The sequence below is a fragment of the Pseudomonas sp. ES4 genome, assembly GCF_050586665.1.
In the GTDB taxonomy this organism is placed as follows: domain Bacteria; phylum Pseudomonadota; class Gammaproteobacteria; order Pseudomonadales; family Pseudomonadaceae; genus Aquipseudomonas; species Aquipseudomonas frederiksbergensis.
Genome location: NZ_JBOBDO010000034.1, coordinates 1 through 51,777, shown reverse-complemented (window position 1 = coordinate 51,777; position 51,777 = coordinate 1). Strand labels below are relative to the sequence as shown.

Here is a 51,777-nt window from a genome sequence, read left to right as displayed (position 1 = left end):
TCTGCACTGGCATGTTGCCAGCGGTCCAGCCAAGTCTTGACTACACTGCTGTTCACCCATGGAGGTAGCCCTCGGCTGTGCACCGGCAAAGGAGTGCGCGATGTCTCCGCGTTTGCAGTTTCGCAGGCCGTCCCGGCAACGGGGGGCGATCGGTTTGATGGCGGCGCTGACATTGGGCTTGGCCCTGGTGTTCTTGCTGGTCGTGGTCGACAGCGGTCGTTTGTACCTGGAAAAGCGTGACTTGCAGCGTGTGGCGGACATGGCCGCACTTGAAGCCTCCACCCGAAATGGTGATTGCGCCGCTGGCAACACCGCCACCGTCTATGCCACCGCCAGCGCAAACCGTAACGACTTTACCCTTCCTGACCCCAGTCGCAATCTATTGGTCGCTTGCGGTGCCTTGACCCTGGATGCCGATAACCTTCGAGTATTTGGTGCCGACCCGAGCAAGAGCGAAGCCATTCGGGTGATCGCCAGCCATTCGGTCCCGCAGAGTGTCGCCGGTGGTGTCGGCGCGCTGTTCGGCGGCGCTCCACGCGCAGCGACCATCAACCTGACGGCCAGCGCTGTCGCCGCCTTACCGCCACCGCAGGCTTCGCTGACCCTGCGCAGCACGATGTTGAGCGTCGACACCAGCAAATCGGCCACGCTCAACGCGCTGTTCGGTGGTTTGCTCGGGGGCAATTTGAACATCGACGCGGCGGGCTGGAACGGACTGGTGAACACCAACATCAGCCTGCTCGGCTACCTCAATCGATTGAAGGTCGACCTTAACCTCAGCGCTGCGGGGTATGACCAGGTATTGGGCAATACGATTGCCGTCAGCCAACTGATCCAGACCGCCGTCAATGTACTGGACCCCGGCGGCACATTCGGCGCGACCGCAACCATTGCAAGTCTTCAAGCGCTGAAGGCCGCGGCAGGTGCAACCACCGTCGTACTCGGCAATGTGTTGCACGTCGAGGCGGGCAGCACTGTGACGGCGCTGGGGACCAACCTGAAAGTGTTTGACCTGATCGAAGCCGTCGTGCAACTGGCCAACAAGAAAAACGGTTTGGTGGCGACCGTGCCGATCAACCTCGCGGGGCTGGCGCAAATCACCGCTCGGGTGCAGATACTGGAGCCGCCACAACTCTCGGCCATCGGCAATCCGAAAAACGCCGCGCTTGCGCCGTTGGGGCCCAACCGGATCTACGTGAAAACCGCTCAGGTGCGTACCTTGCTGTCGGTCGACTTGCCTATTCTGAGTGCGATTCAACCCTTGCTCGAGGCGGCGGCTGATCTTGCCGGACCGTTGACCAATATCTTGAACGCCTTGCTGAATCTCAATCTGGTCGAAGTCATTGACTCACTGACCTGCGCGCTCGGCGCGGCCTGCGAAACACCCTCGATCGTGCCGCTTTCCGATACCTTAAGGCTCGATGTCGCCCTGGACGTTGCGAGTGCCAACAGTTACGTCACCGCCTACAGTTGCATCAGTGCCACCAACAAATCCCTGACCACCAATACCAGCACTTCACTGGTGACCCTGAAAATCGGCAAGATCGATCCGAACACGGCGTTCGGCAGCAACACCTCGCCGCCCGCCGTGGTGGTGCAACCGTTGAAGGTGATTGATATCGGGGTGAAAACCTGTCGCCGGATCCTGTTCCTTCCTGTCAGTTGCGACCCGCGGATTCCAGGCGTCGGCGGCGGTATCGACATCATGGCCGACACCACCGTGGCACAGAGCGCCAACATGCTGCACGTCTATTCCGCTCCGCCGGCCACCAGCCTGCCGGAGATGAGCCAGCCACCGTTCTACTATTCCTATTCCACCAGCAATATCGTCAGCAGCCTTACCGACACGCTGACCAATATTAAGGTCAACATGTACGGCCCGACGGGCAGTCTGGTCCCTGGTCTGGGGGCCGTCTTAAACACTGTCACCACATTGCTGGTGAACGTGATCAACAGCGTGCTCAGCCCGTTACTCGACACCTTGATCAACACATTGCTGCTCAGCCTGGGGATCGATCTGAACAAGGTCGAAGTCGGCGCCAACCTCAGCTGTCACTCAGGACGAGCGACGCTGGTGATCTGATCGTCGGCAATAATCGGTAGTTCGATACAAAACCGGGCGCCCTCGACCGAGTTTCTGACGCTCAGTTTTCCGCCCATGTTCTCGACGATGCCGTAACTCACCGACAACCCGAGCCCGGTGCCGACACCCACGGGTTTGGTGGTGAAGAATGGCTCGAAAATCCGTTCCAGCAACCGCGGATCGATACCGCCGCCGTTGTCCTCGACCCACAGCCGCACCGAATACGCATCACGTTCGGCGTACACCGAAATCCAAGGTTTTAACTCGCGGTCGGCCTCGCGTTTGCCGAGCAACGCATCCCGAGCGTTGACCATCAGATTGATCAACACCTGTTCGAGCTGATCGACGTAACCGCGCACTTGCACTTCAAACCCGATCTCGTTGACCCGCAGATCGACCCCTTTGCCGCGCATCCCTTCGGCCAGCAGCGACAACGTGCCTTCAATGGCTTGCGCCGGATTGAACGGCTGCTGCTCGATCTCCGAACGGCGGCCAAACACCCGCATGTGATCCACCACCCGCGCGGCGCGCTGGACCTGGGCATCGATGCGGTTGAGCTTGTCGGTCAGGTAGTCGATCTGCGCATCGCCATTGCTCAGACGCTTGAGCACGTTGACGATGGCCATGCGCATCACATTCAACGGCTGATTGATTTCATGGGCCAAGCCTGTGGCCATTTCACCGAGGGTGGCCATTTTTGCGCTTTGGGTGAGTTGCTGCTGGGCGCGGCGGACCTCGGTGTTGTCGCGCCCCACGGCCTGAATCTCCAGCAAATGGCCGTGCTCATCGAACACCCCGCGATCCGACCACACCCACCAGGCATGTTCCCGTCCCGGCAGTTGCAGGTTGATTTCCGCGGTGCTGACCGGGAATTCCGGGCTGAGTCGGCTGAGCCGCAGGAGAAACGCTTCGCGCTGTTCCTGCGACATCCAGCTGCCCAGGTTCACTCCGGGCAGTTGCTCGGGCTGGCACTCCAGGTAAGTCGCCAGCGGGCGGTTGCCGAAGCTCAGGGTCAGGTCCGGGCGGTAGCGGCAGATCATCGCCGGAGAGTCTTCCACCAGGATCCGGTAGCGTTCTTCACTCTGTTTCACCTGTTCGGCGGCCAGGGTTGCTTCGGTGACGTCCAGCCACAGGCCGACGGCTTCCACCGGCAAGCCAAGGTCGTCGCGCAAGAGCTTGGCTTCATCGAGTAGCCAATGGTATTCGCCGCGACTGTCGCGCAGCCGATAGCGGGCGCGCACCGAACCTTCACGCAGCAAATGTCGGGTACGTTCGAAATACCGATCGCGGTCCTCCGGGTGGACCCTTTCAACCAAGGTCCCCGTGGCGCAATCAGCCAGTGACCAGCCGAGCAACTGCAGCAGGCTGTCACTGAAAAACGTTGGTTGCAGCGCACCTTCGTCATAGCGTTGCACGTAGATCACCGCCGGTGAACTGGCGATCAGATTGTCCAGTCGGGCATGGGCCGCCGCGGCGCTTTGCTCCTGGTTCTTGATGTCGCTGATGTCGAGCATGAAACCCACTAACCGTCGGTTTTTACCGATGCCCAGGACTTGTCCTTGCAGGCGATACCAGTTCGGCGTTTGGGCCAAACGCACGCACAGCAGCAGCGGGGTGCCGTCGTCTTGCAAGGCTTGCAGACGACTGCTCAACTCTTCGCGGTCGGCGGGATGTACCCGATCCAGCCAGTCATGCAGCGGCAAGCGGTCGATCGTAAGGTTCAGGTTGCTGGCCAGCGACGGCGCCAATTGCACCTCGCGACTGTCGCTGAACATTTCCCACCATCCGGTGCCGAGCAAGGCTTGCAGCGACTCCAGCCGTTCCAGTTGCAGTTGGTGCCGGTGCTCGCGCAAGCGCTCAAGCAACTGGCCTGCCAGCGCGGCGGTCAGTTGTAACCAGTCGCGGTCATTCAAGTCAGGTGCCTGTTGCTGCACTGGATAAAGGCCACACAGCAACCAGGCGACCACCCCCTGGGCATCGTGATAGGGCACCGCGAACCCTTCGGCATTGCCGAAGATGCTTTGCAAACGGGGATATTCGGCGGGCGTCAGGCGTTGCGGCACAGAGCCGTTCAGGCTGTCGAGCCCGGTGCCCAGGCGCTGAGCGTTTTGCCACAGCTGGGGCGCGTCGAAGGCCGTGTAATGCTGGTGTATCTGCCAGCCTTCTTCCTGTTCATCGAGTAATGCCACTGCAATGCAGGGCATGTGGAAACGCTGGGCCAGGCCTTGCAGCTGTTCCACCAACACCTCGGGCAGGCGCGTCAGGTTGCAGCGGCGCAACTGTTCGCCGATCTGCGCTGCGAGTAATTGGCATTGCTCGCGGCTGCGTGATTGCTGGCGATCGAGCAACAAGTCGCCGATGTCCAGCAACTGCAACAGCCAGGTATCGGCCAATGGCTGGACCCAGCCACGCAAGTGCAGGGGTTGGCCGTTAAGGCTGTAGAAGTCCAGGTCCAGACTCTGTCCCAGCCAGTCGGCGGGCGAGCCTTCAACGGTGAGGCCGCTGTGAGGCATGAGGAAATCGAGCAGGTGCGGTGCTTGCGCCGTGGGTGTCTGTTGGGCCAGCACATGCCGCAGCGGGCCGGTCAGGTGAATCACTCGACCTTCGGCATCGAGGTGCATCTGCAAACCGACACTTTGCATGCTCTGGGTGTCTGGCACGGCCACTGGCGCAGGCGGATGGCGGTTGAGCAGGCGCCCGAAGAGTTTGTCTGCGGAACTCAAAATTGCAGGCTCGAACGGGCAGAAAGGTTTGCCGGCAGATTAGGCACCTGGCCAATTCCCGGCACGTTCAGAAACGGGATGACCTGCTGCAATTTGCTGGTGGGGTAGTTGATGCTGACTGTCAACACCCCGCCCACGTAGGTGGCGCTGGCGTCGGTGGCGACATTGAAATTCAGTGCGGCAGGAATCCAGGCCAATTGTCGGCTCAGTTCAGTGGTAGCAACGGTTTTTACCGCGGTGTCGTAGCCGGGGGTGCTGGGATCCAGCGCCACGCTTCGGCGCACCGCTTCGGCGGTCGACTGGGTGAACGATTGCATCAGCAACAGCGGCAAGCTGTAAGTGACGATTCCATAGAACACGGCGAAAAAGATGAGAAATACCAACGCGAATTCAATCGCTACAGCGCCTTTTTGCTTACGGGGGAGGCCTGTTTTCATGACTGCGTCTACCCTGATATTCATCACGTGATATCAGCATAGAATCATTCAGCCAAAACGGACGTTTTTTACCGGATGCAGAGCTTTGTATTACTGATCTGGCTGACGCTTTGCGCAGCACAGGATGCTCGAGAACGGCACATCGCCAATGGCCTGACCCTTGGCGCAGCGGTGTTGGCGCTGGCGTATCTGCTATGGACGGGCACTACCTGGCTGGGGGCCGAGGCGGTGCAGGGCGGCTGGGCTTTTTTGCTGGCGCTGGCCTTTACCTTGCCCGGTTATGCGCTGAGACGCCTGGGCGCAGGCGATGTGAAACTGATGACCGGCCTGGGGCTGGCGACTGACGGCATGCACCTGCTCGGCGTGTTCATCGGCGCCGGATTGGCCAGTGTCTTGTGGCTGCTGCTGGCGCCAAGAGTCTGGCTTCATATGGGCCAAGGGCTTAGAAATCATCTTCGATATCTGGAGCCTGGAATGTCAAAGAAACAACCCTTCGCACCCTTCGTGCTGGTGGGCCTGTTGCTCACACTCGCCTGGTTTCACTAGGGCCCGCTGTATGTACAGAGTCGGAATGTACGTCTACTTTCAATTCAGCAGTTGTACTGTCTGTGGCTGTTTGTAGAGGAACGGTCAACCTTGACCTTGCAGGGAGTCGCATGTGATCAAACTTCCTTCGGCAGTAAAAATCCTTGTGGTCGATGACCAGCCGTTGATTGCCGCAGAGCTCTGTGAGCTTCTTGAAGGCAGCGGTTACCGTTGCGTTTGCAGCGAGACGGGCAGTCAGGCCGTCGAGCGTTTCAATGAAGACGAAGCCATTGGCCTGGTGCTTTGCGATTTGCACATGCCCGGTCTGGACGGGATTCAACTGGTTCAGGAGCTGCAACGGTTATCCGGCAAGCACCGGGTGTTTGAAGCGATCATGCTCACTGGGCGTGCGGACAAGCAGGATGTGATCAAGGCTTTGCGGGCCGGGTTTGCCGATTACTACCAGAAGCCGGTCAATCCGGCTGAGTTGCTTGAAGGGATTGCCCGTCAGGCAGTGGTGTTGCAGGAACGGCAGAAGAGCCTGCAGCTCAAGCATCTGGATCAGAAGCTTCAATACCTTGCCGAGTCGATCGATGATCTGTATCAGGATCTGGATAAGGTCCGTCGTGGGCCGCGGTTATCGGTTTCCACCGATGAGGCTGGCATTGCTGTGGATCGGGTAGAGATTCCGGCGGTTTTCAGTCACCTGTCGCCAAGGCAGTTGGAGGTGGCGCGGTTGGTGGGGAAGGGGCAGACCAATTATCAGATTGCCTGCGAGCTGGGCATTACCGAGAACACGGTGAAGCTGTATGTGTCGCAGGTTTTGCGGTTGACGCATATGCATAACCGGACGCAGTTGGCGCTGGCTTTGTCGCCCGGTCATGGATTGCGTCAGGGGATGACAGCGCATTAGGTTGTTGTCTTTTTTACGAGTGCCCACACCGTTACTCGCGCAACCGCCTGACAACAGCCGACACAAGCCGGCCAGTCATTGCTTTCATTACGATCCCTCTAAGAACCAAAGGCACGGGACAGGGCGGTGAAGCCCGGGCCGGCCAGTACGATCAATAACGCCGGGAAGAGAAACAGCATCATCACGATGGACATTTTGGCGGACAGCTTGGAGATGTACTCCTGCAGGCGCGTCAGGCGCCGGTCGTCGAGCAATTGCTTGAGGGTCAGCAGGGATTTCATCGCACCGCCCCCCTGATGGATCAGCTGCTCAAGGATGACGCAGGTGTCGGTGAACTCGTCGACGGCCAGCAGTTGGGTGACTTTGTGCAGTTCTTCGCCCAGTTCCAGGCCGGAATCGACCCGGGCCAATACCAAGCGCAATTCATGGGTCAGGGCCGGTAATAATTGTTTGCCTTCATTGCTCAACACTCGCAGCGACTGCTCCACCGCCATGCCCGATTCGAACAGGATGCGCAGCAGCGGAATGAAGGTGGAAATCTCCAGCGCCAGTTGTTTTTGCCGACGCTGCGCGGCAGCGGCCAGCAACCGTTTGGGCAATAGATAGCCGATGCAGGTGGCGAGTACCGGGGCCATCCATTGATTGTCTGCGTGAGGGAAGAACACGCCCTGGATCAGCAAGGCCAGGGCCAGCGCCAGCACCGGAGCGCCTACCTGGAATGCCGCGAACAGTGAACGTCGCCGGGCGCTGCGCCAGCCCAGACGGTTAAGCAAGGCCTGGGTTTCGTTATCCAGGTTGACCGAACGCTGACCGATCCGGCTGCTGCCCAGCAGCTCAAGCCACTGATTTACCCGGTTGTCGCTCGCCAGTTTGCCGTCGAGTCGTTGTGCCACCTGGCGAGCCCGTCGACGGTGTTCCAGCAAACCGCTGAGCAGCAACAGGGTGGCCCCCAGCAACAGCAACGCGCAGATCAGCAAAGGCACTTTCATACGCTGCGCAACATATGCCAGAGGGCCAGGCTGCCGATCACCTGCAAGCCGAACGCGGACGCGAGCATGATTTGCCCCGAGCCGTCGTGCCACATGGCAAGCAAGTATTGAGGGTTGGTCGCGAGGAAATAACCCGCCAGGCCAATCGGCAAACAGCCCAGGACCCACGCGGTCACCCGGGTTTCACCGGTCATGGCCCTGAGCTGGCGTGCAGCCTGCTCGCGCTCGCGGATCATCTTGATCAGGTTTTCCAGCAGTTCGCTGGCGTTGCCGCCATAGCGGTGATTGACCTTCAACCCCAGCGCGAACAGGCGAAGTTCGTCTTTCTCATACAGCTCGGCAAAGTCCGCCGCGGCATCCGGCAGGCTGACCCCCAACACCACGTTGCGCTGAATCCGCCCCATGGCGTTTTTTAGCGGGTCTTCAGCGGTGTCGATGGCGCCCAGCACCGCATCGGCCAGGGTGCGCCCGGACTTCAGACTGCGCACGGTGTGATCGAGCATTTGTGGCAGTTGTTCGATCATGCGCTGGAGTCGGCGCTGATAACGCCAATTGACGTACAGACGCAGCATCAGCGGCGGCAGCAGTAACAGAACCAGCAAGCCGACCCAGCCACCGGTAGCAAATCCGAGCAAGATGCCAAAGGCCCAGAGCAGCAGCCACCCGCCCAGACGCTCGGAAGGACGCCTGAGGCCGGCCCGCAGAAACGCCCGGTCCAGACCCACCCAAGAGGCTTTCGTCGGCACCGGCTGCGCTTGTCCCTGGATCAGGCGACCCAGCACCCGCTCAGTGCCGGACTGGCGCAAACCGCGATAAAACAGGCGGATCGACAGTCCGAGCAAAACCAGGCAAAGGAGGATGAGCAGCACCGGTTTGAGCATGCCGTGGCCTTCAGTACACAGAGGGAGAGAGCGCCGACTCGCGGCGCAGTTTGTCGCCGGCGGGGTTGACCGCCTCACGGATGAATCCGAAGCCGGTACGCCGGTCGAACCGGAACAACGTGTTGGTGACATACACGTCATCACGCAAACCGATCACCTCCACCACTTCGCTGACGCAGCGGCGGCCGTCGGGCAGGCGCGTCAGCTGGATCACGACATCCAGTGCGGCGCAGATCATTTGCCGCAAGGTCCGCTCGGCGATGGTGCGGCCCGTCAGGCCCACCAGGGTCTCCAGGCGCAACAGCGCATCCTGGGCGTTGTTGGCGTGCACGGTACTCATGGAACCGTCGTGACCGGTGTTCATCGCGGTGAGTACATCCAGCACTTCGACGCCACGAATTTCGCCGAGGATGATTCGGTCCGGGCGCATCCGCAGGGCGTTGCGAATCAGGTCGCTGGCCTTCACTTCGCCGTGGCCTTCGGCATTCGGCGGTCGGGTTTCCAGGCGTACCACGTGAGGGTGGCCCAGTTGCAGTTCGGCCACGTCTTCGATGGTGACGATTCGCTCGTGAGGGTTGATCAACTGGCTGAGAATGTTCAGCAGAGTTGTCTTGCCGGTGCCGGTGCCGCCGCTGATCAGGATGTTGCAGCGTTGGCCCACGGCCTCCTGAATGAAGTCGAAGATCGCCTGATCGATGGTTTGCATCGCCACCAGATCTGAGCTTTTGAGCATGTCCTTGCGAAATTTGCGGATCGACAGGCAGGGACCATCGAGCGCAATCGGCGGAATGATCGCATTGACCCGACTACCGTCGGGCAGTCGTGCGTCGACCATTGGCGAGGACTCATCGAGCCGTCGGCCCAGGGGCGCGAGGATCCGTTGCATGACCCGTTCGACGTGATGCGCATCGATGAAACGCAGGTCGCTTAGATGCAGGATGCCGTCGCGTTCAATGAACACCCGGTGCGGGCCGTTGACCAGAATCTCCGTCACCGCCGGGTCCCGCAGCAACACTTCCAAGGGGCCGAAACCGGTGAGTTCATCGACGATTTCTTCGGCCAGACGCTCCATTTCATAGCGGGAAATCGCCAGGTGCAGCCGGGCGATGTACTCGGCAACCTTGTCGATGACGAACTGTGAGAGCAGCTGCCGCGAACCCTCCAGCAGGTTTTTGCCGGATTCCTCGATGGCGTCGATGATGTAGCGGTGCAGCACCAGTTTCAGACCTTCGTGGTCGGTGTTGCCGCTGGTGGTGCGTTCAGGTGCACCGAAAAGTTTTTCACCGCTCATTGCGCACCCCTCAACCGGTTGAACCAGCCAGGCCTGGGCTTGGCCAGGCCCTCGGAGCGCTTGGCCAACTGATCGCCGAGGGCGCGCAGGCTTTGAGTCAGGTTTTCGCGGGGGGCCAGTTCAAACAGCGTCACCCCTTGGTTCTTGGCATTGAGCCGCACTTCCGGGCTGTAGACGAGGGTCGCGATGATCTCCATGCCGAAGCTTTTGCTCAAGGTGTCGGCGTCCGGTGCGACGTTGCGCAGGTAGCGGTCCACCAGCAGTCTGGCGTGATCGAGCTTCATGCCTTTTTCACGCCACAGGCCGAGTACTGCCAGGTTGCGACGGCAGTCGAGGACGTTCTGATCGGTGTACCACAGCAACTTGTCGCAATGGGTGACGAAGGTGCGTAGCGCTTCGCTGTCCGGCTGGCCAGTCAGGTTCACCACGATGTGCTGGAAGTGTTGGCGCAGGGCGCTGAGCAGCATGTACAACTCGGCGGTGCTGGTGTGTTCCAGCGGCATATCGTGGCTGGCGTAGGCGAGGATCCGCAACCCGGCGGCGCAGGTGGTGAACGCGCTGTCGATCAGCGTCGCGTCGAGGCGCCGCAAGTGCCGGAGTGCATCGCCGAAGTGGAACGAACTCTCCAGCCCGAGCAAGGCCAGGCTGTCACCGCGTGGCAGGCCCAGGTCCAGCAACAGCGTTTGCTGCCCGCTCTTTTGCACCACTTGCGCCAGGTGCGTGGCGAGCAGCGCGCCGTCGGCGTTGATCTGCACACCGTAGAGCACCGTCAGGCTGCCCAGTTGGGTGTTCGGGGCCACGGGCGGCAGACGTTTGCCCAGCCGTCGCACCAACCCCGCGACTTCACTGGAACGCGAGCCATAAGCCACGAAATCCCGCGCACCGGCGCGCATGGCATTGAGCACGAGTTGGTTGTCCATGCCATCGCCCAGCGCGACGATCGCCAGCATCGGTTTAGCTTCCAGGGCACCTTCGATCAGTGCGCTTTGGGCCACCACGTGTTCACGGTCCAGGCCGATGAACACCAGGCTGGCGAAGGTCACATCCACCAGCGCCAGCAATTCGTCGAGGCTGCCACCACCGGCGCTGACCACTTGGCCCAACGGGGCGAGGGCGCCTTGCAGCCACTCAAGGTCGGTGCTGTTGCGCGTGATCGCGAGGAAGGTCTGGCTCAGGTTCTGGCTCTGGCTCATTGCGATAATCCGCTGCGTTTATCGAAGTTGCAGTTTTCGAAGAAGTACAAGCGATACCCGTTCGGATCTTTGTTGTGCTTGAAACAGCGGCATGGAACGACTGGGCATTTAGATGCGTCCTTGCTCGATTCAGGGAGTTTGTTGGGTAATTTCGTTGCCGCGAATAACTTCCACGCTTGGCTTGCGCGGTGCTGTGCCGCTGGGGATAGCGGCAGGTTTGGGTGGGGGCGTCATGGCCAGTTGGCTGAACTGCATCAACTCGCGGTTGGTGCTGGCAAGACTGGCCGATGAAACTCTTTCGCCGGCCCAGTAACGAGCCAGGCGTTTTTCATCGGCGCTGCGTACGGCCAGGCGCAACACGCCGGCCTGGGCCGCGAGCATCAACCGACTCAGTAATTGTTCGGGGACGGCAAGCAAGACGCTGCGGGCGTTGGCACGCAATTGTTCCTGCTTGAGTTTTTCTTCGTTACTGCGGGCCGGGCTTGCGGGTTGACCGTCGTTGGTCAACCCCATCTGTTCGCCTACGCCGAGCACCCGCAAGGCCGGCACCACCAGTTGCGCCGACGGTTGAGGGTTGTTGTTGTCCATGCGCAGAAACAGCAGCACATCGACATAGTCCCCCGGTGTCAGTTGCCCCCCGGCACTGATTACTTCATCCACGGCGACGGCGAGGGCGCGTTCATCGGGACGAATCATCCGCGCGAGTCTGCCGCCGGCTTCGAAGCTTTCATCACTGAGCCAGGTGCCGGCACTGAGGGCACGCCAGGGCGTTCGGCCAATGGCTTGATCGAGGCGGCTCAGGCTGCCGGCCGGGGCGGTACGGAGTTTTTCCAGGGTCACGTCGGCGGCGCTGATCGGTACGAACGGGGGCACATCATGCAGCAGCACCACCACGGGTTGGCGGGTGGGGTCGTCCATAGGAGCAGATGTCTGGGCGGTGGGTGCAGGCGTGACAATTCCGGGTTGCACGACAGGGTCGGGAACGGTTTGGCTGCTCAGCGTGAGACCCCAGTAACCGGCAATAATGGCGCCCACCAAAAACAAGCCGGCCAGCCCCAGAGTGATTCGACTGTTCATGACGGCTCTCCCTTTCCTGCTGCTTGAGACCTCGTCGCGCCCAACGAGACAACTTCGCAATCAGGCAGCTATGAACATGGAACTATTTCGCTATTTGACGGTAGCTCAGCTAGAGCAAAAAGCCATTACGGACCTGAAAATAACTAACGAAAGTAAGCAGCTAGGGCGAAAACAAGACTTTTCTGGCGTCAACGAAGCAACTAATACTTTAGTGATAATTCGTTCTTACAGTTGTGGGTAGGTGGAATGCCGACAATGCTGAGGATGGCAAAGGGGAATCATGTTGCGATCGTGCAACACCCGCGTCTTTCAGGAGAACTGCCATGTCCTTTTCCAAGATTGCTCAGAAGATCAAATCCGAAATCGCTTTTTACAAAGGCCTGGCTAAAGATACCGAGGGGGCTTCGGGTATTGAGTACGCAATTGTTGCCGCCATGATCGCGGTGGTGATTGCCGGCCTCAGTGCAGGGATGGGAACCTCGATAACAACCCTGTTCGGCACCATCAAGGCCGCCATCGATTGACGCGAGAAGACGCAGTGGCAACTTGCTAATGCTCCAAAGGGCTTCTAACGTCAACGCTTAGTCCATTGCAGGTGTTGCCCATGAACGCTCCCTCACTTCCGCGCCAACAGCTTCTTCTGGTCGATGATGAGGAGGATGCGTTGCTCGAATTGGCGGAGTTGCTGGAGGGCGAGGGCTTCAATTGCTTTACCGCCACCTCGGTCAAGCTCGCGCTGAACCACCTGACACGTCACCCTGATATTGCGTTGGTGATCACGGACCTGCGGATGCCGGAGGAGAGCGGCATGTCGTTGATCAAACGGTTGCGCGAACATACGTCCCGCCAGCATTTGCCGGTGATCGTGACATCGGGGCATGCCGACATGGAGGATGTCAGCGACATGTTGCGGTTGCAGGTGCTCGACCTGTTTCGCAAGCCGATTTATCACGTGCGATTGTTGGAGACGTTGAACAATCTGTTTCCGCAGCCTCGCATGGGTTTAGTGAGTCAGTGATTGATCGTTCCCACGCTCTGCGTGGGAATGCAGCCAGGGACGCTCCGCGTCCCAAGAGCCGAACACCGGGCACAGGAACGATCAAGGTCAGGCAACCGGCCGCCAATGCCCCGCCATATGCTCCAAATCCCCCGCACCCACCAACAGCAAATCCCCGCTCGACCCCGCCGCGCTGGCCAGCAATGTCACCTCACTGGGCAACCGCACCGGTTTCCTGAACTGCACCGCAATCTCGACATTCGCCGCCGGCAGATGATCGGCAAGCGCCGCAAGCGTTCGGGCCTTGTTCCACAACCCATGGGCGATGGCCGTCGGGAAACCGAAGAGTTTGGCGCTGACGGCACTCAGGTGAATCGGGTTGTAGTCACCGGACACTTTGGCATACTGCCGCCCAATGTCCGCGGGCGCTTTCCAGCGGGCCACTTCCGGCATTTCCAGCGTCGAAGCCAACACTTTCTCGACGGGCTCGCCTGCCAGTTTGACCCCACGGCACAACATCTGGCTTTCCGCTTCCCACAACGCCCCCAACTGATCGTCGAGAGTGGTCACCAGGTCGAACGTGGCGCCTTTTTCATGGGGTTGAAGGTTTTGCACCTGAACGCTGACCCGCACACGATTCACGCCGCCCATTGGGCGAAAGACACGAATGCGGTTGCTCAGGTGAATCAACCCCAGCAACGGGAATGGAAACTCCCTGGCCGTCAACAATTGCATCTGCAAAGCGAAGCCGAGGATGTGGGGGTAGGTTGGCGGCAACAAACCGTTCTCGGCAAAACCGCAGACCTTGCGATAGTCCGCCAGGCGCGTCGGATCGACATTGATCCAGCAGCGCAAACCCGAATCGGGCAGGGTGGTGCCGGTGATTCTGCGTCGCGTCGCAGCCCGCACGTACAGTCCCGACAGGCTGGGTTCGCAGTTGAGTGTGTGCCAATCGATGCTCATGCCTAAGCCCCCAATACACTTTGCCCGCACACTCGCAGCGCCTGCCCGGTGAACGCGCCGGTACCCGGTTGAGCCAGCCAGGCCACCGCTTCGGCGACGTCTTGCGGCAGGCCGCCCTGGCCCAGCGAACTCATGCGCCGCCCGGCCTCGCGCACGGCGAACGGCAGGTGCGCGGTCATCTGGGTTTCGATGAAACCGGGGGCTACCGCGTTGATGCTGATGCCGCGTTCATTCAACAAGGGCGCCCAGGCTTGGGCCAGGCCAATCAGCCCGGCCTTGCTCGTGGCGTAATTGGTTTGCCCGCGATTGCCGGCGATGCCGCTGATGGACGCCAGCAGGATCACCCGCCCGTTGTCGTGCAGGGTGCCGCTGTCGAGCAGTGCCTTGGTCAGCACTTGCGGCGCGTTGAGGTTGACCGCCAACACTGCGTCCCAGAATTCCGGGGTCATGTTGGCCAGGGTTTTATCCCGGGTGATGCCCGCGTTGTGCACCACGATGTCGATGCCGTCGGGCAGTTGCTCGACCAACTGCGCGGCGGCGTCGTCGGCGCAAATGTCCAGGGTAATGCTGCGCCCGCCGAGGCGTGCGGCGAGGGCTTCGAGGTCGGTCTTGGCCGGTGCTACGTCGAGCAGGATCACGTCGGCCCCGTCGCGGGCCAGGGTTTCGGCGATGGAGGCGCCGATGCCGCGTGCCGCGCCTGTGACCAGCGCCTTGCGGCCGGCCAATGGGCGAGTCCAGTCCGTCACCTGCGCGTCGCAGGCATTCAAGCGAATCACTTGCCCGGAAACGAACGCACTTTTGGGTGAGAGGAAAAACCTCAGTGGGCCTTCCAGCTGATCCTCCGCCCCTTCGCCGACATAAATCAGCTGCAAGGTGCCACCGCTGCGCAATTCCTTGGCCAGTGAACGGCTGAAGCCTTCCAGCGCTCGCTGGGCACTGGCGGCGAAGGGATCGCTCAAGTTCTCCGGATCGCGCCCCAGAATCACCAGATGCGCGCTGTGATCGAGGTTTTTGATCAACGGCTGGAAGAACTCGCGCAGCTGTTTGAGTTGATCGGTCTGCACCAGGTCACTGGCGTCGAACACCACGGCTTTGAGTTTTGGGCCGTGGCCGGGAATCCACGCGGTGGCCAGCGAAGGCTCGGTGCCGTAGCTGTAAATCGCGTCGGTCAGGCGGTTGGCAAAGGTGCCGATTTTCTCCGTCAACGGGCCACCGCCGATCAACAGCGCCCCTTCGACAGGCCGCAGCCGGCCGGCTTGCCAGCGCTCCAGCCGAACCGGCGACGGCAGACCCAGGGCCCCGACCAAACGATGGCCGATGGACGAATTAGCGAAGTCGATATAACGGTCGGACATGGAACGCGCTCCAGCGGCTGGGATTCAAAGTGTGGACCATGAATGGCAATCAGTCGTTCGATCCACGAGATTAGGCCTACGCTTGGCTATTGTAGGAGCTAGCTAGGCTCCTACAGGGGGTTGGTTTTCAATTTGGAAATTTCATCAGGAGCTTTTCATGACTCAACTGCGCCGCGTTGCGATTATTGGTGGTAACCGTATCCCCTTTGCCCGGTCCAACGGGCCGTACGCCACTGCCAGTAACCAGGCGATGTTCACCGCAGCGCTGGAAGGCCTGATCGAGCGCTATAACCTGCACGGTGTGCGCATGGGCGAGGTGGCGGCGGGTGCGCTGGTCAAGTATTTGCGCGATTCCGGCCTGACCCGCGAATGCGTGCTGGGCTCGCGGTTGTCGCCGATGACGCCGGCCTACGACATCCAGCAAGCCTGCGGCACGGGGCTGGAGGCGACATTGCTGGTGGCGAACAAAATCGCAGTGGGTCAGATCGAATGCGGCATTGCCGGTGGCGTCGACACAGCTTCGGACGTGCCGATCGGTGTAAACGAAAGCCTGCGCAAGATCCTTCTGCAGGCCAATCGCGCCCGCAGCACCGCCGACAAACTTAAAACCTTCCTGCAACTGCGTCCTCGTCATTTGATGCCCTACTTTCCAAGCATCGGCGAGCCGCGCACCGGCCGGACGATGGGCGAACACTGTGAAATGATGGCCCAGACCTGGAGCATCCCGCGTGACGAACAGGATCAGCTGACCCAGGAAAGTCATCAGAAACTGGCCGCGTCCTACGCCGAAGGCTGGCACAACGATTTGATCACACCGTTCCTCGGCCTGACCCGGGACAACAACCTGCGCCCGGATCTGACTCTGGAAAAACTCGCCTCACTGAAACCGGCCTTCGAGAAAAGCGCCAAGGGCACCCTGACTGCGGGCAATTCGACGCCGCTCACCGATGGTGCATCGGTGGTGTTGCTGGGCAGTGAGGAATGGGCGAAAGAGCGCGGCTTGCCGATCCTCGCCTATTGGCGTGACGGCGAGACGGCGGCGGTGGATTTCGTCAACGGTGCGGAAGGGCTGTTGATGGCGCCGGTGTACGCGGTGCCGCGTTTGCTGGCGCGCAACGGCCTGACCTTGCAGGACTTCGATTACTACGAAATCCACGAAGCCTTCGCCGCGCAGGTGCTCTGCACATTGAAGGCCTGGGAAGATCCGGAGTATTGCAAAACCCGCCTCGGTCTCGATGCGCCACTGGGCTCCATCGACCGCAGCCGTCTCAACGTCAAAGGCAGTTCACTGGCGGCGGGGCATCCCTTTGCCGCCACCGGGGCGCGCATCGTTGCCAACCTCGCGAAGTTGCTGGATGCGGCGGGCAAGGGTCGAGGGTTGATCTCGATCTGCGCCGCCGGTGGTCAGGGGGTTACGGCGATTATCGAGCGCTGAGGGTTGGGGCGTTTTGCTGTTGCGCCAGCTGCCGATTGCGGTTGGCGTAACCCTCGGCCATCACCGAGCAGACGATCAGCTGCAGCGGGTGGTAGATCATGATCGGCAGCAGGATCAGCCCAAGCCCCGGGTTGGCGCCGAAGATCAGCGCTGCCATCGGCGCTCCGGCGGCCAGGGATTTCTTGCTGGCGCAGAACACCGCGGCGATTTCATCGGCGGGGCTGAATTGCAATGCGCGAGCGGTGCGGGTGGTCATCCACAGGATGATCGCCAGCAGGATTGCACTGCCGATCAGTGCCGTGAGGATCACGCTGTTGCCCTGCTTTTGCCACATCCCCGAGACCATCGAATTGCAGAACGCCGCGTAGACCAGCAACAGAATCACCAGCTTGTCGGCGATGTTGGTGTAGCGCTTGTGGCGGGCGAAGAACTTGCCTAGCCATGGTCGCAGCAATTGGCCGAGTACCAGTGGCAACAGCAACATGGCGCAGAGGTCGAGCAGGGTTGCGCCCAGATCGATGCCGCCAGCGCCGCTGCCGACCACAAAACTCACCAGCAACGGCGTCAGGAAAATCCCCAGCACGCTGGACAGGCTCGCGTTGAGAATCGCCGCCGGTACGTTGCCGCCCGCGCTGCCGGTCAGGGCCACAGATGAGGAGATGGTCGAGGGCAGGGCACAGAGGTACAAAAAGCCCAGCATCAATAACGACGGAATGTGCGAACCCAACAGCTTGTCGCTCAGCAGCCAGATCAGCGGAAACACTGCGAAGGTGAAACCCTGGACCATCACGTGCAGCTTCCAGTTTTTCAGACCGTGAGTGATTTGCTCGCTGGACAGGTTGACTCCGTGCAGGAAGAACACCAGGAACACGCCGATGTTGATCACGTATTCAGCGTGCATGCCGCCGCCGGTGGCGCCGAAGGTCGGGAAGACATACGCCAGCAGCGTGGCAATCAACATGCCACACAAGAACCAGTCAGTGACCACGCGTTTGAGGTGTTTGAAGGCATGCATAACAGGCACCGAATACATTTGTAAGAATTGGTGACTTAGCCTAACGTCGGCTCCAACAGCCGTCTTGCGACATAAGGCCAATCAATGCCGACTAACGGACAACTTTCCCTTGAACGGACGATTCCGACGCTGACGGCATTGCCGCGTGCGCTGTATGCCCGAGCGGAAAGTCTCACCGCCGGTTCATGGACCTCGCCCCATCGGCACGATTGGGTACAGTTTTCCTACGCGATCAGCGGCGTTCTCGGCGTGCACACTGCCGAAGGCAGTTTCTTTGCGCCGCCGCAGTGGGGTATCTGGATTCCGGCGGATCTCGAACACCAGGTGGTGACTTCAATGCGCGCCGAGATGCGCAGCCTCTATGTGCGCCGCGAGGATTGTGATTGGGCGGAGGAGCGTTGCCGGGTGCTGGAAGTGACGCCGTTGGCCCGGGAGCTGATCAAGAGTTTTTGTTTGCTGCCGGTTGAATATCCACAGGGCGACAGTCAGGACGCGCGGCTGGTGAGTGTGCTGCTGGACCAGTTGGCGCATCTGCCGGAGGTTGGCTTCTCGCTACCGTTACCGCGTCATGAACGGTTGCTGGGGCTGTGCAACGAGCTGATCGAAAGCCCTGAGCGCAATGTGACCTTGCAGGCGTGGGCCGAGCGGTTGGGGACCTCGGAGAAGACCTTGATGCGGCTTTTTCAGCGTGAAACGGGGTTGAGTTTTCGAGGGTGGCGCCAGCGGATGCGGCTGCTGTCGTCGTTGAGTTTGCTGGAGGAGGGGGACAGCGTGACGAATGCCGCGCTGTCTTGCGGGTATGACTCGACGTCGGCGTTTATTGCGGCGTTCAAAAGCCTGTTCGGGTTTACCCCCGGAGAGTTGTTTCGGCAGTGATGATCGTTCCCATGCTCCGCGTGGGAATGCCTCAAGGGACGCTCCGCGTTCCAGCTTTCGAATGGGACGCGGAGCGTCCCGGGCTGCATTCCCACGCAGAGCGTGGGAACGATCAACAAAACCCTGTGGGAGCGAGCCTGCTCGCGATTGGCCGCGCAGCGGCCACCGGGATTCTGAATCAGGTTCTGAAACGGCGCACCAACCCATCCAGCTCATTCGACAACCCGGCCAGGCTCTGCGAATCCAGCCGCGCCGAGTTCGCCAGTTCCGCCACCAATTGCGCATCACCATGAATCTGGCTGATGTGCCGATTGATGTCTTCAGCCACCTGATGCTGTTCTTCCGCCGCGGTAGCGATCTGGGTGTTCATGTCGCGAATCACGTCGACCGATTCCCGAATCAGCCCGAAGCTGCTGCGTGCTTCACCGATTCGCGTCACCGATTGCTGGGACACTTCCAGGCTCGCATGCATTTGCTGGGTCACCTGACTGGTACGTTTGGCGAGGTTGCCCAGTAAACCGTCGATTTCCGCCGTGGAATCCGCCGTGCGCTTGGCCAGCGCCCGAACTTCATCGGCGACCACTGCAAACCCACGACCCTGTTCGCCGGCCCGTGCCGCTTCAATGGCCGCGTTCAGTGCCAGCAGGTTGGTCTGTTCGGCAATCGAGCGAATGGTCCCCAGGATTGACTGAATGTCGTTGCTGTCGCGCTCAAGTTGCTGCATCGACTGGGCCGATTGTTCGATTTCCTGGCTCAGGCGATCAACACTGGTCACGGCTGCATCAATCTGTTGCTGACCTTCACGCGCCTGGCGCTGGCCGCTGTCGGCCGATTCCGCCGCCTGGCTGCAAGAGCGGGCGACTTCGTTGGCGGTGGCGACCATTTCGTGGAACGCCGTGGACACCATGTCCACCGCTTCACGTTGACGCCCGGCGGCTTCGGCCATGTCGCTGGAGACCTGGGTCGAACTCTTGGAGGTGGCGAGGATCTTGGTCGCGGCACCGCCAATGCTCTGGATCAAGTTGCGAATCGCCGCCAAAAACTGGTTGAACCAGTTGGCCAGTTGCGCGGTTTCGTCGCTGCCACGGATTTGCAGGTTCTTGGTCAGGTCGCCTTCGCCTTGGGCGATGCCTTCCAGACCGCTGGCCACACTGCGGATCGGCCGCACGATCAGACTGGCGAAACTGGCGCCGACGATGGCGAAGAGCACCGCCAGCACGGCGGCGATGATCGCGATCAACCAGGTCAGTTGGGTGGCCGAACTCATCACGTCGGTCTGCTTGATCAGGCCGATAAAGGTCCAGCCCAGCTGCTCCGACGGCCAGACGTTGGCCATGTAGCGTTCGCCGTTCAGCTCGACTTCCACCAGCCCTTTGCCAGCCTTGGCCAGTTGCGCGTAGCCGTCGCCGAGGCTGCTCAGCGCTTTGAAGTTGTGTTCCGGTTGCTTCGGATCGACCAGCACGGTGCCGGTGTTTTCCAGCAGCATCAGGTAGCCGGTTTCACCGAGCTTGATCTGTTTGACGATTTCGGTGAGCTGCTTGAGCGTCACGTCGATGCTGACCACGCCGCCATGGGTGCCCAATTTGTTATCGATGGTGCGCACGGTACTGACGTACGTCGCGTCGTCCTGGGCCCAGTAATAGGCCTCAGTGCGAAATGGTTTGCCCGGTTTGGCCTGGGCAGCCTTGTACCAGGGGCGCTGGCGCGGGTCGTAATTGTTCAGCTTGGCATCGTCGGGCCAGGACACATAACCGCCCGCCGCGGTGCCGAGGATGGCATAGGCGTAGGACGGGTGACTGTTACCCAGGTCCTGAAGGAGAGCGAAGACCTTCTTGTCCATCTCGCCTTGGGGAATGCTCTCGGCGTTGGCGCTTATGTAGGTCTTGAGGCTGTCATCGGAGTTCTTGATCAGCGGTTGGGTGGCCAGGTAATCCACGTTCTGGCTGATGCCGTCGAAGAACAGTTGCATGGCGTTGCTGACCTGACGAATCTCGCGGCCACTGCCGTCGACGAAACTGTCCTTGGCATCGCTGCGCAAGTTCAGCACAACCAGGGTAGCGACCAGCACCACCGGCAAGCAGGCGATGATTGCAAACGCCCAGGTCAACTTCTGTTTGATGTTCATCCGCGCTCCAGATTTTTCTTGTAGGCCCACGCAGTGCAGATGACTCGCGGATTATTGGCAGCCGTAAACGATTGTCGGACAAATCACTTTGTCTCAGATGACTTCGGCTGGCCGAGGCGGAAATTGAGGCCTGTTTAGAAAAATCCTACGAAGGGTATGAATCCAGATGTCAGCTTTTGTCGTAAATACCCGTTTGGCCCTTCAGCAACAAGTGACGCAGGGTCAGCTATGATCTGTGGCGGCCGATGATGACTGGCGGTTGTTGACCGATTAATCCGGCACGTTGTGTGCTTGTTGACGGTTATTGGAGCGTTCATAGGTCGGCAACCCCTCCCCCGAACGAGTGGATTGCCGTATAACGAATGACTTTCGCGTGTTTGGTAATAAAGGACCCCCAATAAAAGCTGATGAAGACTCCAAAACGCATTGAACCCCTGATCGAGGACGGTCTGGTCGACGAGGTGCTGCGCCCACTCATGAGTGGTAAAGAAGCAGCTGTTTATGTGGTGCGCTGCGGCAACGAGTTACGTTGCGCGAAGGTCTACAAGGAGGCGAATAAACGCAGTTTCCGTCAGGCGGCCGAGTATCAGGAAGGCCGCAAGGTGCGCAACAGCCGTCAGGCTCGAGCGATGGCCAAGGGCTCCAAGTTCGGCAAGAAAGAAACCGAAGACGCCTGGCAAAATGCCGAAGTGGCGGCGTTGTTCCGTCTGGCCGGTGCTGGCGTGCGGGTTCCGCAGCCGTACGACTTCCTTGAAGGCGTGCTGTTGATGGAGCTGGTGGCCGACGAGTACGGCGATGCCGCGCCGCGTCTGAACGACGTGGTGCTGGAACCGGATCAGGCGCGCGAGTATCACGCGTTCCTGATTTCGCAGATCGTGCTGATGTTGTGTACCGGTCTGGTGCACGGTGACCTGTCGGAGTTCAACGTACTGCTGACCCCGACCGGTCCGGTGATCATCGACCTGCCACAAGCGGTCGATGCGGCGGGCAACAACCACGCCTTCAGCATGCTGGAGCGGGATGTGGGCAACATGGCGTCTTATTTCGGGCGGTTTGCGCCGGAGTTGAAAAAGACCAAGTACGCCAAGGAAATGTGGGCCCTGTTCGAAGCCGGCACCTTGCACCCGGCCAGCATCTTGACCGGCGAGTTCGATGAGCCGGAAGAGTTGGCCGATGTTGGCGGGATCATGCGCGAAATCGAGGCCGCACGCCTTGATGAAGAGCGCAAGCAAGCGATCCGCGCGGCAGATGACGCGCCACCGAGCAAAGCCGAAGAACCGCCTCCGCCCTGGATGCAGTGATCGGTTAACGAAAAACCCGGCTTCGGCCGGGTTTTTTGTGTTTGCTGGACTTTGGTGGTGTGTCATGTGGATCGACCCCTCACCCTAACCCTCCCGAAACGTCGGACCGCCCCAAAGGGGCGAGGGGACTGACCGAGATGTTCTTTCGAGCTACTTCGACCTGAAAGTTCGTGTTGAACTCAGGTTTGAAAACAACAGAGATCGGCTCCCTTTCCCCCTCTCCCCTCTGGGGAGAGGGCTGGGGTGAGGGGTGGCTTTCAGTTCCACACAAAATCGCGTCTACTGCCACCGCCCAAACCCACACTCAAGGATTGAATGTGAACACCTCTACCCGCAACGCCCAACTGATCATCACCGCCCGCCTGATCTCGGACTTCGGCGCCTTCCTCAACATGGTCGCCCTGGCCACCTACGTCTACCTGCTCAGCAACAGCGCCATGAGCGTCGGCATTTTTCTCGCCAGCCGCGTGGCCGGTGGAATATTCGCCAGCCTCATCGGCACGACGTTTTATCGCCGCTGGGCCGGGCGCCTGCCGCTGATTGCCTTTGACCTGTTACGCGCCGGGCTGCTGGGCCTGTTGTTGGTGCTGCCTGTCGCCCAGCAGATGCTGCTGTTGCCGGTGATCGCTTTCGGCCTGGGATTTGGCAACTCAATGTTCGCCATCGGCCTCAACAGTCAGTTGCCGCACTTGATCGAGGCCGATCAGTTGCTCAAGGCCAACGCCTGGATCACCTCGGCGTCGTCGGCCGCCATGGTCGGCGGAAGTCTGGTGTCAGGGCTATTGGTGGCGGCATTCGGCTTTGAAACAGTGTTTGCATTGAACGTGGTCACTTACCTGCTGGCCGCGTTGTTCATCTTGCCGCTGCGTTTTTCACCCCCAGCGCCCAGCGATGAACCGATCCACAAACGTGGTGAATGGGCGGCCCTGCTCCAGGGGCTGCGCAGTACACCGGTTGTGGCGGCAATGCTCGCGGTGGCGATGGCTGACACCCTTGGCAGTGCCGCGCACAACGTGGGTTTTCCGATTATTTCCAGACTGCTGACGCCCGAGTCGGCCAGCACCACGCTGGGTCTGATGCTGGCCGTTTGGGCCAGCGGAAAACTCATCGGTGCACGCATCGCCAGTCGGCTGAAAGGCTCGGAGAACGTCAACCTGGAGCGGCGATTCTTCTTTGGTGTGTTGCTGATGTCCTGCGGCTTCATCCTGATGTTTCAGCAGCAAACGCTCTACGGTTTGCTGTTGTTCTCGTTGCCGGCGGGGTTGGGCGACGGTTTCTCGGAAGTCGGCCTGATGTCGCGGCTGCAACGTGAACCGGACAGCCTGCGCCTACCGATTTTCAGCTTTCTGACGCTGTTGCAAATGACCGGGTTCGGCGTCGGCATGCTGATTGCGGCGCCGTTCTATTCGTGGTGGACGCCGGGTGCCGTGGTGCTGTTGTTCCACGGCATTCCCCTCACCACCTTGTTGGTGATGAAGGGGCTGGCGATCAGGGGCGAGCGGGTGGTGCGCAACAGCCCGACTCCAGGCTCTTGAGGATCGGGCAGTCGGGACGGTGATCGCCGTGGCAGTGTTCGACCAGGTTCTGCAGGGTGTCGCGCAGTTGGCCGAGTTCGCGGATTTTCTGGTTCAGCTCATCGATGTGCTGACGGGCCAGGGCTTTCACATCGGAGCTGGCTCTTTGGCGGTCCTGCCAGAGGGTCAGCAGTTTGCCGACCTCATCCAGTGAGAACCCCAGGTCCCGGGAGCGCTTGATGAACGCCAGGGTATGCAGGTCGTCGTCGCCGTACACCCGATAGCCGCTGTCGGTACGATGGGCGGCCTTGAGCAAACCGATGGATTCGTAATAACGGATCATCTTCGAACTCAGGCCGCTTTGGCGGGCCGCTTGGCCGATGTTCATCGGTTGTCCTCCAGATCCTTGGGTTTCCAGGTTTTCAACAGTAACGCATTGCTCACCACGCTGACGCTCGACAACGCCATGGCCGCACCGGCCAGCACCGGGTTGAGGAAGCCGAAGGCTGCCAGCGGAATGCCGATCAGGTTGTAGACGAAGGCCCAGAACAGGTTCTGACGAATCTTCGCGTAGGTCTTGCGGCTGATCTCCAGCGCCGCCGGCACCAACCGTGGGTCGCCGCGCATCAGGGTGATCCCGGCCGCGTGCATCGCAACGTCGGTACCGCCGCCCATGGCGATACCGATATCGGCGGCGGCGAGGGCGGGTGCGTCGTTGATGCCGTCGCCGACCATCGCTACCACGCCGTTTTTCTTGAGTGTGGCGACGGTGGCCGCTTTGTCGGCGGGCAGCACTTCGGCGTAGACATCCGTGATGCCCAGCGCCTGGGCAACCACTTTGGCACTGCCGCGATTGTCGCCGGTCAGCAAGTGGCTGCTGATGTGGCGGGCGTTGAGTTGTTGCACAGCTTGCAGCGCGCCGGGTTTGAGGGTATCGCCGAATGCGAAGAGGCCGAGCACCCGAAGTTCGGGACTTTGCTCGATCAGCCAGGACAGGGTCCGGCCTTCGGTTTCCCACGCGGCAGCAGACTCAGCCCATTCACCGGCGTTCAAGCCGCTTTCTTCGAGGAGACGACGATTGCCCAGCGCCAATCGACGACCGTCCAGAGTGCCCGCGATGCCACGGCCGGTCAGGGACTGGCTGTCGCTGACATCGGCCACCGTCAAGCCGCGTTCGGCGCAAGCGTCCAGAACCGCCTTGGCCAGTGGGTGTTCACTGCCGCGTTGCAGGGCGCCGGCCATTTGCAGCAGGGCCTCTTCGTCATGGTTGATTGCGCTTAGATGAGCGATGCGCGGAGTACCCGAAGTCAGGGTGCCGGTCTTGTCGAAGACCACCGCACTGACTTCGTGGGCACGCTCCAACGCTTCGGCGTCCTTGATCAGAATCCCGTAACGCGCCGCCACCCCGGTCCCGGCCATGATTGCCGTTGGTGTGGCCAACCCCAGGGCGCACGGGCAAGCGATCACCAATACCGCCACGGCATTGATCAGCGCGGTTTCCATCGGCGCGCCGTACAACCACCAACCGATCAAGGTTGCCAGCGCAATCAGCAGAACCGTTGGCACGAACACCTGGCTGACTTTGTCCACCAGTTTCTGGATCGGAGCCTTCGCCGCTTGAGCGTCTTCGACCAGGCGGATGATGCGGGCGAGTACGGTTTCCGCGCCCAAGGCCAGGGTGCGAACGAGCAACCGGCCTTCGCCATTGATCGCGCCGCCGGTGACTTTGTCGCCGGGTTGTTTCGGCACTGGCAGGCTTTCGCCGCTGATCAGCGCTTCGTCGGCGTGGCTCTGGCCTTCGACCACTTCACCGTCCACCGGGAAGCGTTCGCCGGGTTTGACCATCACCAGATCATTGAGGCGCAAGGCGCTGATCGCGACGTCCTGCTCGCGCCCATCGATCACCTGAATCGCCCGCTCCGGACGCAAGGCTTCGAGCGCGCGAATGGCACTGGCGGTCTGGCGCTTGGCGCGGCTTTCCAGGTATTTGCCCAGCAGCACCAGGGCAATCACCACCGCCGAGGCTTCGAAATACAGGTGCGGCATGCGCCCGGCGGCGGTGGCCCATTCATAAAGGCTCAGGCCATAACCGGCGCTGGTACCCAACGCGACCAGCAAATCCATGTTGCCGGCACCGGCGCGCACGGCTTTCCAGGCCGCGACGTAAAAGCGTGCACCGAAGATGAATTGCACTGGCGTGGCCAACGCGAATTGCACCCAGGCCGGGAGCATCCAGTGCACGCCGAACGGTTGCAGCAACATCGGTAGCACCAACGGCGCGGCGAGGATGATCGCCATGATCAAGGCCCAACGCTCGCGGCGCAGGCGTTGTTGCTGATTATCGGTTTGCGGGTGTTCGACTTCCCAGACGCTGGCGCTGTAGCCCGCCTTGGTCACGGCAGCGATCAGGGTTTGCGGATCGATCTGGCCGAGCAGTTCAAGGTGGGCGCGTTCATTGGCCAAGTTGACGCTGACGCTTTTGACTCCGGGCACTTTGGCCAGCGCTCGCTCGACCCGACCGACGCAGGAGGCGCAGGTCATGCCGTCGATGCTCAATTCCAGGCTCTGTTGCGGCACGCTGTAACCCGCCTGCTGCACCGCCTCCATCAACGCTGGCAGGCTGTCGCTGGGCGCCTGGACGCGGGCCTGTTCGGTGGCCAGGTTGACGCTGACGGCAGAGGCGCCGATGACTTTGCTCAAGGCACGCTCGACACGCCCGGCGCAACTGGCGCAGGTCATGCCGGCAATCGGCAGATTGAAAGTGGTGGATTCGGACATCGGTCACGCTCCCTGTAGAAGATACCCACAGGATCAACCTTGCCATGCTGGCAAGGTCAAGCGCCATGTCTCAGATCAAAAGACTGGCACCTGATCGTTCCCACGCTCTGCGTGGGAATGCAGCCCGGGACGCTCTGCGTCCCCTTTAAAAGCCGAACGCAGAGCGTCCGTTGAGGCATTCCCACGCAGAGCGTGGGAACGATCGGTCTGGCGATCAATAGTCCAGGGCAGTGGGTTTCAGGTACATCCCTTCCTGCGTCATCGCAATCCGGAACTTCAGCACGTCGCCGGCCTTGAGCGTGATGTTCTGCGAACCCGGGGCGAGCATGCCCGGGTTGCACCCCGACGCCTGGCCCGGCAGCAGCTTCAGGCGCAAGGACACATTGCCCGGCGGCAGGTTGAACGAGGTGCTTTGCTCCTGGAACAGCCGCGCCGACAACTGATCCTGGATGTACACGCCGATCTCGCAGGAGGTCGCGACTTCCAGGCGCTCGCGGGAAATGATCAGTACGCCATAGTCCTCCCCGGCGGCTTGAACCGAAGGTGTCGCGGCAAAAAGGCTGAGAAAGCCAAACAGGCTGAGAGCTGACCAGCGCATGGCTGAATCTCCTGATGTCGAGTCATTGATGGACGCAGCTTGGCCGAGCGCAGCGTTGATTGCCAGCCCGGCAGCTCACTGCAGAACTTGACCTTGCCATGATGGCAAGCTCGAGACTGCACGCAACCTCACTCAAGGAGTCATCCCATGCAAGTGTTCAACGTTCAAGGCATGTCCTGTGGTCACTGCGTCAGAGCCATCACCCAGGCGCTGCAAGCCAAGGATCCTGCGGCCAGCGTGCGTGTCGATCTGGCCGCGAAGGAAGTCGGCGTCGAGAGTGCTTTGTCGGCGGATCAGGTGATCGCGGTGATAACCGAAGAGGGCTACGCCGCCAAGGTTGCCTGAGAACAAAGCGCAATCCTCCCACAGGGGATTGTATTCACTCAGTGGTTTTTAATAGTTAGCGACCTAACGGAATGTTCAAGGCCTCCCTTCGGGGCTAGACTGTCGGCCTGCCGACCCATGCCTGACTGGATGCCTGATGAACCTCCGTACCATTTTGATTCTTGGCGCCTTGAGCGCCTTCGGTCCGCTGGCGATCGATTTCTATCTGCCGGCCTTCCCGGCGATGGCGCTCGCCTTCGGCACCGATGAAAAACACGTTCAACTGACCCTGGCTGCATATTTCCTTGGCCTGTCCATCGGTCAACTGGCTTACGGCCCGGTAGCGGATCGATTTGGGCGTCGCATTCCCTTGCTGACCGGCGTCGGCTTATTCACCGCCGCCTCCCTGGCCTGCGCCTATGCGCCGAGCCTCGAATGGTTGATGGGCGCACGTTTCATCCAGGCGTTGGGCGGCTGCGCGGGGATGGTGATTGCGCGGGCGGTTGTCAGCGATAAATGCGATGCGGTGGGTTCGGCGAAGGTCTTTTCGCAGTTGATGCTGGTGATGGGCCTGGCGCCGATTCTTGCGCCGATGCTGGGCGGGCTGTTGGTCAATACCACGGGCTGGCAGTCGATCTTTCTGGTGCTGAGCGGTTTCAGTGCACTGGCAGGGTTGGCCGTGGCGCTCGGGCTGCCGGAAAGTCTGCCGGCCCATGTGCCGCGTCAACCGTTGTCCGGGGCGTTGCGTCAGTACGGTCGACTGTTGTCGGACCGGGTGTTCCTCGGCCACGCCCTGACCGGTGGCATCGCCATCGCCGGGATGTTTGCCTACATTGCCGGTTCACCGTTCGTCTTCATCAAGCTGTATGGCGTACCGGCCGAGCATTTCGGCTGGCTGTTCGGTACCAACGCGGCGGGTTTCATTCTGGTGGCACAGCTTAACGCGCGACTACTGGCCAAGCGTGGTCCGGCGTTTCTGCTGGCGCGCACCGTGTGGATCTACGTCGGCGCCGGGCTGGCGCTGCTGGCCGTCAGTTCGTTGCACACCGCGCAGCTATGGCCGTTGCTGATTCCGCTGTTTGTCTGCATTGCCAGCCTGGGTTGCATCCTCCCCAACGCCTCGGCCTGCGCCATGAACGGGCAGGGCGCAAGGGCCGGCAGTGCATCGGCGATGCTCGGTTGCCTGCAATTCAGCGTCGCCGCCGGGGCGGCAGCACTGGTGGGCGTTTTACACGACGGCAGCGCCATGCCGATGGCCATGGTCATCAGCCTGTGCGGCATTCTGGTGGTGAGCGTGGCGATGCTCACCCGGCGTTTGCAAAATACCCGGGCGCTGGCGCAAGCCCAGGTCTGAGGGCGGACTCAGCCAGCGGCACGCTGCTGGTGGTCAATAATTTGATGAGGTGCTTGTAGTCGCGCTTCGAGGGTACGGGTGAAGGCGCGGGCTTCGGCTTCGCTGCGGAACGTCACGGTGTGTTGGTCAAGACGGACTTGCCACTGGGATTTTGCCAATTCTTTTATCAGGATCTTCATTGCTGATCTCTCCTCTCGTAAAACACGCTACGTAAAAGATTGTGCCGCAGAGGTTTCGATTGTAGACCCGAATACGATCGCAATTGTGACAACGGTCAACTCTCTGACTGACGGTGTCGCCCATCAGGGCGACAACTGTGTCAGTTTGTTTCAGAACCCTTCGAGCACAATCTTGCCCTTGGATTTGCCGCTTTCCAGCAGCTCATGGGCGCGACGCAGGTTCGCCGCGTTGATGGTTCCGAAATGCTCGCCGACCGTGGTTTTCAGTGTCCCGGCGTCGATCAGCTCAGCCACGCGGTTGAGCAATTTGTGCTGCTCGATCATGTCCGCGGTTTCAAACAGCGAGCGGGTGTACATGAACTCCCAGTGCAGGGACAGGCTCTTGCGCTTGAGTTTGGTCACATCCAGCGCCTTCGGATCATCGATCAAGGCCAGTTTGCCTTGCGGCGCCAGCGCCTCGACCAACTGGTCCAGGTGGTGATCGGTCTGGGTCAGGCTGGCGACGTGGGTCACCTGATCGACACCCGCGCGTTTGAGCTCTTCGCTCAACGGCTGGCTGTGATCGATCACCAGGTCGGCACCCAGCTCACGAACCCAACTCTGGGTTTGCGGGCGGGAAGCGGTGCCGATGACTTTCAGCCCGGTCAGCTGGCTGGCCAGTTGCGTAAGAATCGACCCCACACCGCCAGCGGCACCGACGATCAAAAGGCTCTGGCCTTCATCGGTTTTGCCTTCACGCACCTGCAGGCGTTCGAAGAGCAATTCCCAAGCGGTGATAGCCGTCAGCGGCAGCGCGGCAGCTTCGGCGAAACCGAGGGTTTTCGGCATATGGCCGACGATCCGCTCATCGACCACGTGCAGTTCGCTGTTGCCGCCCGCGCGGGCGATGGAGCCGGCGTAGAAAACTTTGTCGCCGGCCTTGAACAGCGTCACTTTACTGCCGACGGCCTTGACCACACCGGCCACGTCCCAGCCCAGCACTTTCGCCGCGCCCGCTTCGGGCTGTACGTTCTGGCGGACCTTGGTGTCCACCGGGTTCACCGAGATGGCTTTGACTTCCACCAACAGGTCACGCGGGCCGGCAACCGGTTCTGGCAGGTCGATGTCTTGCAGAGAGTTTGAGTCGCTGATGGGCAACGAGGCGTAGTAGGCAATGGCTTTCATACTGGCTCCTGAGAAGTCATAAAGAAGTCGGGTCAGACGATGGAGCGCAGGCGCTTGAGGTCGAAGTGTTCGAGAAAGTCGCCAGCCTTGGCGCGGAAGTTCTGGATGTGCGCGCTGTCGTCATGGGCCTGCAGGGCTTCGTCACTGCTCCATTTTTCGATCATGTAGAAGGCAAGAGGATTGGCGAGGTCCTGGTGCAAGTCGTATTGACCGCAACCGTCCTCGGCGCGGGTCGGTTCCAGCAGCGCCCGCAGGTGCTGTTCGAGGGCGTCCTGCTGGCCGGGTTTGGCGATGAGGGTGGCGATGGCGGTAAAAGGCTGGGACATGTTCGACTCCGGGAATGGGATGAATGGATGGGTGGGATGATTAGCTATTTCTCTGCAAGATAAAACCCGCTAAAAGAGCAGTCTCTTTCAATAATTTTTTGATAATCGAGGCTGAACAATGCTGCGTTTCGATGACTTGCAGTTATTTGTCCGGGCGGCGGACCTGGGCAGTCTGTCAGCGGCGGCGCGCGGGATGGACATGTCGGCGGCGGTAGCCAGTGCGGCGTTGAAACGCATCGAACAGCAACTCGGCGCCCGGTTGCTCGCCCGTTCTACCCGCAGCCTGCGGCTGACCGCCGAAGGCGAGGGGTTTCTCGAATACGCTCGGGCAGCCTTGAGCAATCTGGATGAGGGTCGTCGCTTATTGGCCAGCGGTCAGGACCAGGTCAGTGGGATTTTGCAGCTGTCGGCGCCTTCGGACTTTGGCCGCAACCTGCTGCTGCCCTGGCTGGACGAGTTCCAGCGAGAGCATCCCAAGCTTACGGTGCGTTTGCTGCTGGGCGATCGTATCGCCGACCTGTTCCGCCAACCGGTGGACATTGCCCTGCGTTACGGCGAGCCGGAAGACTCAAGCCTGGTGGCGCTACCCATCGCCCCGCAGAACCGCCGCGTCCTTTGTGCCGCCCCGAGTTACCTGGCCCGGCACGGCGAGCCACGGCAACTGGAACAACTGGCTCAGCACAACTGCCTGCTGTTCATGCTCGGCAGCCGGGTCCACGATCATTGGAGTTTCCACGACGGCAAACGCGAGATCAGCCTGACCGTCAGCGGCGATCGTTTCAGCGATGATGCCGATGTCGTGCGTCTGTGGGCAGTGGCAGGTGCCGGGATCGCCTACAAATCCTGGCTCGATGTCGCCGCCGATGTGCTGGCCGGTCGGTTGCAAGTGCTCATGCCGGAACTGCTCTGTGAGCGCGCCCCGCTGAATTTGTTGTGCGCCCATCGCGCACAATTGAGTAAGCCGGTGAACCTTTTACGGGAAATGCTTGCCAGTCGTTGCGCCAGCTTGAGTAGCCGATTTCCGACGTTGTCGGGCATCGATCATTAGTCGCAGGCAAATAGCGAAATTTCACTCAGGAACTATCACCACCAATGGTTTCCCAAGGGCAGGAACCGGCGGTTAACCCGCATATACTAGCGCTCGCCTCATGTACGCACCGTCGATCTCGCAATGGCGAGTCACGTCCGAGTCAGCCAGGCCCCGTGGTCAATCGCCGCGGCTTTGCGAAACCTGCGAGCAATGGCCTCTGCGATTGATCGGCTTTGCCCGGTTTATGGCGGTTTCCTCGGCTTGGCCGACGACACATTACTGGTCAAGATGTCTCTGAGCAGTAGACGAAACGATTCAACAGGGAGTGAATACATGGAACATGCACCTTGCATCAGCCAGATCGCCACATTGCTGGCTGACCCAAAGCGCAGCGCAATGATGTGGGCCTTGATGGACGGCTCGGCACGGCAAACCGAGGAGCTGGCCTTGTTGGCCGGCCTGTCACCGTCTTCGGCCAGTGCGCATCTGGGGCGCTTGTCCGCCGGAGGTCTGTTGAAAGTCGAATTCCGCGGGCGCAAGCGGTTCTTCCGCCTTGCCGCGCCTGAAGTGGGGGCTGCAATAGAGGCTCTGGCCAGCGCCACCCTGGCCAGCAAGCCTCGGGAAATCCCGGATGTTTTCAAACGCACCTCACCGATCGCCAAACCTCAGGCAGCGCCTTCGTCACTCTTGCGCGCCAGGCTTTGCGACGACCATTTGGGCGGCACCCTTGCCGCCGATCTTTACCAGCGTCTGCTGGATGCAGGCTGGATCGAACAGTTCGATCAGCGGGTCATGATCACTCACAAAGGCGCCACGCAATTGGCGACGCGCGGTGTGTTCATCCAGGCGCTGGCTCATCGCAACAGCCGGGTCGCCTGCGCTTGTCCGGACTGGAGCGAAAGACGCCCGCACATGGGCGGATCACTGGGGGCTGCGTTGCTGCAATTGTTCATGCAGTCAGGCTGGCTGAGCCTGCCCAACGATTCGCGAGCCTTGCAGATCACCGCCGCGGGGCAACGTGAAATCCATCGGTTCGCCAAGGAAACCGAGCTGGAAATGGCCTTGTAGACGCATCGAGATCGACGCCCGAAGCTGCGGGCGTCGCTCAGAGCTGCGAACAGGTCGCATCCAGCAGTAACCCCCAGCAGCTATCGCGCACACTCGTCCGGGGACTTTCGGATTGAGGGGGTGTGGCATGGAAACACAAGGCTTTAGCGCAGCAGAACGACTGGAACGGCTGCCCATCAGCGGTTATCACCGGATCATTTTCATCATCATTGCCTTGGCGTTTTTCTTCGACTCCATGGACCTGGCGATGATGACCTTCCTGCTCGGCTCGATCAAAACCGAGTTTGGCCTGAGCACGGCACAGGCCGGGTTGCTGGCCAGTTCGAGCTTTTTCGGCATGGTCGTGGGGGCATCACTGTCCGGCATGCTGGCCGACCGTTTCGGGCGCAAACCGGTGTTTCAGTGGAGCATCGTGCTGTGGGGGATCGCCAGCTACCTGTGCTCCACGGCGCAGAACGTCGAGACGCTGACGTTGTTCCGAATCCTGCTGGGGATCGGCATGGGCATGGAGTTTCCCATCGCTCAGTCGATGCTCTCGGAGCTGATTCCTGCCAAACGACGTGGGCGCTACATCGCGTTGATGGACGGTTTCTGGCCGCTGGGCTTCGTCGCCGCCGGCGTACTGTCGTACTTCCTGCTGCCGATAATTGGCTGGCGGGACATCTTCCTGGTGTTGGCGGTGCCGGCGGTGTTTGTCCTGGCGATTCGCTTTTTCATTCCCGAATCACCGCGCTGGTTGGAACAGGCCGGGCATCATGACGTGGCGGACAAGGTTTTGCTGCGCATCGAAGATCGGGTCCGGGCATCGCTGGGATGTTCGCAGCTGCCTGAGCCGATCCGCCTGCCGAGAGCCGCGAGTACGCCGGGCCATTTCTTTTCCGCGTTGCGGCAGATCTGGTCGCCGCTGTACCGCCAGCGCACGATGATGATCTGGAGCGTCTGGTTCTTCGCTTTGCTGGGGTTCTATGGCCTGACGTCCTGGCTCAGTGCCTTGCTGCAGCAGTCAGGTTTTGCCGTGACCCAGTCGGTGTATTACACGGTGCTGATTTCCCTTGGCGGGATTCCCGGTTTCCTGATGGCCGCCTGGCTGGTGGAACGTTGGGGACGTAAACCGGTGTGCGTGGTGACGTTACTCGGCGGCGGGGTGATGGCGTTTCTGTATGGTCAGAGCGCGGTGTTTGGCGGCAACGTCAGCCTGTTGATCACATCCGGGCTACTGATGCAGTTTTTCCTGTTCGGCATGTGGGCGGTGCTTTACACCTACACACCGGAGTTGTACCCGACATCGGCGCGGGCCACGGGCTCGGGGTTTGCGTCGGCAATTGGTCGCGTGGGTTCGTTGCTCGGACCAATGGTGACCGGGCTGGTGTTCCCGATGACCGGGCAGGGCGGGGTGTTTGCGCTGGGGGCGATGTGTTTTGCGATTGCGGCAGGGGTGGTGTGGGTGTTCGGGATGGAGACCCGGGGCAAGACACTGGAAGAATTAAGTGAGGCGGTTGCTTGATGATCGTTCCCACGCTCCGCGTGGGGGAATGCAGCCCGGGACGCTCTGCGTCCCAAGAGCGGACGCAGAGCGTCCGGTGAGGCATTCCCACGCAGAGCGTGGGAACGATCAATTACTACGGTTTCACCAACCGGGCATCCAGGCTGTTCTGCGCCAAACGCTTGGCCTGATCCTGGGTCATGCCCAGATCGGTATACAGCGCGTGGAAGTTCTCGGTGACATAACCGCCGAAGTACGCCGGGTCATCCGAGTTCACGGTCACTTTCACGCCACGTTCGAGCATGTCGAGAATGTTGTGCTGTGACATGTGATCGAACACGCAGAGCTTGGTGTTCGACAACGGGCACACGGTCAGCGGGATTTGCTCGTCGATGATCCGCTGCATCAAACGCTCGTCTTCGATGGCGCGCACGCCATGGTCGATGCGCTGCACTTTCAGCAGATCAAGGGCTTCCCAGATGTACTCGGGCGGACCTTCTTCACCGGCGTGAGCAACGGTCAGGAAGCCTTCGTGACGGGCGCGATCGAACACGCGCTGGAACTTGCTCGGTGGGTGACCCATTTCCGAACTGTCCAGACCGACCGCCACAAACGCATCACGGAACGGCAGCGCCTGGTCGAGGGTTTTCTCGGCTTCTTCTTCGCTCAAGTGGCGCAGGAAACTCAGGATCAAACCGCTGGTGATGCCCAGTTGCTGTTCGCCATCCTTCAACGCGGCGGCGATGCCATTGAGCACCACTTCGAACGGCACACCACGGTCGGTGTGGGTCTGCGGGTCGAAGAACGGTTCGGTGTGAATCACGTTCTGCGCCTTGCAGCGCAACAGGTAAGCCCAGGTCAGGTCGTAGAAATCCTGAGACGTGCGCAACACGTCGGCACCCTGGTAATACAGGTCGAGAAACTCTTGCAGGTTGTTGAAGGCATAGGCCTTGCGCAGGGTTTCGACGTCGCTCCACGGCAGGGCGATCTTGTTGCGTTCGGCCAGGGCGAACAGCAACTCAGGCTCCAGCGAACCCTCAAGGTGCAGGTGCAGTTCTGCCTTGGGCAGGGCGTTCAGCCAGTCGTACATAGTCTTTTCTCATCAGGTGCAGATGGCGAGCATTCTACAGATGCTCGTGGAAACAATTAGCAAAACCTGACCAGCCGGTTCATCACAGCGCTTCCTGTTGCCGTCGATAGGCGTAGGTATCGGCGAAGCGCGAGAGCAGGAATTCAGCGCAGGTGGTGGCCGGATACTTTGTCGGGTGCCGTTCATCCTGACAGCCGGGCAGGCATTCGATGACGTGTCGGGGTGCGGTTCGGCAAAAAATGGCATCGAGTAACGGTCCACCCCCAGCGGGCTGATCACCCGGTGCGGCGTCGACCGGTAACGGTCGTTGCTCCAGCGCGCCATCATGTCGCCGAGGTTGACCACAAACGTGCCGTCGATCGGCGGTGCATCGATCCATTCGCCGTTAACGTTGCGCACTTGCAGGCCGCCGGCGGCATCTTGATACAGCAGGGTGATACAACCGTAATCGGTGTGGGCGCCAGCGCCTTGTTGCGCTTCGGAGCTGGCGGTGTGGCGCGGTGGGTAATGAATCATCCGCAACACGCTGACCGGTTCAACGAAGCGGCTGTCGAAAAAATCGCGCTCGATACCCAGTGCCACAGTCATGGCCCGTAACAGGGTTTGTGCCAAGGCTTGCATGTCGACGTAGTGCTGCTCCATCAACGACTCCCAGCCGGGCATCGACGGATGACGGTTGGGGCCGCGCAGCGGTTTTTCCGCCAGCACGTCGGGGTGATCGACCGGCAAGTGCAGGCCCATGTCGAAGGTTTCTTTCAGGTCGCTGGGTTTGCTCGGGTCGAGTTGTTCGGTGGCGATGGCGCCGTAACCGCGGTGGTGACGGGTTTGGGTGATGTCGATCCTGAGTTTTTCGGCGGCGGGCAGGGCGAAGAAACGTTGGGCGCTGTCGAGCACGGCATTAATGCGCGCGGCGCTGATCGGGTGACCCTTGATGTAGAAGAAGCCCCACTCGCGACAGGCGTGGTCGATTTGCGTGGCGATTGATTGCCAGGCGGAGGGGGCATCGCTGTAGAGCGGGGCGATGTCGATGATCGGGAGCGGGTTCATTTTGCAGTCTCTATAACGATCGTTCCCACGCTCCGCGTGGGAATGCAGCCCGGGACGCTCCGCGTCCCAAAAGCGGACGCAGAGCGTCCATTGAGGCATTCCCACGCAGAGCGTGGGAACGATCAGGGCGGGGAGCTACTTAGGAATGTCGGCCTTCATGCCTTCAACGTAGTAGTTCATCGATGCCAGCTCCGCATTGCTCGCCGTCGCGCCCACCGCAATCTTCTCGACGCCGGCCTGATCCTTGATCGGTCCGGTGAACGGGTGGAAAGCACCGCTCTTGATGTCGGCAATGATCTGCTCCGCCTCGGCTTTCACGGGCGCCGGCACCAGATCGCTCATCGGTAACTCAACCGTGCCTTCCTTCAATCCGCCCCAGTAATCCTGCGATTTCCACAGGTGATCGAGCACGCTTTGGGTCGCCTGAATGTAGTGCGGCGCCCAGTCGTTGACGATGGACGTCAGCACCGCCTTCGGCCCGAAGTGCGCCATGTCCGAAGCGTAGCCCACGGCATACACGCCGCGTCGTTCAGCTGCCTGGATCGGCGCCGGGCTGTCGGTGTGCTGGAACACCACGTCCACGCCCTGATCGATCAACGCATTGGCGGCATCGGCCTCTTTGCCCGGATCGAACCAGGAGTTGACCCACACCACTTTGATTTCGGTGCCCGGGTTGTACTTGTTCAGAGCCAGTTGAATGGCGTTGATGTCGCGGATCACTTCCGGGATCGGGAATGAGGCAACGTAGCCGATCTTCTTGGTCTTGGTCATCTTCGCCGCGAGGAAACCGCCGACGTAGCGACCTTCATACGTGCGGGCCAGGTAGGTGCCGAGGTTCTTGTCCTGTTTGTAGCCGGTGGCGTGTTCGAAGGTCACCTTGGGAAATTGCTTGGCGACTTTCAGGGTCGGGTTCATGTAGCCGAAGGACGTGGTGAAGACCAGGTCGTATTTGTCCTTGGCCATATTGCGGATCACCCGCTCGGCGTCGGCACCTTCGGCGACGTTCTCCACGTAGTTGGTGGTGATTTGATCGCCGAATTTTTCCGCCAGCGCCTTGCGCCCCTGTTCATGCTGATACGTCCAGCCGTGATCGCCAATCGGACCGATGTAGACGAAGCCGACTTTCAGCGGGTCGGCGGCGCTGGCGGTCAGGCTGGCGCTCAGACCGATGGCCGCGGCGACGGCGCCAAGCAGCTTCTTCAACGGACGTTTGTGCATGAATTCGAACTCCATGTTGTTGTGAGGTTGGCAGGGCAATGCAAATTGCTGACCAACAAGACAACTAAAGGATCGAGATCGCGTAACGGCCATCGCGAGCAGGCTCGCTCCCACATGATTTGCACAGATCATGTGGGAGCGAGCCTGCTCGCGATGAGGCCCTTGAGGCCGATAAAAGTGCATGGCCTGACACGGCTGCCATCCACTGGTGCGCTAAGGTGTAACGAAACGTTAGCGCCGCCCCACAGTCAGTAGCTCATCACCCTGGTTTCGCTTCACCTGGCAAAAAGGCCCGCAATGCTCACACTCCTCAAGCAAGAAAAGTTTCTGTTGTTGGCCGTGATCGCCGCCGCCGTCGCCTACCCGCTGGAGCACTGGATGCTGCACAGCGGCCAGCCCATCGCGCTGACCGCCGGCCTGGTGCTGATTGCCTTCATCGTCGTTGCCTCCATGCGCGTTGCTCATCACGCCGAACTGCTTGCGGAAAAAGTCGGTGACCCTTACGGCACGATGATCCTGACCCTGGCCGCCGTGCTGGTGGAAGTGGTGATCCTGGCGATCATGATGAGCAACGAGGCTTCGCCGACCCTGGTACGCGACACGATCTATTCGGCGGTGATGCTCGACATCAACGGCATCCTCGGCCTCGCTGCGTTGATGGGTGGGCTCAAGCACGGCGAACAGTCCTACAACGACGACTCGGCCCGCAGTTACAGCGTGATGATCCTCACCGCCATGGGCGTTTCCATGGTGGTGCCGGAGTTCATTCCCGAGGCTCGCTGGAAACTCTATTCGGCGTTCACCATTGGTGCGATGGTCGTGCTCTACACCCTGTTCCTGCGCATGCAGGTCGGGCCGCACAGTTATTTCTTCAGCTACAGCTACCCGGAAAAGCGCCGCAAGAAAGTCTCGGAACAAGAACCTGAACCGGTCAATCTGGGGCTGAGCATTGGGACATTGGTGTTCGGCGTGGTGGTGATCGGCGCATTGGCCGAGGTAATGTCCAAGACCCTCGATCTGGGCCTCGAAGGGACGGGCGCACCGCCGGTGATCACGGCAATCCTGGTGGCGGCAATCTCGGCGGCGCCGGAAATCCTGACCGCGTTACGGGCGGCACTGGCCAACCGCATGCAGTCGGTGGTCAATATCGCCATGGGCGCATCGCTGTCGACGGTGATCCTGACCGTGCCGGTGATGGAAGCGATGGCGCTCTATACCGGCCAGCCGTTCCAGATGGCGATGACCCCGGTGCAGACCGTGATGATCTTCCTCACCCTGATCGTCAGCGCGATCAACCTCAATGATGGCGAAACCAACGCCATCGAAGGCATGACCCACTTTGTGCTGTTTGCGACGTTCATCATGTTGTCGCTGCTGGGCCTGTAGTTGATGGGTGATCGTTCCCACGCAGAGCGTGGGAACGATCAGGTGGTGGATTAGGTACCGGCGATGAGTTGCCGAGCGGCCTGGCTGTGATCGGCAATCAACCCCTTCAAATCCAGCCCCTCCACCTGTCCATCAATCACCCGCCATTTGCCGCCAATCATCACCCGATCCGCCCGGTCAGCGCCGCACAGCAGCAATGCCGACACCGGATCATGACTGCCGGAGAACCGCAGCTCATCAAGCTTGAACAGCGCCAGGTCCGCTTGCTTGCCCACCGCCAGTTCTCCGATATCAGTACGCCCGAGCAAACTCGCCGAACCCTTGGTCGCCCAACCCAAAACCAGTTCCGGCGTGATTTTCTCGGCGCCATAACGCAGCCGCTGGATGTACAGCGCCTGACGGGTTTCCAGCATCATGTTCGAGGCATCGTTGGATGCCGAACCGTCCACACCCAAGCCCAGCAACGCACCCGCAGCCGTCAGGTCCAGCGTTGGGCAAATGCCGGAAGCCAGGCGCATGTTCGAACTCGGGCAATGGCAAATGCCGGTGCCGGCGGCGCCGAGGCGAGCGATTTCGTCCGGGTTGAAGTGAATGCCGTGAGCCAGCCAGGTGCGCGGGCCGAGCCAGCCGACGCTGTCGAGGTAGTCCACGGTGCGCAGGCCGAAGCGTTGCAGGCAGAAATCTTCTTCGTCGAGGGTTTCGGCCAGATGAGTGTGCAGGCGCACGTCGAGTTTGTTCGCCAGTTCGGCGCTGGCGGACATGATTTGCGGGGTCACCGAAAACGGCGAGCAGGGCGCGAGGGCGATCTGGATTTGCGCACCGTCGCCACGCTCGTGGTATTCGGCGATCAAGCGTTGGCTGTCGGCGAGGATCACTTCGCCTTCCTGCACGGTTTGCTGCGGCGGCAAGCCGCCGTCCTTTTCGCCGAGGCTCATGGAACCGCGCGTCAACATGGCGCGCATGCCCAGTTCGCGAACGCTTTCGACCTGTACATCGATCGCATTTTCCAGGCCTTGCGGAAACAGGTAATGGTGATCGGCCGCGGTGGTGCAGCCGGACAGCAGCAACTCGGCCAACGCAACTTTGCTGGCGAGGGCGAGTTTTTCAGGGGTGAGGCGGGCCCAGACCGGATAGAGGGTTTTCAGCCACGGGAACAACGGCTGATTGACCACCGGCGCCCAGGCGCGGGTCAGGGTTTGATAGAAGTGGTGATGGGTGTTGATCAGCCCCGGCAGGATCACATGCTCGCGGGCATCGAAGACTTGTCCACAGGGCGCGGAAGGTTGCTGGCCGGCGGCGAGCACTTCAACAATTAAACCGTCTTGCAGCACCAGGCCGCCACGGGCATCGAGGCCATTGGCAGTGAAGATCGCGAGGGGATTTTTTAACCAGGTACGGGTCGCAGGCATGTTGGCCGGCTCCTCTGAAAGTGGGGTTCAGGTTAGCCAGCTCAGTGATTACCCTGTCTGCTGATCCAGGGTCGCCGCGGGGGCGAGGTGCGGAGTTTCAAACAAATCCAGCCGGCGGGCAAGCCTCGCCCGACCATATGATGCAAAACCCCGATGTGGAATGAGTTCCTGTGGGAGCGAGCCTGCTCGCGAAAGCGGTGTGTCAGCCAACAACAATGTTGAATGTACTGCCGCCTTCGCGAGCAGGCTCGCTCCCACAGGAGGGCGGTGGTGGTTACCAGGGAATGGTTTCACCCCGGTAATTCACAAAATGATGCCCGCCCTTGCCGGTATACGCATTCACCTGGTCGACCAACCCGCGCGTACTGGTGTCCACATCGATGTCGGCGCCTTCACCGCCCATGTCGGTCTTCACCCAACCCGGATGCAGCGACAACACGGTGAGTTTCTGCTCGCCCAACTGAGTGACGAAGCTGTTGGTCATCGAGTTCAGCGCTGCTTTGCTCGCTTTGTACAACGCCAGCTCCGGCGCATCCGGCATGGTCACGCTGCCCAGCACCGAACTCATGAACGCCAGCACGCCGCTGTCCGGACGAATCTGCCCGACAAAGCGTTGAGCCAGATTGATCGGCGCCACCGCATTGGTGAAGAACAGTTGCCCGACTTCGGCCAGGGTCGCGCCGCCCGGCGTTTGAACGTCCGGGCCTTTGACCCCGGCATTCACGAACAACAGGTCGAACACTTCGCCCTTGAGCTGCTGGCTCAGAGCGATGACCGCTTGCTGATCGTCCATGTCGAGTTTTTCGATCCGCACCTTGCCCAAGGCTTGCAAGGCTTCGGCATTCTGCGGGTTGCGCACGGTGGCGGTGACCTGCCAGCCGTCGGCCAGCAGGGTTTTTACCAGACCGAGGCCCAGGCCCCGGGAGGCGCCGATGATGAGTGCGGTTTTTGCCGTAGACATAAGTGGCTTCCTTGATAAATGAGGATCACGGATTCAATGGACAACGTTGACCGAGCCGTTGCTGCAACTCCTGACGCAGCGCGCCGAGTTCGTCGATTCGGGTTTCGATCAGTTTGAGTTTGTCTTGCAGCAATTGCGTGACGGCGCTGTCGGGATCGGGCGACTGCGATATCGCGGCGACGCTGTTGCCGATTTCGCCGAGGGTAAAGCCCAATCGCTGAGCGGTCTTGATGTACTGCACCAGTTGCACCATGTCCGCCGGGTAGTCGCGATAACCGTTGGCGCTGCGTTGTGCCGCAATCAATCCGCGTTGCTCGTAGAAACGCAGCGTGTCGCGGCTGACGGCGCTGGCCTGGGCTAATTCACCGATGCGCATCATGACTTCTCTAGAGGGCTTGACCCTGGAGCATACTCCAGGCTTTAGCCTTGTTGCTCCCTGATTTTCTGGAGCAAAACGGATGTGGACTTCAACGCAATATCGCCGGTTGGTGAAGGGTAGTGCCTGGTATGACTTGATCGTGACGGCAGCGTTTGTCACGCCGTGGAGCTTTGCGGCGTTGCATGGCGTTTTGTTGAGTGTGAGCCAGGCGCTCAATTTGTCCGGCGAGTTGCCGACGTTTGAGCCGATGCACATGCTGATGGCCAATCTGTTGGGGTCGATTGTCTGCGTGTGGGCGGTGCTGCGGATTCGTGATCCGCAGCAGGTGTATGGGCGGTATGACGCGGTGGGCAGGTTTCTGTTTTCGGCTTGGCTGCTCTATGCCTTGCTCCATGGCGCCAGTTCGCTGTTGGTGATTTTTCTGGTCTTTGAATTGGCGTGGGGCGTAGCTCAGGTGTTGCCAGTGCGGACGTCATCGCGAGCAGGCTCATTCCCACAGGGGATCCGTGTCGACCCGCAATCCTGAGTTAAACCCGTACTACTGTGGGAGTGAGCCTGCTCGCGATGAGGCCGGTGCAGACAACCGCTAATGCCCGGCCTGCCACGGTTTCCCCAACGACACCGGCGCATACAACCGCGTACGCAGCGCATCTCGCGACAGCAGCACCAACACCACAATGGTCGCGACATACGGCAGCATCGCCAACAGACTCGACGGAATCGCCAGCCCCAACCCCTGCGCCACCAGATGCAGGATGCTGGCGAGCCCGAACAGATACGCCCCCAGCAGCAATCGCCACACCCGCCAACTGGCAAACACCACCAGTGCCAGGGCGATCCAGCCACGCCCGGCGCTCATGTTCTCCGCCCACATCGGCGTATAGGCCAACGACAAATAAGCCCCGGCCAATCCAGCCATCGCCCCGCCAAACAGCACCGCCAGCGTGCGCACGCCCAAAACTGGCAAACCCATCGCGCTGGCTGCATCCGGGTTTTCGCCGACCGCCTGAATGATCAGCCCGACGCGACTTTTCACCATCACCCAGGCCACCAGCGCAAACAGCGCGAACGACAGATACACCAACAGATCCTGCGCAAACAGCATCCGTCCGATCAGCGGGATGTCGCTCAAAAAAGGAATCGCCACCGGCTCAAAACCTGCCAGCGGTTTACCGACCCACGCCGCGCCGACAAAGGTCGACAGGCCCACGCCGAAGATCGTCAGCGCCAACCCGGTGGCCACCTGATTGGCGTTGAACACCAGCGCCACCAACGCAAACAACGACGACAACAGCATCCCGGCAAGCATCGCCAACAACACGCCGAGCCACAGGTTGCCGCTGTTCAGCGCAACGATAAAACCGATCACCGCCCCAAACAGCATCATCCCTTCCTGGCCGAGGTTCAGAACTCCGCTCTTCTCGCAGATCAGCTCACCGAGTGCCACCAACAGCAGCGGCGTACCGCAGCGGACCATGGCGTAGAAAATATTGCTCAGCAGATCGATATCCATCACAGCGCTCCTGCGTGTACGGCGGTGGCTGGTGCACGACGGGTCCAGCGCAGGTTCAAGCGCGGTCGGTAGAGAATCAGCACGTCACTGGCCAGCAGGAAAAACAGCATCATGCCCTGGAACAATTGGGTGATTGCTTGCGGCAGATTCATGCTCATCTGCGCGCTCTCGCCGCCGAGGTACAGCAGCGCCATCAGCAGACTGGAAAACAGAATACCGATGGGATTGAGTCGCCCGAGAAACGCCACGGTGATCGCCGCATAGCCGTAACCGGGCGAGACTTGCGGCACCAATTGGCCGATCGGCCCGGTGACTTCGCACACCCCGGCCAGCCCCGCCAATCCTCCGCTGATCAACAGCGCCAGCCAGATCAGCCGTTTCTCGCGAAAGCCGACGAACCCCGCTGCGCGCTTGTCCAGCCCGAGGACTTTGATCTGGAAACCGATAAAGCTTTTCTGCAGCAACACCCACACCGCGACCAACGCGAGCAAGGCGAAATACACGCCGACGTGAACCCGACCATCCTCCATCAGCAGCGGCAAACGGCTGGCATCGCCGAACATTGCGGACTCGGGAAAGTTGAACCCGGCGGGATCCTTCAACGGTCCATGCACACAAAACAACAGCAGGTTCAGGGCGATGTAATTGAGCATGATGCTGGTGAGGATTTCATTGGCATTGAAACGCGTACGCAACCACGCTGTCAGTCCGGCCCATGCGGCACCGGCCAGGGTGCCGACGAGCAGGATCAGCACCAGCGCCCAGCGGCTTTGCATGCCGATGATATTCACCGCCAGCGCACTGCCGGCCAGCGCGCCAAGCAGCAACTGACCTTCGGCGCCGATGTTCCAGATCCGCGCCTGGTACGCCACCGCCAGCCCCAACGCGCAGAGCAAAATCGGCAGCGCTTTGACCAGCAACTCGGAGACGCCATACAAGTCGCTGATCGGCGCGATGAGCAACGTGTGCAAGGTCAGTAACGGGTCATGCCCCAGCGCGATAAACAGCAGCGAGCCACAGCCCAACGTCAGGACAGCCGCCAGCAATGGCGAGCACCACAGCATCAGGCGCGATTGCTGGCCACGGGGTTCGAGAGAAAGCAGCATGTGAATCTCCGTTAAACCGTTGCGGGTGCGAGTGATTGAGGGGCGTCGAACTGGCCGGCCATCCAGCCGCCGACATCGATCAGGCGCGTGTCGACCGTGGCCTTGAGCGGCGACAATCGACCGCTGCACAACGCGCCGAGGCGGTCGCTGATCTGGAACAGTTCGTCGAGGTCTTCGCCGATCACCAGGATCGCCGCGCCAGCGTCGCGCAAGGCAATCAGCGCCCGGTGAATGGTCGCGGCGGCGCCGACGTCCACGCCCCAGGTCGGGTGCGCGGCCACCAGCAGTTTCGGTTGTTGGAGAATTTCGCGGCCGAGGATGAATTTCTGCAAGTTGCCGCCAGACAGGCTGCGGGCCGGTGTCTGGCTATCGGGTGTCTTGACCCCGAAGCGGCGGATGATTTCTTCGGCCAGCGCTTCGACCTTGCCACGCTGGATCAGGCCGTTGCTGACCAGCCCCTGTTGAAACGCAGTCAGCAGAGCGTTGTCCGACAGGCTCAGGTCCGGCACCGCGCCATGGCCCAGACGTTCAGCGGGGACGTAGGCCAGGCCCAGTTTGCGCCGTGCATCCGGGCGCAAGTGCGCCACCGGTTGCCCGCCGAAACTGATCGTTGCGCCATCGTTGCGGCCGAGCTGTTCTTCGCCGCTGAGCAGGGCCAGCAACTCATCCTGACCGTTGCCCGCGACCCCGGCGATGCCGACGATCTCGCCACTGCGTACTTCAAGCTCGATGTCCTTCAGCGAACAGCCGAAGGGATCGGGGTTGTGCCAGGACAGTCCCGTCACATTCAGGAATGCATTAGCGCCAGTGACTTTCGGATAGTCCGTAATCAGCGCAGCGGCTTCGCCAACCATCAACTGCGCCAGTTGCCGATCCGAACACTCGACCGGCACGCAATGCCCGGCCACCCGACCGCCGCGCAACACCGTGGCGCTGTGACACAACGCGCGAACTTCACCGAGTTTGTGGCTGATAAACAGAATGCTGCAGCCTTCGCCGGAGAGTCGGCGCAAGGTGACGAACAAATCGTCGGCTTCCTGCGGAGTCAGCACCGAAGTTGGCTCATCGAGAATCAGCAGGCGGATGTCCTGCATCAGGCAACGAATGATTTCCACCCGCTGGCGTTCGCCGATCGACAGGCTGTGGACAAGTCGCTCCGGCTCCAGCGCCATGCCGTAGCGCCGGGAAACTTCACGAATCCTTGGCTCAAGCTGTTTCGGTGTACCCGCCGCCGCGCCCATCGCCAAGGCAATGTTCTGCGCCACGCTCAACGTCTCGAACAGCGAGAAATGCTGGAACACCATGCCGATTCCCAGCCCCCGAGCCTGAGCCGGGTTGCGCAGGGTCAGGCGTTGTCCTTGCCAGATCATCTCGCCCGAGTCCGCGTGGGTGACGCCGTAGATGATCTTCATCAACGTACTTTTACCCGCGCCGTTTTCGCCGAGCAGGGCGTGGATTTCACCGGGTGCAATGCTCAGGTCGATGGCATCGTTGGCCAGGCAACCGGGGTAGCGCTTGCTGATGTTGCGCAGTTGCAGGCGAGGTGTTGGATCGGAGATCGGCACGGGGTTGGGCATGACAGGCTCGGGTCGATAGAAGTGATGTCTGTGGATAAAGCAATTTCCTGGCCATTGAGTCAGGAAAAATCAAATGCGCTACAGATAAAGGCTTTGAGGACGACACCCCGCCCTATGTCGATCCCGCACCAGGCACCACTTGAGGGCAACGCCGTTGATCAGGCTCCGGTTTTGCACAAGGCGTTTGGTCAAAAAACAAGCAACCGGCGCCAAGCCATGCCGGACATGGGGCGGCGACAGCCATGAACGGGTTATCCACAGATTGCTCCACAGTATTTGTGCGCAAGCCCGAAGCTCGGGCATAAGCACCGTGTGGCTTTCTTCTAAAGGTGATAAACCGCGTTAACTGATTGTTTTTACGTGGATTTATCATTTTCGATGGCGGATTGGACGAAAAGTGAGCAAAGCCCGCAAAGCCGCATGACAGAAGGGTTACAGCCGAGTGTGCTCAGGTTATCCACAGCCGGGTGCACAGTAGATGTGGGCAAATGCACCGGTTCGACGAAAGGGCGGTGAACGTTGTTGGTGCGATTAGTGCTGCAACAAAATGCGTCCGCGGCTCAAATCTGCCAGCTGCGTTTGCAGGGTATCGATCTGGCTTTCGCCGATCGCCAATTGCAGCTCTACGCCGTTGGCCGTGAACGTTTCTTCCACGACCAAACCACCCAGTTCCACCACCCGAAGCTTCACCAGCGGCAACTCTGCAAAAGCACAGGCACAACTCACCGGCACCCGACTGATCAGTTCAACCTTCGCCGCCGCTTGCAGGCACTTGTTGGCGCCGCCGCCATACGCCCGGGCGAGGCCACCGGTGCCGAGTTGAATGCCGCCATACCAACGAATCACCAGCACCGCGACCTGATCGCAATCCTGCGCGTCGATCGCCGCCAGAATCGGTCGGCCAGCGGTGCCGCCGGGCTCGCCGTCGTCAGTGCTGCGGTATTGGTCGCCAAGCTTCCAGGCCCAGCAATTGTGCGAGGCATTCAAATCGCTGTGCTGTTCGATGAACGCCTGGGCTTCAGCAGGGCTGCTGATTGGCGCGGCGAAAGTGACGAAGCGGCTTTTGCGAATCTCTTCGCGGTACTCGCAAAAACCGCTGAGGGTAAAAGGCATAAGTGTCTTAGATCGTTGGCGTCAGGCCGCAGCCTTTGAGAATGATGCGGATCAGGTTGTTGCCCGCGTCTTCCATGTCTTGCTTGGTCAACTTGGTGCGACCGGTGACACGGCAGATCTGCGTGGCGAAATCGGCGTAATGCTGCGTGCTGCCCCACAACAGGAAGATCAGGTTAACCGGGTCGACCGGGTCCATTTTGCCGGCGTCGATCCAGGCTTGGAACACGCCCGCCCGACCCTGGAACCACGCGCGATAGTCTTGATTGAAATATTCGGTCAGGCATTCGCCGCCGCTGATCACCTCCATCGCGAAGATCCGCGAGGCTTGTGGCTGACGACGGGAGAATTCCATCTTGGCGCGGATGTAGCGAGTCAGCGCTTCGGCCGGATCATCCTCGGCGGTCAGGGTGTTGAACGTGCTGTCCCACAACTGGAGGATGTTGCTCAACACCGCCACGTACAAACCGAGTTTGTTGGTGAAGTAATAATGCAGGTTCGCCTTGGGCAACCCGGCATTCAGGGCGATGGTGTTCATGCTGGTGCCTTTGAACCCGTGACGGGCGAACTCGTCTTCGGCGGCTTTGATGATGGTCTCTTCGTTCTTCTGACGAATGCGGCTGGCAGGTTTGCCGCCGTGAGCGGGGACTTCAAAGGTCATAGGCACTTCCGAACAAGTGAGTGGGTGCAACCAGAGCGTTGATAGCGCACCCATGGGCATCAGACAAGTCCTGACGCAATAAAACTGTGGGAGCGAGCCTGCTCGCGAAGGCGGCGGGTCAGCTGTAGAAGTATCGACTGATATGCCCTCTTCGCGAGCAGGCTCGCTCCCACATGTTTCAACGCGTCGCGGCCAGGCTTTCGAGAAAGCTTTCCAACACCAAATGCGGACGACGCCCCTTGCGCGTGACCGATGCGAGGCTCAGGTCATAAAACCGCACCTTTGGTTTCAGCGCACGCAATCGGCCTTGCTGCACCCAGAGGCTGGCGTAGTGGTCCGGCAGGTAACCGATGAAGTGTCCGGTCAGGATCAGGAACGCCATGCCTTCCCGGTCCGAGGCGCTGGCGGTGCAATTGAGCGCCTGGTAATGGGCCTGGATTTCCGCGGGCAAACGGAAGGTCGGCGCGATGGCGTCCTGGCTATTGAGGCGCTCGTCATCCAGTTGTTTATCGTCGACATAAAACAACGGATGACCGACCGCGCAATACAGCAGCGAGCGTTCGCTATATAGCGGCTGATATTCCAGCCCCGACAGCGCGCTGGCCTGCGGCACCACGCCGACATGCAAACGACCGTCGAGCACGCCTTGTTCGACTTCATTGGGCGCGATCATGCGGATCTGAATCTGCACGTCCGGCCCGCGTTCCTTCAATTGCGCCAAGGCATGGGTGATGCGCATGTGGGGCAGGGTGACCAGGTTGTCGGTCAGGCCGATGGTCAATTCGCCGCGCAAATGTAGGTGCAGTCCGTTGACCTCAGTGCGGAAACTTTCCAGCGCGCTTAAGAGCTGCAACGCCGAGTGATAGACCTCGCGACCTTCTTCGGTCAGGGAAAACCCGGCTCGGCCGCGTTGGCACAAGCGCAAACCGAGGCGCTGTTCCAGATCACTCATTTGCTGGCTGATGGCCGAGCGGCCAATCCCCAGCACCGACTCCGCTGCCGAGAAGCCGCCGCACTCCACCACGCTGCGAAAGATCCGCAGCAGGCGGATATCAAAGTCACTGACTTGCGCCAGCGGATCGGGGCGACGGCTGCTCATGCTCAAAATACTCAAAGTTTAGTGGTTGGCTGACTGAACGTTAGAAGAGTTGGATTTCACCGACTTTATCCCCGTGGCAATTTAGCTGCAAGAACGCTTTTGATCTCTATGCCGCTTATTGCCCTGCGAGGTTTTGCCCAATGAACTTGCCTGAAAACAACCCGACTTCCCTGGCCAGCCAGCTCAAGCTCGATGCTCACTGGATGCCCTACACCGCCAACCGTAATTTCCAGCGCGATCCGCGACTGATTGTGGCGGCTGAAGGCAGTTGGCTGATTGATGACAAGGGGCGCAAGGTTTACGACTCGCTTTCCGGTTTGTGGACCTGCGGCGCCGGGCATACCCGCAAGGAAATTCAGGAAGCGGTCGCCAAGCAATTGGGCACCCTCGATTATTCGCCAGGCTTCCAGTACGGCCATCCGCTGTCGTTCCAGCTGGCTGAGAAAATCACCGACCTGACCCCGGGCAATCTCAATCATGTGTTCTTCACTGACTCGGGTTCCGAGTGCGCTGATACCGCAGTGAAGATGGTCCGCGCTTACTGGCGTCTGAAAGGCCAGGCCACCAAGACCAAAATGATCGGTCGTGCCCGTGGTTACCACGGTGTGAACATCGCCGGCACCAGCCTCGGCGGCGTGAACGGCAACCGCAAAATGTTCGGTCAGGCGATGATGGACGTCGATCACCTGCCGCACACCTTGCTGGCAAGCAACGCTTATTCCCGTGGCATGCCGGAGCAGGGCGGTATTGCACTGGCCGACGAACTGCTGAAGTTGATCGAGCTGCATGATGCTTCGAACATCGCCGCCGTATTCGTCGAGCCAATGGCCGGTTCAGCTGGCGTGCTGGTTCCGCCGCAGGGTTACCTCAAGCGTCTGCGTGAGATCTGCGATCAGCACAACATCCTGCTGGTGTTCGACGAAGTGATCACCGGTTTCGGCCGTACCGGTTCGATGTTCGGCGCCGACAGCTTCGGCGTGACCCCGGACCTGATGTGCATCGCCAAGCAAGTTACCAACGGCGCGATTCCGATGGGCGCAGTGATTGCCAGCTCCGAGATCTACCAGACCTTCATGAACCAGGCGACGCCGGAGTACGCGGTGGAATTCCCGCACGGCTACACCTATTCCGCGCACCCGGTGGCGTGCGCCGCTGGCCTGGCAGCACTCGACCTGCTGCAAAAGGAAAACCTGGTACAGAGCGTGGCCGAAGTCGCGCCGCATTTCGAAAATGCGCTGCACGGTCTTAAGGGCTCGAAAAACATCATCGATATTCGTAACTACGGCCTTGCCGGTGCGATCCAGATCGCACCGCGTGACGGCGACGCCATCGTGCGTCCGTTCGAAGCCGGCATGGCGTTGTGGAAAGCCGGGTTCTACGTGCGCTTCGGCGGCGACACCCTGCAGTTTGGCCCAACCTTCAACAGCAAGCCGCAAGACCTTGATCGTCTGTTCGACGCGGTCGGCGAAGTGCTGAACAAGATCGACTGATTTTTCCCTTCTATATAAAGGCGCCCGGTGACGGGCGCCTGTGGACAACTTTCCTGGAGCCCCGCATGAGCCTTATCCCGCATTTGATCAATGGCGAACTGGTGACCGAAGACGGTCGCACAGCTGACGTGTTCAACCCGTCCACCGGCAAGGCAATCCACAAGCTGCCATTGGCCAGTCGCGAAACCATTCAAAAAGCCATCGACTCGGCCAAGGCTGCATTCCCTGCATGGCGTAACACTCCGCCGGCCAAGCGTGCGCAGGTGATGTTCCGCTTCAAGCAATTGCTGGAGCAGAACGAGGCGCGTATCGCTCAGTTAATCAGCGAAGAGCACGGCAAGACATTGGAAGATGCTGCCGGTGAACTGAAACGCGGAATCGAGAACGTCGAGTTCGCTTGCGCCGCGCCGGAAATTCTCAAAGGCGAATACAGTCGTAACGTCGGCCCGAATATTGATGCCTGGTCGGACTTCCAGCCGCTGGGCGTGGTGGCTGGTATTACGCCGTTCAACTTCCCTGCCATGGTGCCGTTGTGGATGTATCCACTGGCGATCGTCTGCGGCAACTGCTTCATTCTCAAGCCTTCCGAGCGTGACCCAAGTTCGACGTTGTTGATTGCTCAACTGTTGATCGAGGCCGGTCTGCCTAAAGGTGTACTGAGTGTGGTGCACGGCGACAAGGCTGCGGTGGACGCGCTGATCGAAGCGCCGGAAGTCAAAGCGTTGAGCTTCGTTGGTTCGACGCCGATTGCCGAATACATCTACGCCGAAGGCACCAAGCGCGGCAAACGTGTTCAGGCACTGGGTGGCGCGAAGAACCACGCGGTGTTGATGCCGGATGCGGATCTGGATAACGCGGTCAGCGCATTGATGGGCGCGGCGTATGGTTCTTGTGGTGAACGTTGCATGGCGATCTCGGTGGCTGTGTGCGTCGGTGACCAGGTGGCGGATGCGCTGGTGGCCAAGTTGGTACCGCAAATCAAGGCACTGAAAATCGGTGCCGGTACTTCCTGCGGTCTGGACATGGGGCCGCTGGTTTCCGGTCAGGCTCGCGACAAAGTCAGTGGCTATATAGAAGACGGTGTTTCGGCGGGTGCTTCCTTGGTGGTCGATGGTCGTGGCCTGAGCGTGGCGGGTCATGAGGAAGGTTTCTTCCTGGGTGGCTGCCTGTTCGATAACGTCACACCAGAAATGCGCATCTATAAAGAAGAGATCTTCGGGCCGGTGCTGTGTGTTGTCCGGGTTAACAGCCTGGAAGAGGCGATGCAGCTGATCAACGATCACGAGTATGGCAACGGCACCTGCATCTTTACCCGTGATGGGGAGGCGGCGCGGTTGTTCTGCGACGAGATCGAAGTCGGTATGGTCGGCGTTAACGTACCGCTGCCGGTACCGGTGGCTTATCACAGCTTTGGCGGCTGGAAGCGCTCGCTGTTCGGCGACTTGCATGCGTATGGTCCGGATGGCGTGCGTTTCTACACCCGTCGCAAGGCCATTACCCAGCGCTGGCCACAACGAGCGAGCCATGAAGCTTCGCAGTTCGCATTTCCTAGCTTGTAAGTAGAAGGGAAGAAGGCCGGCCCCTTGGGGCCGGCCTTTGCGTTTAAGGGGGTTTTTCACCTATATGACAGAATTGTGAAGATAGGTGTTGACGGCAGATCCTGGAAGTCTATAATTCGCCCCACTTCCGGCGCAGTCGAAACGGAAAACTCCTTGGTAAACAATGAGTTATGCG

46 protein-coding genes and 2 pseudogenes are annotated in these 51,777 nt (G+C 60.4%); 18 read left to right on the top strand and 30 right to left on the bottom strand.

Translation table 11 applies throughout. The features are described 5' to 3' along the window. The first annotated feature begins 100 nt into the window (after nucleotides 1-100). Nucleotides 101-2,083 carry a pilus assembly protein TadG-related protein gene (locus ACQ4OB_RS25895; protein WP_430956715.1) on the top strand — a complete coding sequence of 661 codons (1,983 nt, stop codon included), beginning with the start codon at nucleotides 101-103 and terminating at the stop codon, nucleotides 2,081-2,083. Here ACQ4OB_RS25895 and ACQ4OB_RS25890 read toward each other — a convergent pair. Together ACQ4OB_RS25890 and ACQ4OB_RS25885 are read right to left on the bottom strand one after the other, a co-directional pair. Next, nucleotides 2,053-4,806: a PAS domain-containing sensor histidine kinase gene (locus ACQ4OB_RS25890; protein WP_430956714.1), complete on the bottom strand. Its 2,754-nt coding sequence runs from the start codon at nucleotides 4,804-4,806 to the stop codon at nucleotides 2,053-2,055. The two genes, ACQ4OB_RS25895 and ACQ4OB_RS25890, sit on opposite strands and share 31 nt — an antisense overlap. Continuing rightward, the gene (locus ACQ4OB_RS25885; protein ID WP_076028777.1) at nucleotides 4,803-5,243 is read right to left on the bottom strand and encodes a TadE/TadG family type IV pilus assembly protein; all 441 of its coding nucleotides are present in this window, start codon (nucleotides 5,241-5,243) and stop codon (nucleotides 4,803-4,805) included. The genes ACQ4OB_RS25890 and ACQ4OB_RS25885 overlap by 4 nt, the downstream gene beginning before the upstream one ends. A gap of 75 nt (nucleotides 5,244-5,318) precedes the next feature. On the opposite strand from ACQ4OB_RS25885, the gene ACQ4OB_RS25880 reads away from it, so the two are divergent. Together ACQ4OB_RS25880 and ACQ4OB_RS25875 are read left to right on the top strand one after the other, a co-directional pair. Next, complete coding sequence (locus tag ACQ4OB_RS25880) at nucleotides 5,319-5,789, top strand: prepilin peptidase (RefSeq protein ID WP_074873476.1); 471 nt, start codon at nucleotides 5,319-5,321, stop codon at nucleotides 5,787-5,789. Nucleotides 5,790-5,901: 112 nt separating this feature from the next. Further along, nucleotides 5,902-6,681, top strand: a complete 780-nt coding sequence (locus ACQ4OB_RS25875; RefSeq protein WP_074873478.1) for a response regulator transcription factor — start codon at nucleotides 5,902-5,904, stop codon at nucleotides 6,679-6,681. 98 nt (nucleotides 6,682-6,779) lie between these two features. Here ACQ4OB_RS25875 and ACQ4OB_RS25870 read toward each other — a convergent pair whose 3' ends face one another. The 5 genes from ACQ4OB_RS25870 to cpaB all read right to left on the bottom strand — a co-directional run bounded on the left by ACQ4OB_RS25870 (nucleotide 6,780) and on the right by cpaB (nucleotide 12,112). After that, complete coding sequence (locus ACQ4OB_RS25870) at nucleotides 6,780-7,670, bottom strand: type II secretion system F family protein (protein WP_074873480.1); 891 nt, start codon at nucleotides 7,668-7,670, stop codon at nucleotides 6,780-6,782. Next, complete coding sequence (locus tag ACQ4OB_RS25865; protein WP_430956713.1) at nucleotides 7,667-8,551, bottom strand: type II secretion system F family protein; 885 nt, start codon at nucleotides 8,549-8,551, stop codon at nucleotides 7,667-7,669. Before ACQ4OB_RS25865 ends, ACQ4OB_RS25870 begins: the two co-directional genes overlap by 4 nt. A gap of 10 nt (nucleotides 8,552-8,561) precedes the next feature. After that, nucleotides 8,562-9,842, bottom strand: a complete 1,281-nt coding sequence (locus ACQ4OB_RS25860; protein WP_076028773.1) for a CpaF family protein — start codon at nucleotides 9,840-9,842, stop codon at nucleotides 8,562-8,564. Further along, nucleotides 9,839-11,035, bottom strand: a complete 1,197-nt coding sequence (locus tag ACQ4OB_RS25855) for an AAA family ATPase (protein WP_074873486.1) — start codon at nucleotides 11,033-11,035, stop codon at nucleotides 9,839-9,841. The genes ACQ4OB_RS25860 and ACQ4OB_RS25855 overlap by 4 nt, the downstream gene beginning before the upstream one ends. Before the next feature lie 129 nt (nucleotides 11,036-11,164). Next, on the bottom strand, nucleotides 11,165-12,112 hold the full coding sequence (cpaB, locus tag ACQ4OB_RS25850; protein ID WP_074873488.1) for a Flp pilus assembly protein CpaB: 948 nt from the start codon (nucleotides 12,110-12,112) through the stop codon (nucleotides 11,165-11,167). Between the two features lie 323 nt (nucleotides 12,113-12,435). Between cpaB and ACQ4OB_RS25845 the strand changes: the two genes are divergently transcribed. Both ACQ4OB_RS25845 and ACQ4OB_RS25840 read left to right on the top strand, forming a co-directional pair. Further along, nucleotides 12,436-12,636 (top strand): Flp family type IVb pilin, encoded by a 201-nt coding sequence (locus ACQ4OB_RS25845; RefSeq protein WP_076028770.1) that lies wholly within the window; start codon nucleotides 12,436-12,438, stop codon nucleotides 12,634-12,636. Between the two features lie 80 nt (nucleotides 12,637-12,716). Beyond that, nucleotides 12,717-13,130: a response regulator gene (locus ACQ4OB_RS25840; RefSeq protein WP_074873492.1), complete on the top strand. Its 414-nt coding sequence runs from the start codon at nucleotides 12,717-12,719 to the stop codon at nucleotides 13,128-13,130. Nucleotides 13,131-13,217: 87 nt separating this feature from the next. On the opposite strand, the gene ACQ4OB_RS25835 is transcribed toward ACQ4OB_RS25840, so the two are convergent. After that, on the bottom strand, nucleotides 13,218-14,072 hold the full coding sequence (locus tag ACQ4OB_RS25835; protein ID WP_430956712.1) for a MaoC family dehydratase: 855 nt from the start codon (nucleotides 14,070-14,072) through the stop codon (nucleotides 13,218-13,220). Between the two features lie 2 nt (nucleotides 14,073-14,074). After that, the gene (locus tag ACQ4OB_RS25830) at nucleotides 14,075-15,427 is read right to left on the bottom strand and encodes a 3-oxoacyl-ACP reductase (RefSeq protein WP_074873496.1); all 1,353 of its coding nucleotides are present in this window, start codon (nucleotides 15,425-15,427) and stop codon (nucleotides 14,075-14,077) included. Nucleotides 15,428-15,584: 157 nt separating this feature from the next. On the opposite strand from ACQ4OB_RS25830, the gene ACQ4OB_RS25825 reads away from it, so the two are divergent. Next, nucleotides 15,585-16,862 carry an acetyl-CoA C-acetyltransferase gene (locus tag ACQ4OB_RS25825; protein ID WP_074873498.1) on the top strand — a complete coding sequence of 426 codons (1,278 nt, stop codon included), beginning with the start codon at nucleotides 15,585-15,587 and terminating at the stop codon, nucleotides 16,860-16,862. Here the strand turns inward: ACQ4OB_RS25825 and ACQ4OB_RS25820 are convergent. Beyond that, nucleotides 16,849-17,877, bottom strand: coding sequence for a bile acid:sodium symporter family protein (locus ACQ4OB_RS25820; RefSeq protein WP_102615728.1), 1,029 nt, complete (start codon nucleotides 17,875-17,877; stop codon nucleotides 16,849-16,851). The genes ACQ4OB_RS25825 and ACQ4OB_RS25820 overlap by 14 nt on opposite strands. An 84-nt stretch (nucleotides 17,878-17,961) precedes the next feature. Here ACQ4OB_RS25820 and ACQ4OB_RS25815 point away from each other — a divergent pair, with 84 nt between their 5' ends. Then, entirely contained in the window at nucleotides 17,962-18,753 is a 792-nt protein-coding gene (locus ACQ4OB_RS25815) for an AraC family transcriptional regulator (protein WP_430956711.1), read from the top strand. A 178-nt stretch (nucleotides 18,754-18,931) separates the two neighbouring features. On the opposite strand, the gene ACQ4OB_RS25810 is transcribed toward ACQ4OB_RS25815, so the two are convergent. Both ACQ4OB_RS25810 and ACQ4OB_RS25805 read right to left on the bottom strand, forming a co-directional pair. Further along, nucleotides 18,932-19,660, bottom strand: coding sequence for a methyl-accepting chemotaxis protein (locus ACQ4OB_RS25810; RefSeq protein WP_371917828.1), 729 nt, complete (start codon nucleotides 19,658-19,660; stop codon nucleotides 18,932-18,934). A gap of 129 nt (nucleotides 19,661-19,789) precedes the next feature. Then, nucleotides 19,790-20,878 (bottom strand): annotated as a pseudogene (locus ACQ4OB_RS25805) (cache domain-containing protein); the annotation flags it as partial. A gap of 407 nt (nucleotides 20,879-21,285) precedes the next feature. On the opposite strand from ACQ4OB_RS25805, the gene ACQ4OB_RS25800 reads away from it, so the two are divergent. Together ACQ4OB_RS25800 and ACQ4OB_RS25795 are read left to right on the top strand one after the other, a co-directional pair. Beyond that, nucleotides 21,286-22,179: a PA4780 family RIO1-like protein kinase gene (locus ACQ4OB_RS25800; RefSeq protein WP_008156543.1), complete on the top strand. Its 894-nt coding sequence runs from the start codon at nucleotides 21,286-21,288 to the stop codon at nucleotides 22,177-22,179. A gap of 317 nt (nucleotides 22,180-22,496) precedes the next feature. Then, a complete protein-coding gene (locus tag ACQ4OB_RS25795; RefSeq protein ID WP_430956710.1) occupies nucleotides 22,497-23,714 on the top strand; it encodes an MFS transporter in 1,218 nt (405 codons plus the stop codon). Here ACQ4OB_RS25795 and cueR read toward each other — a convergent pair. From cueR to ACQ4OB_RS25780, 3 genes are all read right to left on the bottom strand, one after another. Next, the gene (gene cueR / locus ACQ4OB_RS25790; RefSeq protein ID WP_430956709.1) at nucleotides 23,668-24,081 is read right to left on the bottom strand and encodes a Cu(I)-responsive transcriptional regulator; all 414 of its coding nucleotides are present in this window, start codon (nucleotides 24,079-24,081) and stop codon (nucleotides 23,668-23,670) included. The two genes, ACQ4OB_RS25795 and cueR, sit on opposite strands and share 47 nt — an antisense overlap. Then, entirely contained in the window at nucleotides 24,078-26,471 is a 2,394-nt protein-coding gene (locus ACQ4OB_RS25785; protein ID WP_430956708.1) for a heavy metal translocating P-type ATPase, read from the bottom strand. The genes cueR and ACQ4OB_RS25785 overlap by 4 nt, the downstream gene beginning before the upstream one ends. A gap of 214 nt (nucleotides 26,472-26,685) precedes the next feature. Next, entirely contained in the window at nucleotides 26,686-27,069 is a 384-nt protein-coding gene (locus tag ACQ4OB_RS25780; protein ID WP_076028759.1) for a hypothetical protein, read from the bottom strand. A gap of 147 nt (nucleotides 27,070-27,216) precedes the next feature. Between ACQ4OB_RS25780 and ACQ4OB_RS25775 the strand changes: the two genes are divergently transcribed. Both ACQ4OB_RS25775 and ACQ4OB_RS25770 read left to right on the top strand, forming a co-directional pair. After that, the gene (locus tag ACQ4OB_RS25775) at nucleotides 27,217-27,414 is read left to right on the top strand and encodes a heavy-metal-associated domain-containing protein (protein WP_076028758.1); all 198 of its coding nucleotides are present in this window, start codon (nucleotides 27,217-27,219) and stop codon (nucleotides 27,412-27,414) included. Between the two features lie 136 nt (nucleotides 27,415-27,550). Beyond that, nucleotides 27,551-28,747, top strand: coding sequence for a multidrug effflux MFS transporter (locus tag ACQ4OB_RS25770; RefSeq protein ID WP_430956707.1), 1,197 nt, complete (start codon nucleotides 27,551-27,553; stop codon nucleotides 28,745-28,747). An 8-nt stretch (nucleotides 28,748-28,755) separates the two neighbouring features. Here the strand turns inward: ACQ4OB_RS25770 and ACQ4OB_RS25765 are convergent, their stop codons facing one another. The 3 genes from ACQ4OB_RS25765 to ACQ4OB_RS25755 all read right to left on the bottom strand — a co-directional run bounded on the left by ACQ4OB_RS25765 (nucleotide 28,756) and on the right by ACQ4OB_RS25755 (nucleotide 30,416). Then, nucleotides 28,756-28,926, bottom strand: a complete 171-nt coding sequence (locus tag ACQ4OB_RS25765) for a hypothetical protein (protein WP_162842849.1) — start codon at nucleotides 28,924-28,926, stop codon at nucleotides 28,756-28,758. 150 nt (nucleotides 28,927-29,076) lie between these two features. Further along, nucleotides 29,077-30,090 carry a zinc-binding alcohol dehydrogenase family protein gene (locus ACQ4OB_RS25760; RefSeq protein ID WP_430956706.1) on the bottom strand — a complete coding sequence of 338 codons (1,014 nt, stop codon included), beginning with the start codon at nucleotides 30,088-30,090 and terminating at the stop codon, nucleotides 29,077-29,079. Between the two features lie 32 nt (nucleotides 30,091-30,122). Further along, complete coding sequence (locus ACQ4OB_RS25755; protein WP_430956705.1) at nucleotides 30,123-30,416, bottom strand: putative quinol monooxygenase; 294 nt, start codon at nucleotides 30,414-30,416, stop codon at nucleotides 30,123-30,125. Between the two features lie 118 nt (nucleotides 30,417-30,534). Between ACQ4OB_RS25755 and ACQ4OB_RS25750 the strand changes: the two genes are divergently transcribed. From ACQ4OB_RS25750 to ACQ4OB_RS25740, 3 genes are all read left to right on the top strand, one after another. Further along, nucleotides 30,535-31,464, top strand: coding sequence for a LysR family transcriptional regulator (locus tag ACQ4OB_RS25750; RefSeq protein WP_074873520.1), 930 nt, complete (start codon nucleotides 30,535-30,537; stop codon nucleotides 31,462-31,464). 315 nt (nucleotides 31,465-31,779) lie between these two features. Then, nucleotides 31,780-32,514, top strand: coding sequence for an ArsR/SmtB family transcription factor (locus ACQ4OB_RS25745; RefSeq protein WP_074873522.1), 735 nt, complete (start codon nucleotides 31,780-31,782; stop codon nucleotides 32,512-32,514). Nucleotides 32,515-32,641: 127 nt separating this feature from the next. Beyond that, on the top strand, nucleotides 32,642-34,018 hold the full coding sequence (locus ACQ4OB_RS25740; RefSeq protein ID WP_074873524.1) for an MFS transporter: 1,377 nt from the start codon (nucleotides 32,642-32,644) through the stop codon (nucleotides 34,016-34,018). A 115-nt stretch (nucleotides 34,019-34,133) separates the two neighbouring features. On the opposite strand, the gene ACQ4OB_RS25735 is transcribed toward ACQ4OB_RS25740, so the two are convergent. The 3 genes and pseudogenes from ACQ4OB_RS25735 to ACQ4OB_RS25725 form a co-directional block, all read right to left on the bottom strand. Continuing rightward, complete coding sequence (locus ACQ4OB_RS25735; RefSeq protein WP_076028753.1) at nucleotides 34,134-35,087, bottom strand: adenosine deaminase; 954 nt, start codon at nucleotides 35,085-35,087, stop codon at nucleotides 34,134-34,136. 82 nt (nucleotides 35,088-35,169) lie between these two features. Then, nucleotides 35,170-36,134, bottom strand: a pseudogene (locus tag ACQ4OB_RS25730) (2-oxoglutarate and iron-dependent oxygenase domain-containing protein). A gap of 135 nt (nucleotides 36,135-36,269) precedes the next feature. Next, nucleotides 36,270-37,352, bottom strand: coding sequence for a BMP family ABC transporter substrate-binding protein (locus ACQ4OB_RS25725; protein WP_076028751.1), 1,083 nt, complete (start codon nucleotides 37,350-37,352; stop codon nucleotides 36,270-36,272). Nucleotides 37,353-37,649: 297 nt separating this feature from the next. Between ACQ4OB_RS25725 and ACQ4OB_RS25720 the strand changes: the two genes are divergently transcribed. Next, a complete protein-coding gene (locus tag ACQ4OB_RS25720) occupies nucleotides 37,650-38,738 on the top strand; it encodes a calcium:proton antiporter (RefSeq protein ID WP_102615720.1) in 1,089 nt (362 codons plus the stop codon). Between the two features lie 50 nt (nucleotides 38,739-38,788). Here ACQ4OB_RS25720 and ACQ4OB_RS25715 read toward each other — a convergent pair whose 3' ends face one another. The 3 genes from ACQ4OB_RS25715 to ACQ4OB_RS25705 form a co-directional block, all read right to left on the bottom strand. Beyond that, nucleotides 38,789-40,147: an 8-oxoguanine deaminase gene (locus ACQ4OB_RS25715; RefSeq protein WP_102615721.1), complete on the bottom strand. Its 1,359-nt coding sequence runs from the start codon at nucleotides 40,145-40,147 to the stop codon at nucleotides 38,789-38,791. A gap of 274 nt (nucleotides 40,148-40,421) precedes the next feature. Continuing rightward, nucleotides 40,422-41,108 (bottom strand): SDR family oxidoreductase, encoded by a 687-nt coding sequence (locus tag ACQ4OB_RS25710; protein ID WP_111449140.1) that lies wholly within the window; start codon nucleotides 41,106-41,108, stop codon nucleotides 40,422-40,424. Nucleotides 41,109-41,133: 25 nt separating this feature from the next. After that, nucleotides 41,134-41,484 (bottom strand): MerR family transcriptional regulator, encoded by a 351-nt coding sequence (locus ACQ4OB_RS25705; RefSeq protein WP_076031504.1) that lies wholly within the window; start codon nucleotides 41,482-41,484, stop codon nucleotides 41,134-41,136. 82 nt (nucleotides 41,485-41,566) lie between these two features. On the opposite strand from ACQ4OB_RS25705, the gene ACQ4OB_RS25700 reads away from it, so the two are divergent. Beyond that, nucleotides 41,567-42,013 (top strand): hypothetical protein, encoded by a 447-nt coding sequence (locus ACQ4OB_RS25700; RefSeq protein WP_430956704.1) that lies wholly within the window; start codon nucleotides 41,567-41,569, stop codon nucleotides 42,011-42,013. 60 nt (nucleotides 42,014-42,073) lie between these two features. Here ACQ4OB_RS25700 and ACQ4OB_RS25695 read toward each other — a convergent pair whose 3' ends face one another. From ACQ4OB_RS25695 to ACQ4OB_RS25670, 6 genes are all read right to left on the bottom strand, one after another. Continuing rightward, nucleotides 42,074-43,000 carry an ABC transporter permease gene (locus tag ACQ4OB_RS25695; protein WP_430956703.1) on the bottom strand — a complete coding sequence of 309 codons (927 nt, stop codon included), beginning with the start codon at nucleotides 42,998-43,000 and terminating at the stop codon, nucleotides 42,074-42,076. Further along, on the bottom strand, nucleotides 43,000-44,106 hold the full coding sequence (locus tag ACQ4OB_RS25690; protein ID WP_074873542.1) for an ABC transporter permease: 1,107 nt from the start codon (nucleotides 44,104-44,106) through the stop codon (nucleotides 43,000-43,002). The genes ACQ4OB_RS25695 and ACQ4OB_RS25690 overlap by 1 nt, the downstream gene beginning before the upstream one ends. A gap of 11 nt (nucleotides 44,107-44,117) precedes the next feature. Next, a complete protein-coding gene (locus ACQ4OB_RS25685; protein ID WP_430956702.1) occupies nucleotides 44,118-45,683 on the bottom strand; it encodes an ABC transporter ATP-binding protein in 1,566 nt (521 codons plus the stop codon). Nucleotides 45,684-46,214: 531 nt separating this feature from the next. Further along, entirely contained in the window at nucleotides 46,215-46,796 is a 582-nt protein-coding gene (locus tag ACQ4OB_RS25680) for an IMPACT family protein (protein ID WP_430956701.1), read from the bottom strand. Between the two features lie 7 nt (nucleotides 46,797-46,803). Next, a complete protein-coding gene (locus tag ACQ4OB_RS25675; RefSeq protein WP_102615727.1) occupies nucleotides 46,804-47,454 on the bottom strand; it encodes a TetR/AcrR family transcriptional regulator in 651 nt (216 codons plus the stop codon). 178 nt (nucleotides 47,455-47,632) lie between these two features. After that, entirely contained in the window at nucleotides 47,633-48,553 is a 921-nt protein-coding gene (locus ACQ4OB_RS25670; protein ID WP_074873550.1) for a LysR family transcriptional regulator, read from the bottom strand. Nucleotides 48,554-48,693: 140 nt separating this feature from the next. Here ACQ4OB_RS25670 and ACQ4OB_RS25665 point away from each other — a divergent pair, with 140 nt between their 5' ends. Both ACQ4OB_RS25665 and ACQ4OB_RS25660 read left to right on the top strand, forming a co-directional pair. Then, complete coding sequence (locus tag ACQ4OB_RS25665) at nucleotides 48,694-50,043, top strand: aspartate aminotransferase family protein (RefSeq protein ID WP_076028743.1); 1,350 nt, start codon at nucleotides 48,694-48,696, stop codon at nucleotides 50,041-50,043. Between the two features lie 65 nt (nucleotides 50,044-50,108). Beyond that, nucleotides 50,109-51,602, top strand: coding sequence for a CoA-acylating methylmalonate-semialdehyde dehydrogenase (locus ACQ4OB_RS25660; protein ID WP_074873554.1), 1,494 nt, complete (start codon nucleotides 50,109-50,111; stop codon nucleotides 51,600-51,602). Nucleotides 51,603-51,777: the final 175 nt, after the last annotated feature.

Bases quoted from the DNA above. Each gene is read 5' to 3' on its own strand.
- ACQ4OB_RS25820 (WP_102615728.1), bottom strand. From the start codon at position 17,877: ATGCATGCCTTCAAACACCTCAAACGCGTGGTCACTGACTGGTTCTTG.
- ACQ4OB_RS25770 (WP_430956707.1), top strand. From the start codon at position 27,551: ATGAACCTCCGTACCATTTTGATTCTTGGCGCCTTGAGCGCCTTCGGT.
- ACQ4OB_RS25660 (WP_074873554.1), top strand. From the start codon at position 50,109: ATGAGCCTTATCCCGCATTTGATCAATGGCGAACTGGTGACCGAAGAC.
- ACQ4OB_RS25760 (WP_430956706.1), bottom strand. From the start codon at position 30,090: ATGAAAGCCATTGCCTACTACGCCTCGTTGCCCATCAGCGACTCAAAC.
- ACQ4OB_RS25740 (WP_074873524.1), top strand. From the start codon at position 32,642: ATGGAAACACAAGGCTTTAGCGCAGCAGAACGACTGGAACGGCTGCCC.
- ACQ4OB_RS25780 (WP_076028759.1), bottom strand. From the start codon at position 27,069: ATGCGCTGGTCAGCTCTCAGCCTGTTTGGCTTTCTCAGCCTTTTTGCC.
- ACQ4OB_RS25840 (WP_074873492.1), top strand. From the start codon at position 12,717: ATGAACGCTCCCTCACTTCCGCGCCAACAGCTTCTTCTGGTCGATGAT.
- ACQ4OB_RS25665 (WP_076028743.1), top strand. From the start codon at position 48,694: ATGAACTTGCCTGAAAACAACCCGACTTCCCTGGCCAGCCAGCTCAAG.
- ACQ4OB_RS25765 (WP_162842849.1), bottom strand. From the start codon at position 28,926: ATGAAGATCCTGATAAAAGAATTGGCAAAATCCCAGTGGCAAGTCCGT.
- ACQ4OB_RS25885 (WP_076028777.1), bottom strand. From the start codon at position 5,243: ATGAAAACAGGCCTCCCCCGTAAGCAAAAAGGCGCTGTAGCGATTGAA.
- ACQ4OB_RS25870 (WP_074873480.1), bottom strand. From the start codon at position 7,670: ATGAAAGTGCCTTTGCTGATCTGCGCGTTGCTGTTGCTGGGGGCCACC.
- ACQ4OB_RS25710 (WP_111449140.1), bottom strand. From the start codon at position 41,108: ATGTCTACGGCAAAAACCGCACTCATCATCGGCGCCTCCCGGGGCCTG.
- ACQ4OB_RS25775 (WP_076028758.1), top strand. From the start codon at position 27,217: ATGCAAGTGTTCAACGTTCAAGGCATGTCCTGTGGTCACTGCGTCAGA.
- ACQ4OB_RS25680 (WP_430956701.1), bottom strand. From the start codon at position 46,796: ATGCCTTTTACCCTCAGCGGTTTTTGCGAGTACCGCGAAGAGATTCGC.
- ACQ4OB_RS25745 (WP_074873522.1), top strand. From the start codon at position 31,780: ATGGAACATGCACCTTGCATCAGCCAGATCGCCACATTGCTGGCTGAC.
- ACQ4OB_RS25750 (WP_074873520.1), top strand. From the start codon at position 30,535: ATGCTGCGTTTCGATGACTTGCAGTTATTTGTCCGGGCGGCGGACCTG.
- ACQ4OB_RS25690 (WP_074873542.1), bottom strand. From the start codon at position 44,106: ATGCTGCTTTCTCTCGAACCCCGTGGCCAGCAATCGCGCCTGATGCTG.
- ACQ4OB_RS25785 (WP_430956708.1), bottom strand. From the start codon at position 26,471: ATGTCCGAATCCACCACTTTCAATCTGCCGATTGCCGGCATGACCTGC.
- ACQ4OB_RS25670 (WP_074873550.1), bottom strand. From the start codon at position 48,553: ATGAGCAGCCGTCGCCCCGATCCGCTGGCGCAAGTCAGTGACTTTGAT.
- ACQ4OB_RS25685 (WP_430956702.1), bottom strand. From the start codon at position 45,683: ATGCCCAACCCCGTGCCGATCTCCGATCCAACACCTCGCCTGCAACTG.
- ACQ4OB_RS25880 (WP_074873476.1), top strand. From the start codon at position 5,319: ATGCAGAGCTTTGTATTACTGATCTGGCTGACGCTTTGCGCAGCACAG.
- ACQ4OB_RS25825 (WP_074873498.1), top strand. From the start codon at position 15,585: ATGACTCAACTGCGCCGCGTTGCGATTATTGGTGGTAACCGTATCCCC.
- ACQ4OB_RS25715 (WP_102615721.1), bottom strand. From the start codon at position 40,147: ATGCCTGCGACCCGTACCTGGTTAAAAAATCCCCTCGCGATCTTCACT.
- cpaB (WP_074873488.1), bottom strand. From the start codon at position 12,112: ATGAACAGTCGAATCACTCTGGGGCTGGCCGGCTTGTTTTTGGTGGGC.
- ACQ4OB_RS25815 (WP_430956711.1), top strand. From the start codon at position 17,962: ATGCCGACTAACGGACAACTTTCCCTTGAACGGACGATTCCGACGCTG.
- ACQ4OB_RS25720 (WP_102615720.1), top strand. From the start codon at position 37,650: ATGCTCACACTCCTCAAGCAAGAAAAGTTTCTGTTGTTGGCCGTGATC.
- ACQ4OB_RS25755 (WP_430956705.1), bottom strand. From the start codon at position 30,416: ATGTCCCAGCCTTTTACCGCCATCGCCACCCTCATCGCCAAACCCGGC.
- ACQ4OB_RS25705 (WP_076031504.1), bottom strand. From the start codon at position 41,484: ATGCGCATCGGTGAATTAGCCCAGGCCAGCGCCGTCAGCCGCGACACG.
- ACQ4OB_RS25855 (WP_074873486.1), bottom strand. From the start codon at position 11,035: ATGAGCCAGAGCCAGAACCTGAGCCAGACCTTCCTCGCGATCACGCGC.
- ACQ4OB_RS25895 (WP_430956715.1), top strand. From the start codon at position 101: ATGTCTCCGCGTTTGCAGTTTCGCAGGCCGTCCCGGCAACGGGGGGCG.
- ACQ4OB_RS25800 (WP_008156543.1), top strand. From the start codon at position 21,286: ATGAAGACTCCAAAACGCATTGAACCCCTGATCGAGGACGGTCTGGTC.
- ACQ4OB_RS25695 (WP_430956703.1), bottom strand. From the start codon at position 43,000: ATGGATATCGATCTGCTGAGCAATATTTTCTACGCCATGGTCCGCTGC.
- ACQ4OB_RS25700 (WP_430956704.1), top strand. From the start codon at position 41,567: ATGTGGACTTCAACGCAATATCGCCGGTTGGTGAAGGGTAGTGCCTGG.
- ACQ4OB_RS25830 (WP_074873496.1), bottom strand. From the start codon at position 15,427: ATGTCCGACCGTTATATCGACTTCGCTAATTCGTCCATCGGCCATCGT.
- ACQ4OB_RS25860 (WP_076028773.1), bottom strand. From the start codon at position 9,842: ATGAGCGGTGAAAAACTTTTCGGTGCACCTGAACGCACCACCAGCGGC.
- ACQ4OB_RS25865 (WP_430956713.1), bottom strand. From the start codon at position 8,551: ATGCTCAAACCGGTGCTGCTCATCCTCCTTTGCCTGGTTTTGCTCGGA.
- ACQ4OB_RS25810 (WP_371917828.1), bottom strand. From the start codon at position 19,660: ATGGTGTCCACGGCGTTCCACGAAATGGTCGCCACCGCCAACGAAGTC.
- ACQ4OB_RS25725 (WP_076028751.1), bottom strand. From the start codon at position 37,352: ATGCACAAACGTCCGTTGAAGAAGCTGCTTGGCGCCGTCGCCGCGGCC.
- ACQ4OB_RS25845 (WP_076028770.1), top strand. From the start codon at position 12,436: ATGTCCTTTTCCAAGATTGCTCAGAAGATCAAATCCGAAATCGCTTTT.
- ACQ4OB_RS25675 (WP_102615727.1), bottom strand. From the start codon at position 47,454: ATGACCTTTGAAGTCCCCGCTCACGGCGGCAAACCTGCCAGCCGCATT.
- ACQ4OB_RS25835 (WP_430956712.1), bottom strand. From the start codon at position 14,072: ATGAGCATCGATTGGCACACACTCAACTGCGAACCCAGCCTGTCGGGA.
- cueR (WP_430956709.1), bottom strand. From the start codon at position 24,081: ATGAACATCGGCCAAGCGGCCCGCCAAAGCGGCCTGAGTTCGAAGATG.
- ACQ4OB_RS25735 (WP_076028753.1), bottom strand. From the start codon at position 35,087: ATGTACGACTGGCTGAACGCCCTGCCCAAGGCAGAACTGCACCTGCAC.